The 57,671-nt window shown below is 70.3% G+C and carries 45 protein-coding genes (1 of these 45 running past the window's edge); 10 read left to right on the forward strand and 35 right to left on the reverse strand.

Going from position 1 to position 57,671, the window contains the following annotated elements; translation table 11 throughout:
• Positions 1–100 precede the first annotated feature (100 nt).
• The 15 genes from AC0699_RS23740 to AC0699_RS23810 all read right to left on the reverse strand — a co-directional run bounded on the left by AC0699_RS23740 (position 101) and on the right by AC0699_RS23810 (position 19,896).
• Positions 101–1,243, reverse strand: coding sequence for a hypothetical protein (locus AC0699_RS23740; protein ID WP_478663556.1), 1,143 nt, complete (start codon positions 1,241–1,243; stop codon positions 101–103).
• Positions 1,236–1,583: a hypothetical protein gene (locus tag AC0699_RS23745; protein ID WP_478663558.1), complete on the reverse strand. Its 348-nt coding sequence runs from the start codon at positions 1,581–1,583 to the stop codon at positions 1,236–1,238. The genes AC0699_RS23740 and AC0699_RS23745 overlap by 8 nt, the downstream gene beginning before the upstream one ends.
• 5 nt (positions 1,584–1,588) lie before the next feature.
• Positions 1,589–2,257 (reverse strand): hypothetical protein, encoded by a 669-nt coding sequence (locus tag AC0699_RS23750; protein WP_478663560.1) that lies wholly within the window; start codon positions 2,255–2,257, stop codon positions 1,589–1,591.
• A 20-nt stretch (positions 2,258–2,277) separates the two neighbouring features.
• Positions 2,278–2,859: a hypothetical protein gene (locus AC0699_RS23755; RefSeq protein WP_478663561.1), complete on the reverse strand. Its 582-nt coding sequence runs from the start codon at positions 2,857–2,859 to the stop codon at positions 2,278–2,280.
• Positions 2,860–2,992: 133 nt separating this feature from the next.
• Positions 2,993–9,346, reverse strand: a complete 6,354-nt coding sequence (locus AC0699_RS23760) for an eCIS core domain-containing protein (protein ID WP_478663563.1) — start codon at positions 9,344–9,346, stop codon at positions 2,993–2,995.
• On the reverse strand, positions 9,343–9,627 hold the full coding sequence (locus AC0699_RS23765; RefSeq protein WP_478663565.1) for a hypothetical protein: 285 nt from the start codon (positions 9,625–9,627) through the stop codon (positions 9,343–9,345). Before AC0699_RS23765 ends, AC0699_RS23760 begins: the two co-directional genes overlap by 4 nt.
• Positions 9,618–11,891: an ATP-binding protein gene (locus AC0699_RS23770; RefSeq protein WP_478663803.1), complete on the reverse strand. Its 2,274-nt coding sequence runs from the start codon at positions 11,889–11,891 to the stop codon at positions 9,618–9,620. The genes AC0699_RS23765 and AC0699_RS23770 overlap by 10 nt, the downstream gene beginning before the upstream one ends.
• Before the next feature lie 33 nt (positions 11,892–11,924).
• Positions 11,925–12,785 (reverse strand): Pvc16 family protein, encoded by an 861-nt coding sequence (locus AC0699_RS23775; protein WP_478663567.1) that lies wholly within the window; start codon positions 12,783–12,785, stop codon positions 11,925–11,927.
• A 12-nt stretch (positions 12,786–12,797) separates the two neighbouring features.
• Positions 12,798–13,520 carry a hypothetical protein gene (locus AC0699_RS23780; RefSeq protein ID WP_478663569.1) on the reverse strand — a complete coding sequence of 241 codons (723 nt, stop codon included), beginning with the start codon at positions 13,518–13,520 and terminating at the stop codon, positions 12,798–12,800.
• Positions 13,513–14,271, reverse strand: coding sequence for a T4 family baseplate hub assembly chaperone (locus AC0699_RS23785; protein ID WP_478663572.1), 759 nt, complete (start codon positions 14,269–14,271; stop codon positions 13,513–13,515). Before AC0699_RS23785 ends, AC0699_RS23780 begins: the two co-directional genes overlap by 8 nt.
• 73 nt (positions 14,272–14,344) lie before the next feature.
• Entirely contained in the window at positions 14,345–14,869 is a 525-nt protein-coding gene (locus AC0699_RS23790; protein WP_159694533.1) for a phage tail protein, read from the reverse strand.
• A 36-nt stretch (positions 14,870–14,905) separates the two neighbouring features.
• Positions 14,906–16,756, reverse strand: a complete 1,851-nt coding sequence (locus tag AC0699_RS23795; RefSeq protein WP_478663573.1) for a phage tail sheath C-terminal domain-containing protein — start codon at positions 16,754–16,756, stop codon at positions 14,906–14,908.
• 442 nt (positions 16,757–17,198) lie between these two features.
• Complete coding sequence (locus AC0699_RS23800) at positions 17,199–18,596, reverse strand: S8 family serine peptidase (RefSeq protein WP_478663575.1); 1,398 nt, start codon at positions 18,594–18,596, stop codon at positions 17,199–17,201.
• Positions 18,597–18,717: 121 nt separating this feature from the next.
• Entirely contained in the window at positions 18,718–19,029 is a 312-nt protein-coding gene (locus AC0699_RS23805) for a hypothetical protein (protein ID WP_478663576.1), read from the reverse strand.
• 240 nt (positions 19,030–19,269) lie between these two features.
• On the reverse strand, positions 19,270–19,896 hold the full coding sequence (locus tag AC0699_RS23810) for a hypothetical protein (RefSeq protein WP_478663578.1): 627 nt from the start codon (positions 19,894–19,896) through the stop codon (positions 19,270–19,272).
• A gap of 239 nt (positions 19,897–20,135) precedes the next feature.
• Between AC0699_RS23810 and AC0699_RS23815 the strand changes: the two genes are divergently transcribed.
• A complete protein-coding gene (locus tag AC0699_RS23815) occupies positions 20,136–21,695 on the forward strand; it encodes a S8 family serine peptidase (protein ID WP_478663579.1) in 1,560 nt (519 codons plus the stop codon).
• A gap of 20 nt (positions 21,696–21,715) precedes the next feature.
• On the forward strand, positions 21,716–22,126 hold the full coding sequence (locus tag AC0699_RS23820; protein ID WP_478663580.1) for a hypothetical protein: 411 nt from the start codon (positions 21,716–21,718) through the stop codon (positions 22,124–22,126).
• 391 nt (positions 22,127–22,517) lie between these two features.
• Here the strand turns inward: AC0699_RS23820 and AC0699_RS23825 are convergent, their stop codons facing one another.
• The 7 genes from AC0699_RS23825 to AC0699_RS23855 form a co-directional block, all read right to left on the reverse strand.
• Positions 22,518–24,080, reverse strand: coding sequence for a GMC family oxidoreductase (locus tag AC0699_RS23825; protein WP_478663582.1), 1,563 nt, complete (start codon positions 24,078–24,080; stop codon positions 22,518–22,520).
• A gap of 16 nt (positions 24,081–24,096) precedes the next feature.
• Positions 24,097–25,671 (reverse strand): APC family permease, encoded by a 1,575-nt coding sequence (locus AC0699_RS23830; RefSeq protein WP_478663583.1) that lies wholly within the window; start codon positions 25,669–25,671, stop codon positions 24,097–24,099.
• Entirely contained in the window at positions 25,668–27,137 is a 1,470-nt protein-coding gene (locus tag AC0699_RS23835) for an aldehyde dehydrogenase family protein (protein ID WP_478663586.1), read from the reverse strand. Before AC0699_RS23835 ends, AC0699_RS23830 begins: the two co-directional genes overlap by 4 nt.
• A 67-nt stretch (positions 27,138–27,204) precedes the next feature.
• Positions 27,205–28,452, reverse strand: a complete 1,248-nt coding sequence (locus tag AC0699_RS23840) for a type III PLP-dependent enzyme (protein ID WP_478663588.1) — start codon at positions 28,450–28,452, stop codon at positions 27,205–27,207.
• Positions 28,449–30,191, reverse strand: coding sequence for an IucA/IucC family protein (locus AC0699_RS23845; RefSeq protein WP_478663591.1), 1,743 nt, complete (start codon positions 30,189–30,191; stop codon positions 28,449–28,451). The genes AC0699_RS23840 and AC0699_RS23845 overlap by 4 nt, the downstream gene beginning before the upstream one ends.
• The gene (locus AC0699_RS23850; RefSeq protein ID WP_478663594.1) at positions 30,188–31,963 is read right to left on the reverse strand and encodes an IucA/IucC family protein; all 1,776 of its coding nucleotides are present in this window, start codon (positions 31,961–31,963) and stop codon (positions 30,188–30,190) included. Before AC0699_RS23850 ends, AC0699_RS23845 begins: the two co-directional genes overlap by 4 nt.
• Entirely contained in the window at positions 31,960–33,153 is a 1,194-nt protein-coding gene (locus tag AC0699_RS23855) for an ATP-grasp domain-containing protein (RefSeq protein ID WP_478663596.1), read from the reverse strand. Before AC0699_RS23855 ends, AC0699_RS23850 begins: the two co-directional genes overlap by 4 nt.
• Before the next feature lie 278 nt (positions 33,154–33,431).
• Here AC0699_RS23855 and AC0699_RS23860 point away from each other — a divergent pair, with 278 nt between their 5' ends.
• The 3 genes from AC0699_RS23860 to AC0699_RS23870 all read left to right on the forward strand — a co-directional run bounded on the left by AC0699_RS23860 (position 33,432) and on the right by AC0699_RS23870 (position 36,467).
• Positions 33,432–34,295, forward strand: a complete 864-nt coding sequence (locus tag AC0699_RS23860; protein WP_478663601.1) for a (2Fe-2S)-binding protein — start codon at positions 33,432–33,434, stop codon at positions 34,293–34,295.
• Between the two features lie 76 nt (positions 34,296–34,371).
• Positions 34,372–35,433, forward strand: coding sequence for a right-handed parallel beta-helix repeat-containing protein (locus AC0699_RS23865; protein ID WP_478663603.1), 1,062 nt, complete (start codon positions 34,372–34,374; stop codon positions 35,431–35,433).
• Complete coding sequence (locus tag AC0699_RS23870; protein ID WP_478663605.1) at positions 35,430–36,467, forward strand: methyltransferase; 1,038 nt, start codon at positions 35,430–35,432, stop codon at positions 36,465–36,467. Before AC0699_RS23865 ends, AC0699_RS23870 begins: the two co-directional genes overlap by 4 nt.
• Positions 36,468–36,543: 76 nt before the next feature.
• Here the strand turns inward: AC0699_RS23870 and AC0699_RS23875 are convergent, their stop codons facing one another.
• The 7 genes from AC0699_RS23875 to AC0699_RS23905 all read right to left on the reverse strand — a co-directional run bounded on the left by AC0699_RS23875 (position 36,544) and on the right by AC0699_RS23905 (position 41,884).
• Complete coding sequence (locus tag AC0699_RS23875) at positions 36,544–36,876, reverse strand: TcmI family type II polyketide cyclase (RefSeq protein ID WP_478663607.1); 333 nt, start codon at positions 36,874–36,876, stop codon at positions 36,544–36,546.
• Between the two features lie 34 nt (positions 36,877–36,910).
• A complete protein-coding gene (locus tag AC0699_RS23880) occupies positions 36,911–37,390 on the reverse strand; it encodes an SRPBCC family protein (RefSeq protein WP_469769866.1) in 480 nt (159 codons plus the stop codon).
• A 1-nt stretch (position 37,391) separates the two neighbouring features.
• Positions 37,392–37,658, reverse strand: a complete 267-nt coding sequence (locus AC0699_RS23885; RefSeq protein WP_453665712.1) for an acyl carrier protein — start codon at positions 37,656–37,658, stop codon at positions 37,392–37,394.
• Positions 37,659–37,675: 17 nt separating this feature from the next.
• The gene (locus AC0699_RS23890) at positions 37,676–38,926 is read right to left on the reverse strand and encodes a ketosynthase chain-length factor (protein WP_478663614.1); all 1,251 of its coding nucleotides are present in this window, start codon (positions 38,924–38,926) and stop codon (positions 37,676–37,678) included.
• Positions 38,923–40,191, reverse strand: coding sequence for a beta-ketoacyl-[acyl-carrier-protein] synthase family protein (locus AC0699_RS23895; protein WP_478663616.1), 1,269 nt, complete (start codon positions 40,189–40,191; stop codon positions 38,923–38,925). Before AC0699_RS23895 ends, AC0699_RS23890 begins: the two co-directional genes overlap by 4 nt.
• Positions 40,188–40,628 (reverse strand): cupin domain-containing protein, encoded by a 441-nt coding sequence (locus AC0699_RS23900; protein ID WP_478663619.1) that lies wholly within the window; start codon positions 40,626–40,628, stop codon positions 40,188–40,190. Before AC0699_RS23900 ends, AC0699_RS23895 begins: the two co-directional genes overlap by 4 nt.
• Positions 40,629–40,762: 134 nt before the next feature.
• On the reverse strand, positions 40,763–41,884 hold the full coding sequence (locus tag AC0699_RS23905; protein WP_478663621.1) for a SchA/CurD-like domain-containing protein: 1,122 nt from the start codon (positions 41,882–41,884) through the stop codon (positions 40,763–40,765).
• Positions 41,885–42,146: 262 nt separating this feature from the next.
• Between AC0699_RS23905 and AC0699_RS23910 the strand changes: the two genes are divergently transcribed.
• Complete coding sequence (locus tag AC0699_RS23910; protein ID WP_478663623.1) at positions 42,147–43,781, forward strand: FAD-dependent oxidoreductase; 1,635 nt, start codon at positions 42,147–42,149, stop codon at positions 43,779–43,781.
• A 65-nt stretch (positions 43,782–43,846) separates the two neighbouring features.
• Here the strand turns inward: AC0699_RS23910 and AC0699_RS23915 are convergent, their stop codons facing one another.
• Complete coding sequence (locus AC0699_RS23915; RefSeq protein ID WP_478663625.1) at positions 43,847–44,350, reverse strand: metallophosphoesterase family protein; 504 nt, start codon at positions 44,348–44,350, stop codon at positions 43,847–43,849.
• Between the two features lie 509 nt (positions 44,351–44,859).
• Here AC0699_RS23915 and AC0699_RS23920 point away from each other — a divergent pair.
• Together AC0699_RS23920 and AC0699_RS23925 are read left to right on the forward strand one after the other, a co-directional pair.
• Positions 44,860–45,750: a universal stress protein gene (locus AC0699_RS23920; RefSeq protein WP_478663628.1), complete on the forward strand. Its 891-nt coding sequence runs from the start codon at positions 44,860–44,862 to the stop codon at positions 45,748–45,750.
• Between the two features lie 135 nt (positions 45,751–45,885).
• Positions 45,886–48,540 (forward strand): SpoIIE family protein phosphatase, encoded by a 2,655-nt coding sequence (locus AC0699_RS23925; protein ID WP_478663630.1) that lies wholly within the window; start codon positions 45,886–45,888, stop codon positions 48,538–48,540.
• 139 nt (positions 48,541–48,679) lie between these two features.
• Here AC0699_RS23925 and AC0699_RS23930 read toward each other — a convergent pair whose 3' ends face one another.
• Both AC0699_RS23930 and AC0699_RS23935 read right to left on the reverse strand, forming a co-directional pair.
• Positions 48,680–49,630, reverse strand: coding sequence for an ABC transporter substrate-binding protein (locus AC0699_RS23930; RefSeq protein ID WP_478663631.1), 951 nt, complete (start codon positions 49,628–49,630; stop codon positions 48,680–48,682).
• A 43-nt stretch (positions 49,631–49,673) separates the two neighbouring features.
• Positions 49,674–51,194, reverse strand: a complete 1,521-nt coding sequence (locus tag AC0699_RS23935; RefSeq protein WP_478663634.1) for an aminotransferase class I/II-fold pyridoxal phosphate-dependent enzyme — start codon at positions 51,192–51,194, stop codon at positions 49,674–49,676.
• A 73-nt stretch (positions 51,195–51,267) separates the two neighbouring features.
• Between AC0699_RS23935 and AC0699_RS23940 the strand changes: the two genes are divergently transcribed.
• Positions 51,268–52,248, forward strand: a complete 981-nt coding sequence (locus AC0699_RS23940; RefSeq protein ID WP_478663636.1) for a LysR family transcriptional regulator — start codon at positions 51,268–51,270, stop codon at positions 52,246–52,248.
• Positions 52,249–52,251: 3 nt separating this feature from the next.
• Here AC0699_RS23940 and AC0699_RS23945 read toward each other — a convergent pair whose 3' ends face one another.
• From AC0699_RS23945 to AC0699_RS23955, 3 genes are all read right to left on the reverse strand, one after another.
• Positions 52,252–54,705: a SpoIIE family protein phosphatase gene (locus tag AC0699_RS23945; protein WP_478663637.1), complete on the reverse strand. Its 2,454-nt coding sequence runs from the start codon at positions 54,703–54,705 to the stop codon at positions 52,252–52,254.
• Positions 54,706–54,933: 228 nt separating this feature from the next.
• Positions 54,934–57,012, reverse strand: a complete 2,079-nt coding sequence (locus AC0699_RS23950; RefSeq protein WP_478663640.1) for a SpoIIE family protein phosphatase — start codon at positions 57,010–57,012, stop codon at positions 54,934–54,936.
• Between the two features lie 108 nt (positions 57,013–57,120).
• On the reverse strand, positions 57,121–57,330 hold the full coding sequence (locus AC0699_RS23955) for an MbtH family protein (protein WP_478663643.1): 210 nt from the start codon (positions 57,328–57,330) through the stop codon (positions 57,121–57,123).
• Positions 57,331–57,576: 246 nt separating this feature from the next.
• Here AC0699_RS23955 and AC0699_RS23960 point away from each other — a divergent pair, with 246 nt between their 5' ends.
• On the forward strand, positions 57,577–57,671 hold the 5' end (the start) of the coding sequence (locus AC0699_RS23960; RefSeq protein WP_478663645.1) for a hypothetical protein. It continues 1,246 nt past the right edge of the window; the window shows 95 of its 1,341 coding nt (coding positions 1–95); its start codon is at positions 57,577–57,579; its stop codon lies beyond the right edge, outside the window.

Genomic DNA, 57,671 nt, shown 5'->3' on the forward strand with positions numbered 1-57,671 from the left:
TGGATGTCCTGTGGGCAATGCTGCGCGACAAGAGGCTCTTCACCTCCACCCCGCCGGTCACGCAGGCGGCTTGACACGATCATTGAGATTCTCCTGGTCCCTACGGTCGTACGGTGCCGCTGCGGGCGATGAGGCCCTCGCGGGAAAGCGTGAAGTTCTGCTGGTACGAGCCGGGCCTGATGTTGTGGGTGACGGACTTGACGTAGTAGTCGCCGTCGTACGTCCGTCCGCTGCCGCGCACCCCGACCAGCTCGCGCGGCTGGAGCACGTAGCCGTGCCGGTTGACGTCCAGCGAGCCCGATCCGGAGATCGCGTCGGCGGAGGTCGCGGCCCTGGCCAGGAGTTCGGCCTGGGCCTGTTCCGGGGCCCTTTTCGCGGTTCCGGACAGCGTCCTCCGCTTCAGGGCGGGCGTGGCCCGTTTGCCGAGCGGCGGGCGCAGCGGATTGATGTCGGGCTGAGGCAGCAGCTGCGAGTCCCGCGTCCGGGGGTCCTGCCAGCGCGCCTGCGGCTCCTCGCGTGCCGTCCCGTCGTATGCGAACGTCAGCTGGTCGACGGTGGAGTTGACGTCCATGTTGACGTTGAGCGCGTGCTGCCGCGTGCCCAGCCGCCGCTCGGGACCCCAATAGGCGAAGGACTGCTGGTGCCCGGGCCCGGGCTCGAGATAGAAGGTGTAGCCGTTCGCTCTGGCGAGCTCGTTCACGTACTGCAGATCGGTCCCGGTCTGGTACTCGACGCGCAGCTGCTCGCGGGGCGGCTGATGCACCTGCTCCGGGACGACCCGCGGAGTGATGCCGTACTCGGCGTACTTCGCCAGAATCCTCCTCACCCGCTCCGAGGGCGGCAGATTCGGGTACCGGTCGGTCCGCTCCTCGAGATCCATGAGGAGGGTCAGGTCTTCGCCCGTGACGGTGAGGGTGCTCTGGCCGGGGATGTTGCTCGCCCCCACCTCCTGCCGCACGATGAGCCCGTCGAGGATCACGGTCGACGTCCCCTTGATCGAGGTCGTGACGATGACCCGGGTCTTGGGGTCGAAGAATCCGTCGGGCAGCAGCCGATCCGTGATCAACCCTCGTTTGGTGAGGTCGAACGCCAGCTGGAACCCACTCCGCTCCCCGGCGGTCATGGTGATCTGCGCGGACAACAGCGCCTCGGCCACCTCGGCGGGGACGGGACGGGTGAGCCTGGGGCCCATGTGCAGGGTGAGATGAACGGGTCCGTTCCCGACCGGCGTCTCATCAGCCATGGAACCCACCCGGCAGCGGTATCCGGATCTCCCGCCCGGGCTCCGCGGTCAGCTCGTGCGGATCGAGTACGGGACTGGCGTCCGCGATCTGCCACCACTGCCCGGGGTCGCCGTAGTACCGCTGCCCGAGGTGGTCCGGGCGCTCGCCGCTGTTGACGGTGTGCGGTGCGGTGTCCTCGGCGGCGGGCAGCGGAGGCAGCAACCGCCGCTTGGTGTACCGCACTTCGGTCCCGTCGGGCTGCGTGTGCACCCCGATCTCGGCGTCGTGGTACCGGCTCGTGCGGGGATAGGGGTGCGATCCCGGTATCGCGTCCAGCGCGTTCTCGTACGGTTCGGTCACGGTTGTCAGAGCCCCCGTCCCAGTCCCAGTTCGGCCAGCCGCCCGCCCCTTGCGGCCGCGGCGAGCCGCTCCTTCTGCGCCAGATGCGCGAGATACAGATCGGCACCGCGGTGCCCCGCCGGCAGATCGCTCACGCTGAGCACCTTCATGCCGATGCCGAGGCTCGCCCTGATCGGGTTGAGGTTGACGTCGAACGCCGACTCATTGATCGACAGCTCCGTCAGCCGCACGGGCATGACGCGCTTGCTCCCCCAGGTGAAGAGGGTCAGCGGCATCTCGATCGGGCTGATCTCGATCGTGCCCTTCTTGGTCCGCTGGGACGCCTCGCGCAGCTGCGCGGTGGTCGGATGCACGAGCATCTCGAGCGTCGCGAGCTGCGGGTGGATCCCGTCGGGAGCGGCGACCTCGAACTGATCGGTGGCGTCGATCTCGGCGGTGAACTTCCACGTCTCCTGGGCGGGCCCTTTCAGGCGTAGCGCCTCATTCCGGTCTCCGCTTCCGCTTCCTCCGCCGCCGGCGTCGCCGCTGCCTCCGGCGGCCTGGGGGGCGAGGGAGCGTTCGAGGGTGTCGGGGTTGAACTGGAGGACGATGATGCGCTGTGGGGTGCCGCGGTCGGGGTCGACGACGACGATGCCGGAGCGGATGGGTTTGGGTATGTCTGCGTAGCGGGTCATGGAAATCCAATCCGGGGGCGTTACCAGGGGGCGATCGTGGTCTGCTCGGGGAGCAGGTAGAGGGGCGGAAAAGCCAGCTCAACGTGATGCTTGTCGATGACGTCCAAGACCCGGCCGCCGAACACCGGAATGGCCGGATGCGGCAGAACTCGGCCGTCGATCAACTTCTTGGTGGACCAGGCGATCCCGGAGGCACGCAAGTGACTCAGGCTCGCTTCCGTGATGATGGACCGTCCGTCGTCGATCACCATCCACAATCCGTTTCCGCCTTGAACCGTGGCGAACGCGTGCAGTGTGTGGATCGGGTCGGGCAACTCGCTCGCCGAAGTGAGGGACCACAGGTCCCCTGCGGTGTCGCCGTGACGCTGCCATTCGAGATCCGAGGTCACCGGTTTGAGGAGACCCACCATGGTGGAGTTCGCGATCAGGGAGTCGTCCTCCGGATCCTTGGCAAGAAAGGCCCGGCCAGTTGCGGCCGGGGGCGTTGTGAGTACGTCGATGCCCAGATACGCGGCCAACTCGTCAACGCTGTCGGCCGGCTCGACCGTGAACTCGTATCGGAGACGGAATTCGAGCTCCCGCTTCTGCAGTTCGCTCTTCACCGCGCGTCGTGAGTCGGCAGGGACTCGCCATCCGCCGAACTCGGACGTGGGTGTGGCCCCGTTGGCGACGAGGAACCTGTGAAGGTCCGGATCGGCTTCGTCATCGAGGTTCACCAGATAGTGGGTCTTCATCTCACCTCCCGATCAGCTCTTGATATACACCTCGGTTGTTGTGGTTCCGGCGGTCAATCTTGAGCTTGTTCTCCTTGATACACAGCAGGCCCCACTTCCGGTGCTCCGCCTCTGATGCGCTGATTCCGCGAAGATAAGCTCGTACGTTCATGCCGTTGAGGTCTCGGCGAGGTCTGGTGAACCATCTGTTGAACGTGTCCCTGTTCAGCTCCACCGTGGTGAGCGCAAGGTTGGGCACCGCGTGCCGGCCGCCGGCATTCTGCTCGTGTATGTGATGCCACTGCATGCCCTCGGGGTTGCTGAACTCCACATGCTTACGGTAGTTGAGGACCTGGCGTGCATCATTGAAGTCGGACCATTCGTTCTGGTGTCGAATCCGCTCGAATGCCTCACCGGTCTTGTACGACTGCCCCGGGTTGTATTTCTTCCAGCGGTGTCCCCCGGTGAAGGGGATGTTGCGGAAATGGCTGTCTCCCCGGGCGCCGTGGCCGTAGAAGTCGAACCTTTCCTGCTCCCGGTCCGTGTCGGTCACCTCGCCGATGAGCCATGCCATCCCATGCTGCGCCAGCTTTACCTTGTCCCCCTTTTCGAGCGGAACCGACTTCTTCTTGCCTCGGAGGTGTACCTGTTGCTGCCCGGTTTCCGGGTCCGGCTGGTCTCGCTGGGCCTCGCCGGCGCTGTCCTCGGGGTTGAGCCTGGCGCGCACGTCGATGAGCGGGTCGCCGACCGGTGTCAGGCCTGTCAGCTTGTACCACTTGCGCATTCCGAAGAGCATGACCCGGAAGGCGGGATCCCACATCCCCTTCTCGAGCTTGGCCCTGATGATGGGACGGAGCCGGGCGAGGATCTTTTGGAGGCGCGCCTCCTTGGACTCCCTCGAGTTCTCCTTGTTCTTCCGGTCGTTCCTGTGCTTCTTGTTCTGGTCCGTGCGTCGATTCTTGTCGTTGCGCATCTCGTCGCGCTTCTTCCTGAAGAAGTCGCGCATCTTCTTTCCGCTGTTCTTGAGCGCCTTTCCGACTTTGCTCCTGCTGAGCTTCTTCCCCAGTGTCTTGCCAGCGTTGCGGATCTTCTTGAGTGCAGACTTGACCTTGCCCTTGATTTTCTGGAGTGCCTTGCCCAACGGCGACTTGGGCTTCCTCGGCTTCAGGCGCTTCGGAGCCTCGATCTCCTTCTTCTTGGGCTTTTCCGGGCTATTCTCATTCCGGGAGTCGGGCTTCTTCTCCGTGGCCTTGTCCGGGGTCTTGTCCTTCTGGGGGTCGGACTTCTGGTCAGGCGACCTCTCGGGAGACTTGTCGGGCCCGCGGTCGGGCGTCTGACTCGGAGTCTTCTCAGGCGCCGTGTCCGGCTTCTGCTGGTCCCGCTTCGCTGCGTCGTCCTCCCGCCTGCGGTCCCGTTCCCGGTCCGGCGTCCTGCTCGTCGGCCTGTCGCGCCCGGCGTCCGTCGGCTCCCGGTTCGCCCCCGGCCCTCGGTCCGTCGACGCCGAGCGGTTCTTCGGCACGCGCGGGCCCTTCGCCTTCGCCGGGACCGTCGGCTTGCGCAGTGCCTCCTGGGCGTTGCGCACGGCGCCACGTGCCTTGTTGACCGCGTCGCCGGCCGCTTCCTTCGCGCCCTTGCCCGTCTTCTTCAGGCCCTTCATGATCTTCTCGGCCATCGCCTTGAGGCGCTTGCCCACGCCCTTCGTCGCGCCTGCGAGGCGGATCATCAGGAAGTTGGCGATGAAGTCCAGCAGCGCGACGATGCCCGCCGCGACAGCCTCCGCGAACAGGCAGGCCGCCGGGCCCGCCTTGACCGCCTTCAAGTAGGCCCAGAACTTGCTGAATGCCGAAAGAATCGAGCTGAGGCTCTGCCAGGCCGCCATCAGGCCCTGCACGATGGTCAGGATCGCGCCCGCCGCCGGCGCCAGCATCGAGACGACCTTCTCGATGACGATCGACGCGATCATCATCGGCAGCGACGCGATGATCGCGTCCCACGCCATCTTCCCGATCTGCTTGATCGAGACACAGCCCTTCACCAGGACGTTGATCACGGCCTTGCCGAGCCCGAGGATGCCCTCGACCTTCGTGTCGAACCACCGCTTGACGCCCGTCTTGATCGCGCCCCACAGGTGGTCCTGGATACCGGACTTCGCCGAGCTGCCCGCCTTGCTCAGCCAGCCGCCCGGGTCAGGCGCGATGTCCGCGATGAGTGCCGCGAACTTGCCCAGTGCCTCGATCGCCGCCTGGGCGAACTTGATCGCGCCCAGGATTACGGCCTGGTAGATCTTGATGACCGCCTTGATGCCCGCTTCAAGGACGTCCAGCAGCTTGTTCAGCCCGGCCGCCAACGCGTCCAGCAGGGCGTTCACTGCCTTCTTCAGGCCGTCCGCCAGCTTGTTGACCGCGTCGATGGCCTTGTCGCGCAGCCCCTCGATCGCCTTGCGGAACTTGTCCCGGAGCTCAGGGAACGCCGCCAGCAGCACATCGCCGATCGCGACCAGTGCGTCCGCCAGCACGTTGATCGCCTTGATGGCGAGGTCACGTACGAAGTCGATGGCCTTGTTGGCCCACTCCTTGAACGTGTCGATGATGCCGTTGACGACCTTGCGTGCGGCGTCGAAGACCTTGGTGACCGCGTCGAGGATCGCGTTGAAGGCGCTCTTCACCTTGTCGGCGACCCAGCCCAAGAAGCCTCCCGAGGGCTTTTCCTCCTCCTTCTTCTTCTCGGCCTCCTTCTCCGCCTTCTCGCGCTCGGTGTCGATCTGAGCGTTGTCCTTGTCCTTCCTGTCGCTGACCTCCTTGTCCTTGTCGTCGCGAGCCTTGACGATTTCCTTGTTCTTGTCGGCGTGTTCCTTCTCGGACTTCTTGTCCGCGTCCTCGATCTTCTTGTCCTGCTCGGTGCGCCAGCTCTCGCGCTCGCGCTGGGCCTGCTCGGCCGCCCGGCCGCGCTCGGCCGTCTGCTTCTCCGCGTTCTGGGTGACCTCGCGGTCGATCTCGGTCTGCTTCTCCTGCTTGGCCTGCTGCTCGGCCTGCTGGTGGTCCTTCTCCTCGGCGACCAGATCGCCCTGCGCCTGGCCCGCGGCGCCCTGGATCTCGCTGCCGCGCTCCTGTCTGGCGACCGCACCGACGCCGGGTTTGGGCGCGGCCGATGCGGCCAGGCCGCCGCCGCCCTTGCGGCGGCCGCCCGCCGCCGTGCCGACCAGTTGCTCCTTGGGTGCGTTGGGGAAGATCTGGTCCTCACCCATCGGCTTGGCCGCGTCCTCGCGACCCGTGCTCTGGATGTCGGACTGCTTCTCCTTGAGCGCCTTGGCCTGGTCGTCCGTGCGCTTGGGGTCGCTTTCGCCCTCGAGCCTGATCTTGGGGGCGGGGCCGACCGTCTTGTTCTGTAGTTCGGGGTCGACGGTCGGGACAGCGTCGGCCGCGGCGTCGACGTTCTTCGCCTCATCGGCGGTCAGCTTCTCCGCCACCGGGGTCGGCGGAGGGGGCGTGTTGTCGGTGGGCTTGGCGCCCTCCGCCCGCTCGCTGCCCTTGGCCTTCTGCTTCTCGACTCGGTCCTCGGGCCCGAGCTTCTCGACCTTGCCGGTGACCTGGGCGGCCGGTGCGGCTGCCTCCGGCGGGCCCGACTGGGTGCGGGGCGCGCCAGAAGGGCGCTCCCGCTTCGGCGGGTTGGCGTCCAGGCGCTGCTGCTCCTCGCCGACCTTCTTGCCCGCCGCGGCGTCCACACCGGGCATCGCGGCCAGCGCCTGGTCCGGCGCGAGCTTGCTGACCGTGCCGATGGCGGCCTTCGGGTCCTGGCCCGAGACGTCCGGCGGCTCCTCCTGCTTCTCCTCGGGAGCCGCGCCGCCGCCTCCGCCGCCGCAGCTTCCGCTGCCCTCTTCCTTCTCCGCCGCGGGCTCGGGCGGCGCGCAGCCGCCGCCGTCCTTCTCCAGCGAAGCCTCGGGCTGCGCCTTCGCACCCTCGGGCGCCGGTGCGCCCAACTTGCCCGGACTGTCCGCCTGTTCTGCCGCCGGGCTCACTGCGGCCTGCGCTGCCGACGGAGCGCCCCCTGGGCCGGTCGCGGCGCTCGGCCCTGCCGTACTGCTACCGCCCACTACCCCGCTCGGCGCGGCTCCCGGTCCGCTCTCCTTCGGGACTTGGCTCCTGGGCGCGGGGGCCTCATGCTCCCCCTTCGCCGAGTCCGCGACGCGGCGCGTGGCGGGGGAGGGCCTGCGGTCCTCGACGGAGGTCCGTTGCGTATACGCCCCCGCCGGCGGCGCGAGCGACGAGCCGAGGCCAGCCCCCGCGGAGCCGGACGTCGCGAGCGACGATTTGTCCGCGGCCGCGCCCCGCGGCTGTCCCTTCGTCTCTTCCTGGTTCCGTTCCTGGCGCTCCTGCTGCTGGTCCGCGGCCTCCTTGGCGTCCGGCGCTTCCTGGCCGTCGTCGCCGTTCGTGCTCCTGTCGTCCGCGTCGCCATTGGCGGACTCCTGCTCCTGCTGCTGCTCCGGACCCTGCTTCTCCGCCTCGGGTTCAGGATCCTGCTTGCCCTCGGTCTCCGGGTCGGGGCCGACCTCCTGATCCACCGGTTTCTCCGGCTGGAGATCCTTCTCGCTACGATCCCCGGCCTCGGACGCCGGCCCGGCCTCGGGCTGCGGAGCCTCGCCCTCGACCGGGCCCATCTCCGCGCCCGGCGGCTTGGCCTCAGCCTCCGGGGCGTCCTCGTCCTCCTCTTCCTCGGCGTCGTTCTCCCGCTGCTCCTGGACCTGTTCGGCCTTGGTCGGCGGGGGAGCGGGGAAGGTGGGCAGCGTGGCCGTGGGATTGTCCGCTGTGGGAACGGACGAGACATCGAGGTCGGTCTCCGGCAGATAGTCCTCGGGCTTCAGCTCGGTCCCGCCCGCACCGCCGCCCCCCTTGACCCGGTCGCCCTCTTCGCCCCCGATCTCCTTGTCCGCGCCCGCCTCCAGCCCGAGCGGCCTCTCCTCCTCGCGCGGCTCGCCCTCGTCCTCGTCCTTCTCGTGCAGGCCGTGCTCGGACAGCGCGCTGTCCCGCTGCTCCGCGCGCTCGTCCACCTTCTCCGGGCGCACGGGACCGGGCTGCGCCTTCGCTTTCGGGTCGAGGTTCTCCTGCTTGGCCCCGTCAGCCGGCTTCGTCGCGTCGTCCTTGCGCTTGCGCTTGTCGGCGCCGGGGGCGTTCGTCTGCTCGGGGTCCTGCTCCTCGCGGTCGCGCTGCTCCTTGCGCTCCTCCTTGGCCTGCTCCGCGCCGTCGGCCTGGCCCTGGGCGCGCTCGTCCGCGGCCTCGTCGACCCGTCGGCGGTCCTGGTCCTGCTTCTCCTCTTCCTGCTGTTGCTCCTGGGCCGCCTGCTGCCGGGACTGGGCGCGCTCGTCCTCATGTTCCTTGCGCCGGGCGGCCTCCTCCTTCTCCGCTGCGGCGTCCGACTGCGCCCTGCTCCGGTCGCCTCCGCGCTTCTCGTCGCGCGCCCTGGCGTCCTTCTGTTCCTCGCGGGTGTCCTCGGCCCGCTTGTTCTTCGACCCCCGGTCGCCCTCCACCTGGCGCTTCCACTGGGTGCGCTCGACACCCAGCTCCGCGAAGAGGTCGATCTCGGGATCGGGCACCTCGGTCGGCTGGAGCTCCGGCTGACCGGCCTCCGCCTGCTCGGCCAGGTCGAGGAGGCGGTCGTACTCGGGCGTGAGCAGCCGTGTTTCGAGCCGGTCGAGCACCGAGTCCTGCAACTGTGGCGAGAGCCGGGCCAGTTCCAGCCGGACCCGACCCGACAGGTCGGCCGGGTCGCCGCGCAGCGAGCGCAGCACGCCGTTCGCGAGCCGGTCCACCAGCGTGGCCGGGTCCAGCTGTTCCATACGGTTCCGGTCGGCGTCGACCGTGGCGTACCGCAGCCAGCCGGGCGTCGACTGCTCGGGCTCCACCTCCGGGGCCTGCGCCTCGTCCCGTACGAGAGCCTGCGCCGCCGACTCCGCCTCGCGCTCCATCGCCTGCTGCGGCAGCGACACCGCCCCCACGTCCCGCCCCGCGCGCAGCGCGCCCAGACCGTGCGGGTTCTGCACCGTGTGCAGCAGTTCGTGTGCGAGCAGCCGCTGTCCGTCCGCCGTTCCCGGCCGGTACGCGCCCTCGCGGAAGAAGATGTCCTGGCCGACCGCGACCGCGTCCGCGCCCAGCATCTCCGTGAGCGCGCCCGCGTCCCGGTCGGTGTGCAGGCGGACCCGGCTGAAGTCGTGCCCGAGCTGCTCCTCCAGCTCGCGCCGTACGCTCAGGTCGAGCGGCTGACCGGCGCCGCTGACGATGTTCTTCGGCTCCGGGGTACGGGACGTGGCCCGCTCCTTGCGCTTGCGGCGCCGCTCGGCCTGCGCGGCCTGGGCGTCCCGGGCCGAGGCATGGGACGTACTCATCGCGACTCACCCCGTCCCGAAAGTCCCGCGTGGACCGCGCGCGCCAGTGCCTCGCCCAGCCGCCGCGGCGAGGTGGTCGCGGGCAGCGGCGGCAGCCCGGACAGCGCGTCCAGTGCCCGGCCGCCGTCCGTGGCCAGCGGTACACCCCGCTCCCGTACGAGCCGGGCCAGTTCGGCCTGGAAGGCGGCCGACACCCGGTCCGGGTCCAGCCGTTCGAAGCCGTCCAGCACCAGTTCGCCGATGTCCACACGAACCGTCCGTGGAGCCTCGTTCAGACCCATCCGTGGACCTCCGAGGGTGTCAAGGAGCGGTCCAGCTTGAGGTATTCGGTGCGCGCCGCCTCCAGCATGTGCCGCATCTGGAGCCGGTCGCCCTCCTCCGCGGCGAGGAAGGCGCCGGACAGCGCGATGTTGCGGATCGAGCCGCCCGCCACGGTCAGCCGTGCCAGCAGCTCCGGATCGACGCCCTTCATCGGGGCCTGCGCGGGCAGCACACGCCGCCAGATCTCGGCGCGCTCGCTCTCCCCGGGGAAGGGGAAGTCGACGACGAAGCGGATACGGCGCATGAACGCCGTGTCCAGGGCCTGCTTCATGTTGGTCGTGAGGACGGCCAGTCCCCGGTACGCCTCCATCCGCATCAGCAGATAGCTGACCTCGAGGTTCGCGTACCGGTCATGGCTGTCCTTGACCTCGCTGCGCTTGCCGAACAGCGCGTCCGCCTCGTCGAACAGCAGCAGCGCGCCGCCGCGTTCGGCGGCGTCGAAGACCTTTCGCAGGTTCTTCTCCGTCTCACCGATGTACTTGCTGACCACCTGGGACAGATCGATGATGAACAGATCCAGCCCCAGTTCCCTCGCCATCACCTCGGCGGCGAGGGTCTTTCCGGTGCCGGAGCCGCCGGCGAAGAGTGCGGTGACGCCGAGGCCGCGGCGCAGCGTCGCCGCGAAGCCCCACTCCTGGTAGACGGTGGACCGCTGCCGTACATGCGCGACGATCTCCCGAAGGATCTTCAACTGCCGCTCCGCGAGCACCAGATCGCCCCACGACGCCTGCGGTTCGATCCGCCGGCCCAGTTCGTCCATGCCCATCCGGGCCTCGGTGAGCCCCGCCTTCCACGCCAGTCCGGTGGCGTCCAGCTCGTTCTCGTCCGGCAGGTCCCGTACGACGGTCGCGCCGGCGGAGCGGATCAGATGCGGCGGCAGCGAGAACTGCGCGACGAGATCACGGAGGTCTTCCTCGGACACCTCCGGTACGTCCTCGAACGCGTCCGCCCACACCCCCAGCTGCTCGTCGGTGTCGAGGGCCGGTACGGTGACCCGCTCGCCGCGCTGCCGTGCGGTCTGCCGCGGATCGGGACTGGACACGACGAGGGGTACGGCGGCGCTCTCGAGGAACGCGTCCGTGGCGGCGGCCTGTTCGCGCTCCAGGTCCCCGACCTCCACCAGGAGCGCTGCCGGCAGCAGGATCGCCTCGCGCTGCCAGAGCCGGGCGAGGCGGTCGCGCTCGGCGGGGTCGGTGGGAATGTCCTCGGCGGCCATCGAGTACAGACCGAGACCGGAACGGCGGGCGGCCGCGGCGGCGATGTCGGCGCGGGAACGCAGATCGCCGCCGACCAGCTCGACGCGGAGCGGGGCGCTCCGGCCGGCCCCCGCCCAGCCGGCGGCGACCCGGCTCGCGGCCAGGTCGTACGAGGAGGGGAGGGTGTCCGGCACGCTCGTACGGCGGAGGAGTCCGTGCAGGCGGGCGTCCAGATACGGGGAGCCGACCAGGAAGTGCAGGATCCGCTCGTCGAGGCGGAGCCGGGAGGTGGTCAGCCGGGTCTCGTCGTCCAGCTCGACGAGCCGCCAGCGGCGCAGTGGCGCGACGGGGGTCAGCGCGCTCCAGTGTGCGTCGGCGAGCGCGGCAAGGGCGAGCGAGAAGGTCGGATGCGCCCGTTCCGGGTCGCCGCACGCGGCGGCGCAGCGGCTGCCTGTGGTGGGGTCCAGCTCCGCGGCGGCGGCGAGGAGAACGAGGTCACGCTCGAAGGGCGTGAGCCCGAAGCACGCGACGAGCGCGCCGAGAGTGGCCGGCCCGTCGGGGAAGGCGAGCACATCGCCCGTGCTGCCCGGCTCGACGGTGCCGGGCGCGGTGGTGTCCCGGCGTGGCTGCTGCGCGGCGGAGGCAGCGGACGTGCCGTTCGTGGCGTCGCCGCTCACGGCGAGGTCCCCGCCGGGAGCTGCGTCGTCGGGGTGGCGGACGCCCGCGGACGCGGCTGAGTCCGGCTGCTCGCCGGCAGGTGCGGCTGCCGCGGAGTCGCCATGTCCGGTGCCGGATGCGGATCCCGGCTCCGGTGCGTCCACCGTCGCACGGCGCGGACCCGTACCGGCAGGGGAGTCGGTCCCGGTGCCGGGCGTGCCGGCGGCGGCACTCCCGCGGGCTCCCGTCCGCGCCCGCGCCGCATGCGCGTCGACGCGGGCGAGGACCGAGCGGATCGCCGTCGCCAGCGCGCGGCCGTCCGTGCCCGCGTCCGTTCCCGTGCCCTGGCCGGTCCCCTCGTACGTGCCCATGTCCTCACCCGCCCCCGTGTCGCGCACCGTGACTCAGCTCTCCTTGCCGTCCGCGTCCACAGCGCCCGGACTCCGTCCCGTCGCCTTGCGGGCGCGGGCGGGCGTGGAGCGTTTGTTGGCGGCCCGCTTCCGCGCGGGAGGCGGAGGGGGAGCGGACGCAGCAGCAGGCGCAGGAGCGGCCGGGGCCCTGGACCCCGGCTCGGCGGCTCCCGGCTCGGCGGCCCCCGCCTCGGCGGACGCGGGCTCCACCACCGCATCCGCGCCCGGCGGCACGGGCGCACCCGGCGCTCCGAAAGGCAGCACCCGCACCGTCCGGTGCTCCACCGGCTTCGCCGGGACCGGCCGCTCGCGGCCCTCGATCAGTACCAGCGACGCCTGGTAGGCCACCGAGAGGGTGTAGGGGGTCTGGTGCAGCATTCCCCACAGCTTGGACGTCTCGTCGATGTCCATCACCGTCGGTGTGAACCGCACCTTCTGCGGTGACTGCGCCAGATCGCTGCCCGCCAGATACGGACGCTCCGCCGCGAGCTCGATCAACTCCTCGGGCAGGACGGGGATTTCGTGCAGGGTCCGTACCACGCAGCCGATCAGCCGCTGGCCGACCAGCTCCGCCTCCTCCCCGTACGCGCTGATCAGATAGTGCAGATCTAGCGCCGCCACGGCCCGCTTGACGAGCGTGCCGTCCGAGGCACGCGTCGGCAGGTCCTGGTTGCGCATCGAGGCGTTCGGCGTGACCTGGTAGAGGAAGACGTTGATGGTCGGTTCGGTCGGCGGTTCGGCGGGCGGCTTACGTGTCTCCACCTTCACCGCGATGTCCATCTCGGGCCCCAGATTGCTCTCGATCAGCAGGGCCAGAGCCTGGGTGACCGTCGCGACGGCAAGTGCGTTGCTCATGACCTCGGTACCTCAGTCCCTCTTCTCGCCGCGCGCGAGGTAGTCGTCCAGGGCCAGCGCGGGTGCGCGCCGTCCGGTGTGGTCGGGGTGGCCGGCGGCGGGGCGGTTCGCGCCGGGCGGCGGGGTGGCGCTCACCTCGAGCCGGCCGATCTGTACGTGCACGACGCGCTCGGCCTGCCGGGGCGCACGCCTGCCGACGCCGTTCAGCGCCGGGCCACGGGCGGCCGCGGTGTCGGCGCTGCGCGGCCGTGCCGGTGCGGCGGCCGCGGCCACGGGCGCGGGGTCCGCGGCACGCGCCGCGGGAGCCGGCGACTGCCGCGGCGTGTCCGCCACCGCGGGCGACGCCGGACGCCGGGACGCGGACCCGCTGTCGGGGGACACCGGACGCGGACCGGGAGCGGCCTGCGCAGCGGGCAGCAGCAGAGGGCCCGCAGGGGTCGGCGCGGTGGGCCGCTCGGGCTCGCCGGGCCGCGCCGTCTCGGTCCGTACGACGGTGAGTCTGTCCGTCCGCACCTCGCGCTCGTGGTGTACGGGCTCCGCGGGACCGGAAGCGGGCGCGGGTGCCGACGGGATCAGTGCGGCCGGTTCGCCGGGCTCGGGCGGAGCGGTCCGCAGCGCCTCGACCCGCTCGAACGGGCCCGGCAGCCGCGGCCGCACCCGCGCCGGGGCGCCGGCAGCGCCGGTCGCGGTGACCGGCGTGTACCGGGTGAGCAGCCGGTCGAAGTAGTCAGCCATCTGCGCACAGCTCCAGGTAGTAACGACGCCGCAGCGGGCTGAGCGCCAGGATCTCCGGCTCGCTCCACCCGTAGGCGGTGGCGAGCAGATGGACATCGAGCATCAAGTCGCGTGCCCAGTTGTCCAGTTCGGTCCACAGATAGGAAGTGATGTCCAGCTCGGCCCGGGTGGCCTCACCGCACTCGGGACAGGCCACGTTCAGCGTCACATCGGCCGCCGGGTCGGCCTCCTCGGCCACCTCGGCGAGCCGCTGTGCCACACGCTCGGGCAGGACACCGGCGAACTGTTCCGGCGCGAGGGCCGCCCCGCCCCGTGCCGCCGAGACCGTGCAGCGCGCCAGCAGCAGGCGGCGCGCCTCGACCGGATCCGGTGCCGTGCCGGCCGCCGCGAGGTCGGCGACGGTGGGCAGCCGGAACTCGACGACCCACTCGCCCTCCTCCACTCGCAGCGGCCCGGCGGGTGTCCGCGTCCGTTCACCCAGCAGCGTCGCGTCGAGGTCGAACTCCATCGCCTCGCCGCACGACGCACATTCGACGCGCACCTGCATGCGCTCCCCGAACAGCGCCCGGCGCAGGGCGAACAGGTCCGCCTCGCGCTCGCCGACCGGCGTCGACAGCAACTCCTCGGCGCCGGCTCCCGGACGGGCCGCCCGGTGCAGCAGCAGAGACCGTCCCCGGTCGTGCTGCGCCAGCCCGGCCTCCCAGGTGGCGAGCAGGTCGGCAGGCCCCGTCGGCGGCGCGGCGTGCGTCATCCCTCAACCCTTCGGTGCACAGGCGGTGTCAAGCGGTGTTCAGCAGTGCCCGGGGCGCGCCCGGGTGCGGTGCTCAGGCGGGATGAGTGAACGAGGGCTCGACCGGCTCCGGCACCTCGTAGTCGCGCTCCCAGCCCTCGCATTCGAGCTTGACGCTCTGGATGGCGACGGCGTTCGCGTTCGCGTCCAGCTCGCCCAGCACCTGGTATTCGCTCACCCAGGCCCGGTACAGCTTGTGCGAGACGGCCACCTGCCCGGCCTCGTTGAGGACCTGGATGATGATGTCCTTGCGGAAGTCCCGCAGCGAGACCTCCGAACCGAGCCCGGCGCCCACCTGCCAGACCTTGTTGGCCCAGCGGTCGAACTCCGGGTCATGGGTGACGCCGCGTTCGAGCGTGACGCCCTCGAATTCGGAGCGGCCCGGCGACTTGCGCGGCGAACTGGGGTCGCCGCCATGGCGGTGCTTGACCACTTCGGTGGTGCGCTTGAGGGGACTGATCTTGCTGATGCCCGCGACCGTTCGACCGTCCCAGAGGACCAGGAACTTGAAATTCTTGTAGGGGTCGAAGCGATGGGCGTTTACCTGGAACTCAGCCATCGGTTTCCTTCGTGTTCCTTTTTCTCGGGTCCGTGTTTACGAGAGGTCGAACTGCCCGGCGACCTGCTGAATCTTCACGATGACGAACTCCGCCGGCCTGACCGGCGCGATGCCGATCACGACATTGACCACTCCGCGCTCGATGTCGGCGTCGGTGGTGGTGTCCTTGTCGCATTTGACGAAGTACGCCTCGCGCGGCGTGGCGCCCTTGAACGCGCCCTGCCGGAAGAGGTCGTTGAGATACGCCGACGCCTTCAGCCGGATCTGCTGCCACAGCTGCTCGTCGTTGGGCTCGAAGACCACCCACTGCAGACCGCGGTAGAGGCTCTCCTCCACATGGAGCGCGAGCCGGCGCACCGGCACGTACTTCCACTCGCTGTCGAGCGCGTCCGCGCCCTCGAGCGTGCGTGCGCCCCAGACCAGCGGGCCGACCACCGGGAAGGTGCGCAGGCAGTTCACGCCCAGCGGGTTGAGCAGCCCGTTCTCCCGGTCGGTGAGCTTGACCGTCAGCGAGCGCACACCGGCCAGCCGCGCCTCGGTCCCGGCCGGGGCCTTCCACACGCCGCGCTCACCGTCCGTACGGGCGATGACGCCCGCGATGACACCCGACGGCGGGAAGGCGCGCAGCCGGCCCGTCAGCGGGTCGGTGAGCTGCACATGCGGGAAGTACAGCGCCGCGTGATCGCTGCGCACACTGTCGAACGCGCCGATCCCGGCCCGCGCGGCGTCCACGCTGCCCCATGTCGAGGGCGAGTCCACGAGCAGGAAGATCCGCCGCTCCCGGCAGAGCTGCTCGGCCGCGGAGAGCACGGTGACCATGTCGTCGGTCGACTCGTACGCCGAGAGTTCCGGCAGGGCGAGCAGGTTGACGTCGTCGACGTCGCGCAGCGCCTGTACGCCGGTCTTGCGGGCCTCGCTGCCGATGAGGTCGCGCGGTCCCGGCGGGTCCCCGTCCTTGCCGCCCTCGAGTGGGAAGACGGGCGGGTTGACCGAGGCCTCCAGGCCCAGGTCGTTGGCGCATTCGCCGATGAAGCGCACGACGTCGTCGGGGTCGACGGACCCCGCGACGACCTGGATCCGCCGGCCGAACGCGGCGACCTCGGCGCCGGCGAAGGCATGCTTGCCGGGGGCGTCGGGCAGCGCGCGGAGCTTCCGCTCGAGCAGCAGGGCGAGCTCGGTGACCGTGGTCGGCGCCTCGCCGTCGTGGTCGGGCTCGTAGAGGGTGAACTCCCGCTCCACATCGCCGATCTTGACCTTCAGTTCGACGTTCAGGTCGGGCAGTTCGGCCGCGAAGGGCTTGGAGACCGTGCCGGACGGGTCGGGCCGGTCCTCGTCCAGCGCCTTGACGCGGACGAGCGAGGAGCCGGCGTTCACGACCGTCTCCACGAAGCGGCCGTGCCCGGCGTTCATCGACAGGCCGGTGAAGGACTCGCGGGCTCCGCCACGCGCGTCGAGGACATGGAGGTTGAACGTCTTGTCCGGGGTGGGCGTGTCGTGGTCGACGGCCACCCGCAGCCCCGAGCCCCAGACACCGGGCTCCTTGGCGTGCACCTCGAGCACCGGGCAATCGCTGTGGCCCTCGGTCGAGTTGAGCGTGACGCAGGCTTCCTCACCGGTGCCGGCCTTGGCCACACGGACGATCACCGCGACTGTGCCGCCGTTGCCGAAGAACTGGTGCACGGCATAGCTGACGGCGCTGCGGGAGGTGAGCCCGCCGAAGCGGCGCTCGAAGTCCGCGAAGCTGGTGACCCGCACCGGCTGATTGAGCGGACCCCGGCGGGTGTGCCCCACGAACGCGGTCACCGAGGTGGTGACCGAGGCGATGGTACGGACGCTGCTGGGAAGTTCTTCGATGTATACGCCGGGATAGCCCATGTGCGTCGGCATTCCCCCTCCATTCCCTTTCGCGCACCAAGAGATGAGGAGGGGAGGTGAAGAGGACATGCGCATGCGTCGAATATGCAGGCGAACTCTTCCGTGCTTTCCCCCGTCACACACCCCGTGCGATATCGGTCTCGCAGGGCCATCAGCATGCGCGTGTGCTTGTGGCTCCTGATGCATGAGTGCCTCAAGAGAGTCTCGTTCGCGCCTCGATGGGCGGTCAAGGGACCCTTTCGGTCAACCGCTGATCATTATCTGTCAGAGTTCGTGGAGATCGTTCGGTCTGGTCAGTGGAATACGGCGGGTCGAGTATGAAGACGAGTTCACAAATGCTTCACGGGAATACGCGCCGCGTGAGGGGGAAACAGGCCGAATCGCGCCCGCTCCGGCGCGCCGCCTTGTGTCCGCTTGGCAACAGATTGGGGGGTAACGTGACCGCCGCTCTCTGCTACGGGAATCGGCTGCGGACGAAGTCCAGTGCGGCGCCGGCATCGACGAGCCCCGCCCCGGTGGCCTCGTCAGGGCCGGTACGGGCCTGAGAGTTGAATCGCACGTGGTTGCTGCCCGTCGTGACGTCGATGGCGGTGCGTGCCAGGGCCTCGGTCACCTGGGCGGGTGCGAGCCCCGGCCGGGCCCCCAGGAGCACCGCCGCCGCGCCGGCGATCTGGGGTGCCGCCGCGGACGTACCGGAGAACAGTGCCCACCCGTCGTCCGGCTGCGTACCGTCGCCGGGGTCGGGAAGCCGGCCGTCGAACGCCGCCCGGCTCTGGGCGACGTCGATGTCGCAGCCGGGCGGCACGGGCAGCATGAGGTACTGCGCGCGGGGCAGCATGCCGACCAGTCCGGAGACCACGGGCACGACGACACCGGGGAACCACGGGCTGGCGTAGCCGCTCGCGCAGTCCGACGCACGTAGCTCCAGTCCCGGCCCGCAGAACACACCGCCGGCGGACAGCACGCCGGGCACTTGCGGCTCGATCGCGAACTGGCTGTTCCCTGCGGAGAAGACCACGACCATGCCCTGCTCCACCGCGTCCCGGATCTCCAGCGCCCACATCCGGGAGATCTCGGACGGTGGTCCCTGCGGCGGGAACGGTTCGTCTCCGCCCCACGAATTCGTCAGCACCTGCGGCCCGTCGCCCTTGGCGCGGATGAAGGCGGTCATGCTGCCGGTCAGCCGGCCCTGGTTGTCGCTCGCCCGGTACGGCCGCAGCGTCGCACCCGGAGCCACGGCGAAGACGTTCGCCGATTCGCCGGTCCCGTGGCCGCACGGGTCCGCCGCGGGATCGGTGCCCGGCAGGACCGCCACGGTCGGGGCGACGTCGTAGCCGTGCACGGTGAAGTAGGTGTGCGCGTACTGCCCCGAGTCCACCATGGCGACCTGGACGCCGGCGCCCACCTGGCCCTGACGGTGCGCATCGGTGGCGCCGAGCAGCATGGCCACGTCGCCGGGCAGCCTGAGATGGAACTTCCCGACGTCCGGTGGCTGTGCGGCGGGCCGGCCCCGCGTGGGCGTGCGCGGCTGTTCCAGTGCGACGGCTTCGATGTCGTCCGTGCCCGGCACACCGCCCACCCCGCGGGCGACGGGCTGGCGTTCACCCACGATGTCGAGTTCGGTGACGAAACGAACGACGCCCGTCTCCACGTGCTGAGGCGATTCGTACGAGGCGACCCTGCCGCCGGTCAGCCGCTCGTACGCCGAGGGCGGGCCGCACACCGCGAATCCCAGTCGGCTCTCGGCCGTCACGATCAGGCCCGCCGCCTGCGCGTGGTCCTTCGCGCGCACCAGACTGCCCTCGTCCGCGTGAAAGGGCTCCGCCGACCCGAGATCGGTTGCCTCGGTCATCGCAATCCCGCCCTGTGACCGGGCCGACACATAGCCGTACACGGCTGCAGGAGCGAGCTGACCGGCCGAGCGCGTCGAGGGGAGCGTCATCCGTCCTCCAGCGGACCATCGCCGGGCGGCGTCAGTCGGCGGACCGGTCGCCGCCGTCGAGACGGGGGACCGGCAGCACGGTGACGGACCGTGCGGTGTTGCTCAGTGACGGCGGGACCGTCAGGGTCCGGGCTCGTGAGCGATCCGTCGGGCGCTCGCCGAACGCCTCGGCGAAGCGCGCCGCCGGTCCGGTGAGCAGCGCACCGCCGGCGACCATGGGCAGCACGTCGATACCACGGCCGGCACACCACTCGGCCACGTCACCGACCTGAGCGCCGGCCCTCAGCTCGACGACGGCCTCGACGAACTCCTCCCCGGGGGCGTCGCTTTGGCCTGGTGCCACCGTGGCTCCTCGTACTGTCTCTCGCCTTCTCGATGCTTGCAGATGTGGAATCTATGCGCAAAAGGTACGCGATCTGCTTCGGTCACCGAGCGGATCCAATGGAGCACGCGCGGGTTCTGTCGGAGCTCCGACGGCCATGAATCTGGCATCTCAACGGGAAGATCAGGGTGCCGAGTCTGCTTGGTCGCTCGCGTGAGATCTCTGCGCTGGCTCTGACGCTTGCGAATGACGGATGTCCCGTCAAGACCCGATTCCACCGCGGAGGTTCCAGGCTGAGATGTGGATGGGACCCTGCACCGTGCCCGTGGACCAGTAACGCCGTACATAATGGGGGCCTCTGAAGAAGTACGCTTTGCCCTGGTGTGCCCCCTCTCCGTTGAGGGCTGCGTGCACGCCTCTCCGGAAGGTTCCCATCAGGCTCCAGGGGGACAGAGGCGACGGCCCCTCCGTCTGCCCCGTGGCCCAGTCGTGAGTGACGTACCGGTCGTCCTTGAAGAAGTACGCCTTTCCGGCGTGGGCGCCCTGACCGTCGAGCACCGTGTCAATACCGGATGTAAAGGACGGTGGCAGATTCCACTCGGAAAGCGGGCCTGGGTCGCTGCCCTGGTTCGTGTTCCAGTCGTAGGTGACATACTTGTCGCCTCGGAAGAAGAACGCCTTGCCCTGATGCTGCGCACCCCCGTTCAGTGCGGCGTCCACACCGGTCGCAAACGCCCCCGGCAGGTTCCAGCCAGATACATAGAACGGGCCGTAATCGGCTCGATCCAGCGCCCAGTCGTAGCGCACGTACCGGTCGTCCATGAAGAAGTACGCCTTGCCCGCATAGGCTCCACGGCCGTTGAGTGCCGTGTCGAAGATGTAGGCCATGCGATCTCCGCTGCTGAGTAGGCTCGGGCCGGAAGCCGGCTTCCGGTCTAACCGAGGCACCGATGGGGCCGTTGAAGCGATATGCATTCGCCGACAGCAACATGCTCCCACCAGACTCGTGCCCCCGCATGCGGAGCTGGTATGTCGCTGCCAGACGATCCCGGGCCCTCGACCCACAGCCAAGTGACCTTGCCTGCTTGCGACATGCGCTGGCAAGGTACCGGGGCTAGCCTCGAGTTATGACCACGAAAAACTGGCCGGTCGAGTTGGAAATCGACGGCGGCGAGGTCGTCATTCTAGACAGGACGCGTCTGCTGCTCAGTTTCCGTGAGCCGCAGGAGTGCGACGGGCTCGTGCCACGATTGCGGGAATTGGATCTGGAACTGGAGCCGAGTAGCTCGGAGGAGGGTAACGGTTCCCGGTCCGAGGCAGTCAATCAAACCGACGATCACTTTTGGGTACGCTCTTCGCTCGGGGAGTTCATCGAGGGCGAACTCCGTGACGCCGTCGAGAGGGAATTCTGCGAGCAGTTGGAATGGATCGGCCCGGTCTACCACCATCCGCATGTGCCCGGGCGAGCAGGCCTCGAAGGCCTGCTGCCGAATGTCTTGTTCGTCAAGACAGGAATTGACGAGGCACCACTGGTGGCAGAAATCGAGCTACATGAGGACCCTGACAAGTCTCTGCCCGGCTACCGCTACTACACGATCCTCGATCCCCGGAGCAATCCCGCCCACGATGTGCGGGCGCGGCTGCTGGAGCAGGACCAGTACGGCTGCGACAGCGTTCTGTTCGTGAGAATGCTGCTGCTCCACCCGTACTCGTTTGAGCCGGCCGACACGTTTTACAAGGCGGATCCCGCGATGGGATACGACGGTCAGTGGAATCTGATCCGCACCCGTGTCGCTGGTCCAGGGCGGACCGCCTGGGACCTGCACATGGGCGAGGGCACGATCGCGGTCATCGATTCGGGGTGTGACCTGACCCATTCCGATCTCTACTTCGTGGCCGGTGCCGGCGGTCCGAACAACGACGGTGACAACAATCCAACTTTGATGGGTTACCAGAAGGGCCACGGAACAATGTCGGCTGGTGTCGCCGCGGCCACCACCCACAACCTCAAGGGAGTCGCCGGTGTAGCGGGCCACGGCGCCAGGGTCATGCCACTCACCTTCACGCTTGACCGACCGGACGAGCTCGCCGATCTTCTCGACTTCGCCGTGGACCATGGTGCGGACGTGATCAACATGAGCTTCAACACGAATAATTGGAGCAGTTCCGTCCAGGCGAATCAGGCACTCACGCGCGCCTACAACAATAACGTCGTCCTGTGCGCTTCCTCCGGAAACAACGGTGCAGCGGTGACGTTTCCGGCGACCCATCCGCACGTCATCGCCTGTGGCGCAACTGATCGATTCGACAAAAGGAAAGACGACTCGAACTACGGCAGCAAACTGTCAGTCGTTGCGCCGGGGGTCGATGTCCCTACGACAACGCTGCGGGGGGAAGGGAACCTCTCGGATCTCGATCGTCGTGACTGGGTCCGCGACTTTGGCGGTACGTCAGCCGCCGCCCCCCACGTCTCGGGCCTCGCGATGCTGTTGCTGAGCATCGATCCGATGCTGACCCCCGACGACGTGAGGGCCATCATCGAGGGCACCGCCGACCGGGTACCCCCCTTTCCCTACAGCCAGTCGAGCCCGAACGGCCCTCGAAACACCTACCACGGACACGGCCGCATCAACGCCCTGGACGCGCTACTGGCAGTACTGCCCCCACGCCTACGCCGCAAGCCGTAACAGGGGACTGAGAGGACGCCATGCCGATCCCCCCACTCCACCGCGAACGTCTCGAACGCGCCCTGGAAGCCCACGAGGCCGCCCTCCAGTACAGCGACAAGCCCCTGAGCCCTGCGAGGATCAAGGTACACAGGGTCCTGCTCGAACTGGGCCGTGACGAGGACATCCTCGCCCTCATCAACGACTTCCTCGACTCGCCCCAACTCGCCGGCGAAATCCGTTACGACGGTGACTCGGTGCTGAGCGCACGCGGCATCAAGCTGCCCGAGGGCGTGACGATGGGGGTCGTGGACAGAAACGGCAGAGATCCGGAGCCGATCCTGCGGTTTCAGTTCACGGTGCGGAGTCTCACGGTCCTTGCCGACTGGGACCCGAAGTCGGGCGCCTGTACCCGGGCAGCTATCGCCGGAGACGGCGCAAGCGCCGGGTGAGGCTGTGATGACCCTGGTGGAGACCGGCTGCTGCCGCTCCTGACTGCGGTGGAGGCGCGCGGTTTTGGCGTTGCCCCTGTGCGACCGCAGGGCTCGAGCACGGTGATCGTGACGGCTACGGCGGCATCGGAGGTCATGATTCCCGGAGCGCGGCGCTGGCGGCGCCGATCGGGCGGTGGTCGCTGCCGCAGGTGTGCCCGAGGAGTGCGGCGGCGGGACAACCACCAACTCACGGCCTGACCCGCCGACTTCCCAAAGTTGGAGCTACACCCACCTCACTTCGAACCCGCGCGCCCCAGCCTTCAGCAGGTCCACTTGGCGCGCAGGTTCTCGTCCACGCCCACTCGGGAATTCTCGAACAGGCTCGCTTCCCGCAGGTCAGCGCCCTTCGTCACCGCTTCTTGATCAGGTCGGCGCACTTCTCGCCGATCATCATCGTGGTGATGCACGGATTGACCGCCGTGAGGAACGGCATCACGGACGCGTCCGCCACCCGCAGCCCCCGGACACCCTTGACCCGCAGCCGGGCGTCGAGCGGCGCGTCCGGGTCGCTGTCGGCGCCCATCCGTACGGTGCCGGCAGGGTGGTAGACCGTGTTGTGGGTCTCACGGATGTAGGCGAACAGCTCGTCGTCGGTCCTGGCGCCGGGTCCCGGAGCAAGCTCCGCACCGGCCCAGTCGGCCATCGGGGCCTGGGCGACGATCTCGCGCGCCAGCCGCAGCCCATGTGTCATGACCCGGATGTCGTGCTCGTGCGTGAAGTAACGCGGATCGACCATCGGCTTGTCCCGGAAGTCGCGCGTGCGCAGTCTCACCGTGCCCATGGACCGGGCCCGGGTGACGTTGGGCGTGAGACAGAAGGCGTTGTCGGACGTGGGGTAACCGCGACGGTAGGTGTTCATGTCGAAGGGCACGGAGCCGTAGTGGAACATCAGGTCGGGCCGGTCCAGGTCCGGCTCGGTGGCGGCGAAGATCCCGATCTCCCACCACTGGGTGGACCTCGTGACCATGGGCTGCTTCGCCTCCCACATGATCACCCCCTCGGGGTGGTCCTGCAGACGGGATCCGACTCCGGGGGAGTCCACCCGTACGTCGACCCCGACATCACGAAGATGACCGGCCGGGCCGATACCCGACAGCATCAGCAGCTTCGGTGAGTCGATCGCGCCGCAGCACACGATCACCTCGCGCCGGGCGGACACGGCACCGGTGTGGATCGTGTCCGGCTCCAGATACTCCACACCGGTACAGCGCCCGTCGGCGCCGAACAGCAGCCGTCTGGCCTGGAGTCCGGTCCGCACCTCCAGATTGGGCCGCTTGCCGAGCACGGGGTGCAGATATGAGACGGAGGCCGACGAACGGGTGCCGTCGGGGAGCGCGTTGATCTGGAACCAGTGGGCTCCCCGCACCACCGTGGTGCCGGCGTTGAACGGCGTCAGGGGGATACCGGCCGCCGTACACGCATCCAGCAGGGCGCGACCGCACGGGTCGTCCGGGGGCACCGTGCGCAGATGGACCGGGCCCGAGCGGCCGTGGTGGTCGCCGGGCGCGTCGTTGGTCTCCAGCCGCCGGTAGAGCGGGAAGCAGTCCGCGGCGCTCCAGCCGGTGCAGCCCATCGCGCCCCACTCGTCGAGATCCTCGGCCGGTGCCCAGAAGGCGATGCACGAGTTGTGCGAGGAGCAGCCGCCGAGCACCTTCGCGCGGGCGTGGCGCAGGAAGCTGTTGCCGTTCTCCTGGGGTTCGACGAGGTAGTCCCAGTCGTAGCCGGACTCCAGCAGGGCCATCCAGCGGTCCAGCCGGAGGATGGTGTCGTCGCCGACGTCCGAGGGGCCGGCCTCCACCACGCAGACGCTGACGTCCGGGTCCTCGGACAGCCGTGCGGCGACGACGGCGCCGGCCGTACCGCCGCCGACCACGACGTAGTCGAACTCCGGCAGGGGCGTGTCCGGTGCCATCGGATCTCCAGGGTCGTCAGGGAGTTGTCGGGTCGCCGGCCTGGGCGGCCGGCGCGGCGTGTTCGGCGAGCACGCCCGTGCGGTGCCGCTGAACGAACCAGTAGTAGGCGAATCCGCCGAGGGCGACGATGCCGATGAACAGGAACGCGCCCCAGCGCAGATACCAGTGCTGCGGTCCCGTCGCGTTGTACACGTCGGCGCGCGGCCAGGCGAGGTTGAGGGACATCGCCGCACCCCACAGCACGGCGAGGATGTTGACCGGCAGCCCGAACCGGCCCAGCGAGAAGGCGCCTTCGGCCGGCTTCCACCTGCCGCGCAGCCGCTGGACCAGCATGGGTGTGGTGACCAGCAGATACGCGATGTAGATCATGATGATCGCGATGCTGGTGATCACCGAGAAGATCTGCGGCTGGTTGATGTTGATGACCAGGATGACGATCCCCACCACCCCGATGACGACCGCGGGCACGACGGGCGTCCTGAAGCGGGGGCTCACCCGGGCGAGCACCGAGCCCGCGGGGAGGTTGTTGTCACGGGCCATGGCGAACATCAGCCGGATACCGGCGGCGTGCACAGCCAGCACACAGACGGTGATGGCGATGACGACGCACCACAGGAAGATCTCGCCGATGGTCGGGCCGAGCGTCTCCAGCACCACGTACTGCAGGCCGCCGGTGGACAGCTCCTTCGCGTTCAGGTCCGGCACGGCCATCAGGGCGAACAGGAGGATCAGCCCGCCGAGGACGAACGACGCGACGAGCGCGCGCAGGATGGCACGGGGCGCGTTGCGCTGCGGATCGTGGGACTCCTCCCCGAGCGACGACGCCGTGTCGAAGCCGTACATCACATACGCGGAGGCCAGGGACGCGGTCAGGAAGGCGCTGAAGTAGCCCCACCGCTGTCCCGCGCCGAGCCCGTAGGTGTCGGTGAGGACGGTGCTCGGGCCACGGGTGATGTGCGCCGCCAGGAAGACGATGAGGGCGACGGCGGCGATCAGCTCGATGAAGACGCCCGCGGAGTTGATGCGCGCCATGAGCTGGACGCCGAAGGCGTTGACGAGCGTGGAGAAGAGGATGAGCACCGTCCCCAGCAGTACGGCGTTGGCGGCCGCGTCGGTCGGGCCGGTGCCGTCCCCGACGAACTGGAACGCCTGGTCGATCTGAGGCAGCGTGATCTGGTACGCGAGCGCCACGGCGGACAGCGTCACCATCGTGGCCGTCATCATCATCCAGCCGCCCATCCAGCCCACATGGGGGCCGCCCATCTTCTTCGCCCAGTTGTAGACCGAACCGGCGACGGGGTAGCGGGCGGCCAGCTCGCAGAAGCACAGGGCGACCATCAGCTGCCCGGCGAACACCATCGGCCAGGACCACCAGTAGGCCGGGCCGCCGAAGCTGACGCCGAAGTAGAAGAGCTGGAAGGTGCCGGTGAGGATCGAGATGTAGCTGATCCCGGCGGCGAACGTGTGAAAGTTGCCGAGGGTGCGTTTGAGCTCCGGCCGGTAGCCGAGTTCGGCGAGTGACGCGTCGTCGTCGCCGTGGCCGGGTGCCGGGCCCTTGGCAGAGGGGGCTGTTCCGGCGTCCGTACTCATGCGAACCACCTCTGCGGGGCCGGCGAGAGTTTGCGCCAGATGTGCTTGGCCTCCTGGTACTCGGCCAGCCCCGCCGGGCCCAGCTCCCGGCCGAAGCCGGACTGCTTCATGCCGCCCCATTCCGCCTGCGGTACGTACGGATGGAAGTCGTTGATCCACAGCGTTCCGGCGCGCACCCGCGAGGCGACCCGGTGCGCCCGGCCGGAGTCCCGCGTCCACACGGCTCCCGCCAGCCCGTAGACGGTGTCGTTGGCGAGCGCGACCGCCTCCTCCTCGTTGCGGAACCGTTCGACGGTGAGCACCGGGCCGAACGACTCGTCGCGGATCACCGACATCCCCGGGGTGCACTCGTCCAGCACCGTCGGCAGGTAGTAGAAGCCGTCGGCGAGCGCCGGGTCGTCGGGCCGTCTGCCGCCGCAGCGCAGCACCGCGCCCTCGGCGAGCCCGGCGGCCACATACGCCTCGACCTTGTCGCGGTGCCCGGCGGAGATCAGCGGTCCGGTGCGGGCGTCCTCGTCGAAGGGCCCGCCGAGCCGGATGGCCTCCGCCTGCTCTACGATCTCCGCGACGAACGCGTCGTGCAGCTCGTCCTGGACCAGCAGCCGTGCGCCGGCCGAACAGACCTGGCCGGAGTGCAGGAACACCGCCATCACGGCATGGTCGACGGCCGCCTCGAAATCGGCGTCGGCGAAGACGATGTTGGGATTCTTGCCGCCGAGCTCCAGGGCCACCTTCTTCACCGTGGGGGCGGCGGCCGCCATGATGCGGCGGCCGGTGACCAGCCCGCCCGTGAACGACACCAGATCGACCCGCGGGTCCTCCGTGAGCGGCGCTCCCGCGGTGGCGCCCGCTCCGAGCACCAGATTGGCCACCCCGTCGGGCAGGCCGGCCTCGGCGAGCAGCCGCATCAGAATGACGGCGGTGTGCGGGGTCAGCTCACTGGGCTTGAGCACGAAGGTGTTGCCGGCGCCGAGAGCGGGGGCCACCTTCCAGGCGGTCTGCAGGAGCGGATAGTTCCACGGGGTGATCAGCGAGCAGACGCCGACCGGCTCATGGACCACTCTGCTGTCCACTCCCGGCCTGCCGGTGTCGACGATCCGGTCACCGCCGCCCGCTGCGACCAGGTTGCCGAAGTAGCGAAAACAGCCGGCGATGTCGTCCATGTCGTACTCGCTCTCGACCAGCCGTTTCCCCGTGTCGAGGGATTCGGCCCGGGCGAGTGCGCCCTTGTCGCGTTCCAGCAGGGCTGCGACGCGCAGCAGCAGGGCACCGCGCTCGGCGGCCGGGGTATGCGGCCACGGGCCCCGGTCGAAGGCGTCGCGGGCCGCGGCGATCGCCGCGGAGACGTCCTTGGGCCCCGCTTCGTCGACCGTCGCCACCAGCGTTCCGTCGGCCGGGCAGCGGATCTCCCGCACCTGCCCGTCGACCGCGGCCGTCCATGTGCCACCGATGTAGAGCTCCGGCATGGTGACCTCCGGGTTCGGGTGTGCGGGCGCGTCCCATGGCGTTTCGCCGGTGGTTCAGCTACTGACACTAGAGAGATCGGACGTGATGCGCAGGGCGAGCGGACTGCTGTTCCAGGAAGTGGAAGCCGGGCCGCGGATGCATGAGGAACTCGTGGTGGGAGATGTTCCACGCGTACGCCCCGGCCAGCGCGAACACCACGAGGTCGCCCGCCCTCAGCCCCTGTGCCGGGACACGGCGGGCGAGGACGTCCTTCGGGGTGCACAGCTGGCCGGTCACGGTGACCAGGTCCTGGCCGGCCCCGGGGCGCGGCCAGGGGTGGGGCCAGATGTCCCTGCGGAGCACGGCGCACGGCTGGTCGTGGCCCTTCGTCGCCGGGGTGCGCAGATGGTGGGTGCCACCGCGGACGACCGCGAAGGTCTCGCCGTGGCTCCGCTTCACGTCCAGGACCTCGGTGGCGTACCAGCCGCAGTACGCCGTGAGTGCGCGGCCCGGCTCGATGCGGAGCCGCAGGCCCGGGTGGGCGGCGGTGAGACGGGCGAGCCCGGCCCCGTAGGCGGCCCAGTCGAACCGGGCCCCGGGGTCCGCGTAGTCGACCGTCATGCCGCCGCCGACATTGACCTCGTGGAGGCGGAAGCCGTGGCGCTCGGCGAGGCGCACCGACCAGGTCACGACGGACTCGGCCACGGCGAGTTCGGCCCGGGCACCGAGGCCGCTCGCCAGGTGGGCGTGGACACCGCGAAGCTCCAGCTGCGGGCAGCTGCCGTCGGTGAGGAGGCGGACCACGGCGTCGGCCTCGGACGGGTCCATGCCGAACGGGGTCGGGCGGCCGCCCATGGAGAGCGCACTGGTTCTCAGCGAGCCGTCGGCGAGCGGCAGGTTGAAGCGGAGCAGGACCGCGACGCGTGCCGCGGGCGTGTGGCGGGCGGCGAGGTCCGCCAGCATACGGAGTTCGTACGGGCTCTCCACATGGAAGCGCTCCACGCCCGCTTCGAGCGCCGCCGTTATCTCGGCGGGAGTCTTCCCGGGGCCGCCGAAGGCGAGCGGCCGCTGCGGGACGGCCTTGGCGACATGGGCGTGTTCGCCTCCGGAAGAGACCTCGAAGCCGTCCACGTACGGGGCGAGAGCCGTCAGGATCTCCTGTTCGGGATTGGCCTTGGCGGCGTAGTACAGCTCGACGCGGTCCGGCAGCGCCGACCGGACGGACGCGGCGTGCTCGCGCAGTGCGGCCAGGTCGTACAGATACGCCGGCAGGCCGTCGGCCGGGAGGGCCAGTGCATGCGCGCGCACCGCCGGGGTCAGCAGGGTCGTGGTCAACGGGCGTTCCAGTCGTCGTCGGCGGGGATCGCCCCGGACAGCAGGTCCTCGGCGAGCGGGGAGGGCAGGCGGACATAACCCGCCGTACGGTCGGCCGCGCGTGCCCAGCGGGTGAGCAGATTGGCCTTGGCCGGCAGCGGTTCACCCGCGAGCAGGGCGGTCAGACGCGGTGGGCGGCCGTGTTCGTCGGCGTAGTTCCGGAGCGTGCGGCGAACCTGCGACCACAGCGCGGTCTCGGTCTGCGGGTGCAGATCGGCGAGGGCCGCGAGCATCTCGGCCACATGGTTCACGAGCAGGCAGTAGACGACCCGGTCCCAGCCGCGCCCGGCGTCGTACGTCAAGGGGCCCGCGACCTCGGCGGGGAGTGCGGCGAGCGCGGCGGCGTGGTGCTCGGGGAGCAGCTTGGTGCCTTCCATGTCGCGGAAGAGGACCTGTACGGGGCTGCCGTCGGCGTCCACGCAGACGACGACGTTCTGCAGATGGGGTTCGAGGACCAGCCCGTGGTCGAAGTACGCGGCCAGGACGGGCGGGACGAGCAGGTCGAGATAGTCGCGCCACCACGCCAGGGCCGTGGCCGGATCAGCGTCGGCCAGCAGCCGGGAGATGTGGGCGGGCCCCAGGGGGTACTCGTCGGCCACGGAGGCGGCGAGCAGCGGAGTGACACCGGGGCGAAGCCGGCCGGTGAGACCTTCCCGGACGATCACACCGAAACCCTCGAGGAGAGCGAGGACCGTACTGCCGTCCGCGCCGGGCAGGGCGAGGCTGCGGTAGGCGGGCTCGCGGAGCATGCCGCTGCCGGGGAAACGGGCGGCCAGGTCGGCCAGTGCGGGTCCGAGCAGTCCGGTCAGCCGGACCGCTCCGGTGAGTTCGTAGCCGGCGTTCTTGCGCAGGCAGTTCGTGATGCGGACGTTCAGGCTGAACTTGAGGAACGTGTCGCCGTCGTAAAGGGTTCGGACGGACGCGGTGGCGGCGAAGGGGGTACGGCCGGGGCCGAGGTCGAGGACGTCGTCCCGGCCGAGGGCCTCCCGCAGGGCCGGGTGCTCGTGCAGCAGTTCGTACTGCCAGGGGTGGGCGGGCAGCAGCCGGTACCCCTCGGGCACCGGCCCCAGCCGGTCCAGCGGGTCGGCGGCGCCCGGCTCCGCCGACTCCTGGACGACCAGGTCGTCGCGGACGGCGAGCAGGCGGAGCGGGAAGGAGGCGGCGGCTTCGGGGGCGTACGCGGACCAGGCGGCGGGGTCGCCGCCGCGGGCCTTGGGGGTGGGGTGGAAGCGGTGACCGAGGACGAGGGACTGCTCGGAGGCGAGGTAGTCGGCGAGTGGACCGCTGCCACCGGCGGCCCGGCGGGGGAGGGCGAGGGCCGCCGCGACCCCCTGATGGCTGGAGGCGACCTGGTCCAGGAACTCGTCGTTGCGTACGCCCGTACGGAGCGAGAGTTCCGCGTGGACGTACCGGGCGAGGCCCGCCCAGTCGAGTGCGGACCAGCAGCCGTCGGTCTGCTCCTCGACCGAACCGGCGAAACGGTGCGCCCCGAGGAGGGACGTACGGCGAAGGGCCACCCGGAGCAGCACGCCCAGCCGTGGCAGGCGCAGCAGCAGACGGCCGCCGATGACAGCGGTCCGGTGCTCCGGTCCCGACACCTCACGGAGCAGACAGTTGAGGAGGGTGTGCGCCACGGCGTCGTCCGCGGTGGGCCTGCCCGCCAGGGCGGAGTGATGGGCGGAAGAGTGGATGGAGGTCATCGCCGCGTGAACTCTCCCCGCAGCAGGTAGTTGGGGCCGGTCGTGTAGTGCTTGTTGATGTCGGACGCTCCCGAACGGTCCTTGGCGAGCAGGGTCCCGGCGGTCACCATGGCCTTGACGGGCAGCCGCGCCGAGTCCAGGACGTGTGCGCGCAGCACGGCCCCCGGCTCCCCGGGCCGCGTCCCGAGCCGTTCCACGGCCTCGGCGAGCCGGTCACGCACGAGCCCCAGCAGGCGGTCCAGCGGGGCGCGGCCGTGCCGGGCGAGCCCGAAGGCGTAGGCGCCCGCGCACAGATGGACGGTGATGGTGGTGAACAGGTCCACGACCGGCCCGTCGCTGTCGCCGAGAATCCGGCGGTCGTCGAACACCGCCGGGTCCGGCGCGTCCGCGCCGAGTGCCGCACGCAGCCGGACGCTGTTGATGCGCGGGCCGTCGTTGTCCTTGAGCAGCAGCCGCAGGCGCGGGTGGCCCGCCCGCTCGTCCAGCACGAGTGACACGTTCTGCTGATGGGACTCCAGAGCGATCCCGTATCCGAAGAGCGTGGTCTGCCAGTCGAACAGCAGGGTGAGCGCGGCGTCGAGGAGGGCGAGCGGATCGCCGCCGTAGAAGCGGTCGGCGAGGTGGTCGATGACCAGCCGGCCCCCGGGAGCCCGGCTCAGCAGCGCGGCCATGGGTACCACGACGGCGTCGTCCAGGCCGGCGGGACAGCGCCGCAGGAGCACGGCGAGCAGCTCGTGGCCGGCATGGGCGAAGTGCGTCTCGTCGGCGTGCAGGACCGTGTCCCGGAAACGGGGCTCCCGTGCGGTCACGGTCCGCAGCAGGCGCTGCGCGGCAGCACCGTCGACGAGTGTGCCGGGCTTGATGGTGCGCCGGTTGAGCCGGCCCAGGGTGGAGATGGCCAGGGGCAGTTTGAGATGGACGCCGGGGCGGTCGGCGAGGGCCACGGTCCGCATGGACAGGGTCGGTACGACCTCCAGGTGCGGCCGGTCGGCCAGGACCGCCCGGTCCTCGAGTCCGGCTGCGCGCAGGGCGTCCCGCAGGGGGCCGCCCACGGACAGGGGATGCACAGGGAGAGCGAGATGGCTGCTGTCGAGTCCCGGCAGCCCGAACTCCGAGGGAGGCGGCGCGAGGCTCGGGCCCCGGAGGGTGACCGCGTCCCTGGGGAGAGCCAGCCAGCGCAGGGCGAAACGGGGGTGGAACTCGGGTGCGAACGCGCGCAGTTGGCCGGGCGTGAGCCCCGAGCGCCCGCGCGCGGTCGGATAGACAGGGTGGTCGAGACGGGCGGCGAGGGCGTCATGGGCGGGAGCGGCGGCGAGCCCGGTCCAGTGCGCGGGGTCGGCTCCGTTGCGCGCCGCCAGCGCCCCGAGGACTTCGTCCTCCGTGCGGGCGTGCAGCCGCATGGCGGTGAGCGTCTGCCGGCACTCCTCGGCGAAGGCGCCGAAGCCGCCACGGTCCGCAGGTTCGGCCAGGGTGGCCAGTGCGTCCAGGACGTCGTCGCAGGTGGTCAGTTCGGTCCCGTCGGACTCGCGGCGCAGCAGCGGCAGCCGGGCGGTCCACGCGCACTGGAACCCGTCCTCGCGGACCGGCAGCAGCAGCGCGTCCGGACCGGCCGTCGCCAGCCGCAGCCAGGTGCCGTCCGGGCGCTCCATCACGGCACTGCCGGAGCGCAGCCGCACGACGTCCTCGCGCAGCAGCGCGCCGAGCACCCGCAGGAGCAGCTCCGCCTCGGCCGTCGCCCCGGTCGCGCCTGGGGGCTCCGTCGGCACCGTCACGGCGTGATCTCCCAGCGCTGTGCGGCGAGAAAGCCCGTCACGGCCCGGTCCACGCTCTTCTGGTCGGTGCCGGTGGCCCGGACAACGCCCAGGAAATCGCGGTTGGTGCGGTACAGCTCGTGCCGCTCGCCGATCCGGCGCAGCGGCCGGTACGTCAGCCGCACGCCGTCGTCCTCGAATTCGGCCGCGGAGGGGGCGGCGGTCAGCGTTCCGGCGCGCTCCGCGCACGGATAGTCGAGCCGGGCCGCGCCGTCGGTCCGTGCGTGAAGGTCCGCCGGCAGCGGCTCGCCCAGATGAGTGCGCAGGATGTGCTCGAAGAGCGGCACGTCCAGCAGCCGGGCGAGGAGCAGATCGCACTGGTCGCCGATGGCACGGTAGTTGACCTCGATGATGCGCGCGCGTCCCTCGTGCACGACGAACTCCGTGTGGCAGGCGCCGAACCCCACACCGAGCGCGTCCAGTTGGGAGAGGACCTGTTCCACGATGGGCTCGGGATGCGCCGGGACGTAGGTGAGCCGCTCCTCGACGAAGTACGGGGGAGGGGACAGCTCGGTGTGGAAGCCGCCCAGCACATGGCGGACGCTGCCGTCGCCGAGCGTCTCCAGGGTGTACAGCTCGCCGGGCAGGTACTCCTCGACGACCAGGGCCGACCGTGGCCGGCGCGCCCGGATCTCCGCGCAGCGCCGCACCAGCTCCTGCGCTTCCTCGACCAGGAAGACGTCCTCGCTCGCCACGCCCTCACGCGGCTTGACCACGTACGGGTACGGCCTGCCGAGAGCGGCCACCGCGGCGGCCGGGTCCTGCCCGGGGGCGAGCTCCGCGGACCCTACGGTATCGGCGCCGGCGGCGGCGAGGTGGCGGCGCATCTCCGCCTTGTCCTTGGCACGCAGCGTGGCCTGCCAGCTCTTGGCGGGAAGGCCGAAGTAGCCGGCGGCCAGGGCGGCCTGGGTCTGCAGATGGTCGCTGTTGGTGAAGACCGCGTCCGGGGTGCGATGGGCCGAGATCCGGGAGATGACGGCGCGGAAGTCGCGCACGTCGCACTCGAGCAGCTCGGTGTCCGGGGCGACCGCGCGGTGCGCCGCGGGCTGGTCGGTGAGCAAGGTGACATGGAGCCCCAGCCGGCGGGCGGCGGGGAGGAATCCCTCGGTGACCGAGTCGGTCGGGTTCAGGGCGAGCAGGTACAGCTGCATGAGGGATCGCTTTCGTGCACGGAGCCGTGTGACCCGTGATTGTTCTGGATCACGAGCCGAGAGCCTAAGTTAGGCACACCTAAGTTTGTCAATTCGCCGCGACACGGCCCCGGTTGGCGTTCGCGATCACTGATGTGGTTAAGGTGAGCCTTGCCTTAGTGGGTTGTCGTTTCATCTCGCCCGCTGATTCGTCTCACCGTTGCTCGTCTTCGCCGTTGTTCGTCTTCGTCGTTGTTCGTCGTCCTGCTGTCTGTTCGTCTTCGTGCTGAGGAGCGCCCGTGACCCTGGCCCCGGCATCGCCACTGGCCGGACCTGCCGTGAGTTGTTCCGCCCTGCTCGCCCGGACCTGTCGGCGGATCGCCGGGCTCCTCCCCTCGTGGCAGATGGAGATCGCGGCACCCGGCTCGCCGGCCGGTCAGGGCTGGGCCGACGGTGCGGAACTGGCGGTCCGTCCGGAACTCCTCGACGCCCTCCTCGATTCCGAGGCCCTGCGTATCCGGGACCGTCACGCGCACACCGCCCGGCCGGATGTCGTCGCGTCGCGCGCGCTGCACGACTACCTCTGGACCGTCTGCCTGCTGATGAGCGGCCCCTGGTTCCTCGAGCGCCGCGTGCCGCGGATCCGCCCGCAGGATGTCCGGGTCAGCCTGACCGCGGGGGCCTTCGCCGTCGTCCCCGGCGGCTTCGCGTGCCTGCCCGGCGATCCCGCGGCCGGGCTGCCGGGCGTGCGCGTGGTGGCGCACGCGGAGGCGCTGCGGGCCGAACTGCGTGCCGCGGTCGCCGACCACGTACGGCCCCTGCTGGCCGCGATCGGTCCGCGGCTGCGGCGCGGGCCGCGCGCGATGTGGGGGATGGTGGGCGACGATCTGGTCTCCGGCATCTGGAACCTCGGCCGGATGCTGGGGGAGGAGGAGCGGGGGGTACGTGCGGCGGGGGAACTGCTGCCCGGGCCGCTGCCGCCGTTCCCCGGCGGCGCCGACTTCCGCCGGCTGACGGGCCGTGACGGACGGTCGTACCCGACCCGCACGCGTCTCGGCTGCTGTCTGTACTACACGATCCGCCCGGCGGAGGCCTGCGGCACCTGCCCGCGGACCTGCGACGCGGAGCGGCTGCGCCGGTTCGAGGGTGACCTTCCCGCCTGAGAGTCTTCTGTCACGACACGCGCCTGTTGGGTCAGGGATGTGGCAATTTGCCGTATTCGCCACATAATTTCAGCTCATGACGAAACGACAGATCACGTACCTCGGATGCGTCGCTCTCATGATGACCACGGGGCTGGGCGCGGCAGCGCCGGCCCGGGCCGGAATCACACACGACGTACATCCGGGGGAGTCGATCCAGGCCGCCGTGAACGCGGCGAAGCCGGGTGACATCATCTCCGTCGCACCCGGCACCTACCACGAGAGCGTTCTCATCAAGAAGTCGGACCTGACCCTGATCGGGGCGGGGGCGCGGACCGTCATCAAGCCGTCCACCGGGGCGGCCAGGAACGCCTGCGCGCAGGCGGGGAACGGGATCTGCGTCCTCGGCACGGCCGCGAAGCCCGCCCAGAACGTACAGATCCGCTCGCTGAGGGTTTCGGGGTTCAAGAAGAACGGTATCTGGGCCTCGCGCACCAACAAACTGATCATCCGTCGTGTGACCTCGGAGAAGAACGGCAACTGGGGCATCGCCGAGGAGCGGTCCCTGCGATCCGTGATCCGGGAGAACACGGCCCGCAACAACGCCGAGTCCGGAATCTTCGTGTCGAACACCACCGACACCGAGGCCGGCGCCGTCAACACCCGGCGCACCCTGGTCACCGGCAACCTTCTGACGGGCAACCGGATCGGGCTCACCGTCAGACGGCTCAGGAACCTCACCGTCCAGCACAACGAGGCCAACGCCAACTGCGCCGGCATGTTCGTCGTCGGCGACGAGGGCGTCCCGCGGACCGGGGACCTGGCCGTCCGCGGCAACCACGTCCACCACAACAACAAGTCCTGCCCGAAGACCGCCCGGCTGCCCAGGATCCAGGGCGCGGGCATCGTCCTGACCGGCGTCGAGGACGCCGTCGTCGAGTCCAACCTGGTCTGGGCCAACGCCGGCGCGTCCCCGTTCTCCGGCGGAATCGTGCTTTTCAAGAGCATCGTGGGCGCCCCGAGCACCCGCAACGTCATCAGGGACAACGTGCTGATGAGCAACCGGCCGGCGGACCTCGCCAACCGTGACACCGGCAAGGCCAACACCTTCTCCGGCAACTACTGCAAGACCGCCGAGAAGGCAGGGCGGTGCTCATGAGCACCGTAGGTGCAGCGACGGCCACCCCGCCGTCCATGCAACTGCGGGAGCTCGTCTTCGGGGCGGCATGCGCCGGCGCCGTGCGGGCCGCGGCCCGGCTCGGCGTCGCCGACGCGCTGGGGGAGACCCCCGCCACCGCGGAGGAACTGGCGGCCTCGGTGAAGGCCGAGCCGCGGGCGCTGCGGCGGATGCTGCGCGCGCTGACCTGCTACGGGATCTTCACAGAGACCGAGGACGGCACCTTCGCGCACACGGAGATGTCCCGGCTGCTCCGCGAGGACGATCCGCACAGTCTGAAGTACATCTCGCTCTGGTGCACCGAGCCCTGGACCTGGGACGCCTGGCCGATCCTCGACGAGGCGGTGCGGTCCGGCAAAAGCGTCTTCGACGGGCTCTACGGCAAGGGCTTCTTCGACTACCTCCACGAGGACGCGCACGAGTCGGCGCACGTCTTCAACCGGGCCATGACCACGTCCAGCATGCAGTCGGCCCGTGATGTGGCGCAGCTCCTCGACCTCACCGGAGCATCGACGGTCGCGGACATCGGCGGCGGTCAGGGGCACGTCCTGGCGAGCCTCCTGGAGAAGTACCCCGGCATCCGGGGAACGCTGCTCGACCTTCCCCGTGTGGTGGCCAACGCGGACCCGCGGCTGCGCGAGGGCGGCTCGCTCGCCGACCGCGTCACCATCGTCGCCGGGGACTGCCGGGAGGCCATGCCCGTCGAGGCCGATGTCTACATCATCAAGAACATCCTGGAATGGGACGACGACAGCACCCGCAGAACCCTGGGCAATGTCGTCCGGGCCGCCCGCCCGGGAGCCAGGGTGGTGGTCATCGAGAACCTCGTCGACGACACCCCGTCGATGAAGTTCACCACCTCGATGGACCTGATGCTGCTGCTCAACGTGGGCGGTGCGAAGCACACCCAGCAGAGCATGATCAGCAGGATGGCGGACGCCGGTCTGATCGTCGGCGACGTCCGTCCGGTCAACGCTTATCTGCACGCGTTCGAGAGCATCACCCCCGGCGCCTGACCGCGGGGATCCGTTCCCGCCACGACACGTCGCCGGGTCCGCGTCCGCACGCGGAGCCGGCGACGTTGCGCAAGCGTCACGCCCTACCGTCACGCTCCCAGCGGTAGAACTCGTGGGCCATGGCGTCCTTCGGGCTCCGCCAGGTCTGCGGGTCGTACGCGCTGACGTAGGCGGAGAGCTGCTCGCTGATGTCCCGGAAGGCCGGGTGGTCCGCCACCTTGGCGACCGCCGGTCCCGGCGGCCGGTCGGCTTCGATCAGATGGAGATAGACATCGCCGAACTGGAAGAGGCTGCGCCGGGTGACCCCGACGAGGTCCGGCAGTTCGCCCCGGTCCGAGGCCTCGAACACCTTGGCGATGTTGGCGGCCGAGTCCGGTGCCATACGGGCGACGATCAGAGCCTGGTGCATCAGGGAGAATCCCTTCGGTCGGTGTCGGTGGGTGTCACTCGGAGGTGACCGGGACGGCCTCGCGCTCGCGGGCGCGCTGCTCGATCTTGTCCCTGATGAGCTCCATCTGGATGCGGGAGTTCCGGTTGATGTTGTCGGTCATCCAGTCGTCGTCGACCGGGGCGTCCGGCTTCATCGCGAAGTCCTGCGTCCAGTGCATCAGGACACCGTGCGGTGTCTGCGTGTACTCCCAGCGGATGTCCATGTGCTGGAAGGGGCCGGTCTCGACGCGGCGGGCACGGACCGTCAGCGCCTTCCGGTCGGTCTCGCGCTCCGACACCCAGCTCCAGACCTTGCCGTTCTCGTCGGGATGCATGGTGAGCCGGAACGTCGTCTTGTTGTTCCTGCGGTCCATGATCTCGACGGATGCGTACTCGCTGAACAGCTGGGGCCAGTTCTCGATGTCGTTGGTCACGTCCCAGACGAGGTCGAGGGGCGCGTCGATGGTGATCTTGTTCTCGGTGTGCCCGGACACTTCAGGCTCCTGCCATGAGGGAATTGTTGACGAGGTCGAGGAACTCACGCGGGGTCTTGCAGCGGTCCGCGTCGGGGGGCAGCGCCTGGCCGTAGCGGTTCTCCAGCTCGCCCACGATGCCCAGCAGGCCGAGCGAGTCGAGGCCGTACTCGTCGAACCGTGCTTCGGGCCGGCCGCCCATCTCGACGGGGTCGACGGTGATGCCGGCGCCCTTCTTCATCAGAGCGGCCAGCTCTTCGATGGTCAGTTTGGTGATTTGCGTCGTCATGAGAGAGTCCTCACTTCTCACTCGGGGGTGTCGGCGCCGTGCCGCAGCACGAGCGCCGCGTTCGAACCCATGAGTCCTCGGCTCAGCACCAGGGCCGTGCGCAGCTCGGCGGGGCGGGCCCTGCCGGTCACCACTTCCAGGTCGTGGCACACGTCGGAGACATTGGGCGTGGGCGGTACGAGGCCGTCCTGCATGGCGAGGACGGCGGCTGCCGCGTCCAGCACGGGCGCTCCGCAGTAGGCCCGGCCCGTGCCGCTTTTGGGGGCCGTCACCGGCACACGCAGACCGTGCGGGCCCAGTGCGTCGGCGATCGCCAGCGCCTCGGCCCGGTCGGCCTCCGGGATGCCGAGCGCGTCCGCGAAGACCACGTCGATCTCGTCAGGGGCACAGGCGGCGTCCGTCAGAGCACCACGGATCGCGTGGGCCAGCCCCTCGCGGGACTCCTCCCACCGGGAGGCCCCGGTGAACGTCGCCGCGTGCCCGGCCACGACGGCCCGGACGGCGACGCCACGGCGGCGGGCCGCCGACTCCTCCTCGACGACGAGCATCGCGCCGCCCTCCGCGGGCACGAAGCCGCACGCGCCCGAGGTGAACGGCCGGTAGGCGCGCGCCGGTTCCTCGCTGGTGCTCAGTTCCCGGTAGCCGAGCTGGCACACGAGCGAGTACGGCGCCAGCGGTGCCTCGGCCGCGCCGATGACGACGGCGTCGGTGCCCCGCTCGATCGCCCGGGCGGCGTGCGCGAGGGCGTCGAGTCCGCCCGCCTCGTCGCTGGCCACGACACCGCAGGGGCCCTTGAACCCGCCGCGGATCGAGATCTGTCCGGTGCTCGCCGCGTAGAACCAGGCGATGGACTGGTACGGACCGACATAGCGGGAACCCTGGCCCCACAGCCGCTGCAGCTCGCGCTGGCCGAACTCGCCGCCACCGGAACCTGCGGCGGTGACCACTCCCACCGCGAACGGGGAGTCGCTGTAGTCACCGGTGGCTATCCGCGCGTCGGACAGTGCCATGTCGGCAGCCGCCATGGCGAAGTGCGTGAACCGGTCGGTCTGGACGAGGTAGCGCTCCTCGACCAGCGATTCGGGATCGAAGCCGCGCACTTCGCCGGCGACACGGACCGGCAGATGCTCGCAGCCTTCACGCGTGACGTGGTCGAGGACGCTGACGCCCTCGCGTGTGGACTTCCAGAAGGCGTCGGTGCCGACCCCGTTGGGGGCGATGACGCCGATTCCGGTGACGGCCGGACGCCGGTCCTGCCGAGGACTCATCGTGTCCTCCCTCCTGGCCGGGTGAGGACCACGGCGGACTGGAATCCGCCGAAGCCACTGCCGACCGAGAGCACGTTGCGCAGCTTGAGGGCGCGCGCGGTGCGTGGCACATAGTCGAGATCGCACTCGGGGTCGGGGGTCTCGTAGTTCGCCGTCGGCGGCACCACCTGGTTGGCCAGCGCCAGCACGCAGGCGACGATCTCTATCGCCCCGATGGCTCCGAGCGAGTGACCCACCATGGATTTGATGGAACTCATCGGAACCTTGTAGGCGTGCGTTCCGAGCGACTGCTTCACTGCGGCGGTCTCGTGCCGGTCGTTCTGCTGCGTACCCGAGCCGTGCGCGTTGACGTAGTCGATGTCCGACGCGTCGATACGGGCATGGCCGATCGCGCTGCCGATCGCGCGGGCCATTTCCAGGCCCTCCCGGGTGAGACCGGTCATGTGGTACGCGTTGCCGAACGTGGCGTAGCCACCGACCTCGCAGTACACCGTCGCGCCGCGGGCACGCGCGTGTTCGAGCTCTTCCAGGACGAGCACGGCCCCGCCTTCACCCATGACGAATCCGTCCCGGTGGGCGTCGAAGGGGCGGGAGGCATGGGCCGGGTCGTCGTTGTTCGCGGAGGTCGCCTTGATCGCGTCGAAGCAGGCCACCGTGATGGGGGATATCGGCGAGTCCGACGCGCCCGCGATGCAGACGTCGACCCTGCCCTCCTCTATGGCGTGGAAGGCGTAGCCGATCGCGTCGAGACCCGAGGTGCATCCCGTGGAGACGGTCTGCACCGGGCCGTGGGCGCCGGCCTGTTCGGCGACCTCGGAGGCGAGGGCACTGGGCGAGAAGGCGCGGTGCAGATGCGGCTCCGCCTCGCTGTGGTCCACGTCCCAGCGCCGGCCCGAACTGCTGACCTTGACGTAGTCGTGCTCCAGACGCGTCGTTCCGCCGACCGCGGTGCCCAGGGACACCCCGATCCGCCAGGGGTCCTCCCGCTCCGGGTCGAGCCCTGCGTCCCGCAGTGCTTCCCGGGCGGCGACCATGGCGAACTGCACGTACCGGTCGGCGCGCTGGATCTCCTCCGGGCCGAGGCCGTGGGCCGTCGGATCGAAGTCGCACTCGGCGGCGATCCGCGAGCGGAACCCGGTCGGGTCGAAGAGAGTGATGCCGCGCGTCGCCGTGCGGCCGTTGGCCAGGAGGTCCCAGAACGCCGGTATGCCGACACCTCCTGGCGCCACTATGCCGACGCCGGTGACCGCTACCCGCCGGGTCATGAAGCCGTCCCGGTGCGTTCGGGCGGACGGTGCTGTCCGACGCTCTCCATGGCAGGTGTCTCCTCCGTGTCGACGTGGCCGAGTTCCGGACGCGGGGCCAGCGGACCCAGGTGGAAGACCATCCGGGCTTCCGTGCTGCCCACGTTGCGGAACCGGTGCCGCACGTAAGGCGGGATGAGCAGCCCCTGGTCCGGCCGGATCGGGAACGTCTCGTCGTCCAGGTCGACTTCGAGTTCGCCACTGACGACGTACACGAACTCCTCGGAGTACGGGTGGTAGTGCTCGCCGATGCGGTCGCCGGGTTCCACGATCGCCAGGCCCATGAAGCCGCTCGTGGCACCCACGGCGGTGGGCGTGAGCATGGCGCGCAAATCGCCTCCGCGCCTGCGATTGGGCTGGGTCTCGCTCAGGTCGACGATGCGATGCGGTGTGGTCATGACTGGTTCCTCCATGGCCGGATGGCGTGGTGCCGGCGGTTCGGTGTGTGCGCGGTGCGGTGTGCGTGTGGTGCGGTGTGCGCGCACCGCACCGCCTGGCGCCGGACGGACGGTTCGGGCCCGGCAGCCGTGGTTCAGGGAGCCCGGCGGTCGGTGATCAGGCGCATGTCGGCCTTCTTGAGGAAGAGCGCCATGTCCTCGTCCGTGGCCGACGTGCTGCCGCCGACCGCGTCGTCGTCCAGGAGCCGCGCCAGCATGGCCGCCTTGCGCGGGCCGTGGGCGCCGAGCGCCAGCAGCGGGTCCGCGTCGATGGCGCCGCGCACATCGACCAGCCGTACGACGATGTCGTCGCGCTGGAAGATCGTGCTGCTGTCGACGGGCGCCGACGGGTCGTCCGCCGCCTCCTCGTCCTGCTGCGCGAGCAGCCGGGCGAGCGCCATGCCGCAGCCCGGCTTGGCCGGGTAGAACAGCGCGTGCCGCTTGACGTCGGGGTGCCCCTTGCCGGCGGTTGCGAGATGGTGCACCGCCGGAAGCGCCGCCCGGGTGAAGAAGACCCGGGCCGAGTCCTGGTCGTTGAGATCACGGTCCTGCTCCAGGTACGGGTTGATGGCCTCCTCGACCGCCCTGACCTCGGGCTGCCGGGCGACGTGGCGCAGTGCGGCGAACAGGTCGCCCTGCACCTCGACGGCCCGCACGACCCGGTTCCCGTGCATGAACAGCGAGGTACGCCGCAGCCGGGTGTGCTCGTCGACCTGTGCCGCCGGCGAGTCGTATCCCGCGAGGATCTCCGCCACGACCGGCTCGCTGCCGGGCTTGACCGTGAAGGTGAGGGCGTGTCGAACGACACCGTCACCCACCCGCGGGAAGGGCTGCAGGCCACCACCGATCTGCGCGGCCTCGACGGAGGTGTGGAGCTTCCCCGTCTCGCGCAGGACGCTGAACCGCAGCGACCGGGTGTCCCGTACGCAGTTGTGCAGGGGCCGGACCGTCTCCACATGCTCCTCGCTGTTCACCCAGTCGAGGAACGGCGGCGCACTCTCCCATTCGCTCGTGATCAGCCACTGCGAGGGGTTCTCGATGGACTGGCACAGCTGGTCGCTGATGTGGCCGGGTACCGACGCCACCTGGTTGCGCATGTGCTCGTACGCCTTGAGGAAGTTCTGCTGTGCGCCGTCGTGGAGGTCCAGCAGCAGTACGACGCGCAGCCTGGAGCCATCGAAGGCCGACTGAGATATACGTTCGCTCAGCGTTGTCATGATTTCCACGCCTCTCCTTCGAGACAGTGAGGCCGCCGCGTGCTGTGGCACGGCCGGCTCTCGGGGATTCCGAGCGCGAGTTCCGACAGGTACGGACGGCCGTACACCGCTGAGACGATGCGGCGGTCCGGCTTCGATCCTGTGCCGGTACCACGGGTGGCGCGAGATGTGTGAACCAGGTGGGTGAACGGGCGATCGAGGCCCTCCCGCAAGGGCATGGAAACTCCATTCCCCGTACCGGCGGCTGGAGCTGGAGCAACTGATGGAAGACAACGTCGACGAGCGCGTACCGGTCCTGATCGTGGGCGGCTCCCTGGTGGGCCTTTCGACATCGCTGTTTCTGGGCCGCATCGGCGTCGGGCACATGCTGGTCGAGAGGCACGCGGGCACTTCGAGGCATCCGCGCGGCCGCGGCAACAATGTGCGGACGATGGAGCTGTTCCGGGTGGCCGGTGCCGAGCAGCACATCCACGACGCCGCATCCGTCCTCGCGAAGAACCACGGCATCCTCCAGGCGCCGTCGCTCATCGGCGACGACGAATGGCTGTTCAAGGAGATCGACCCCGGAGGCGGTCTCGCCCGGTTCAGCCCTTCCTCGTGGTGCGTGTGCAGTCAGAACGACCTGGAACCGGTGCTGCTGGACTGCGCCCGCAAGCTCGGGGGCGACCTGCGGTACTCCACCGAGCTGCTCTCCTTCGAGCAGGACCCGCACGGAGTCACCGCGGTCGTGCAGAACCGCGAGACGGGCAGGCGCAGTACGGTACGCGCGGACTACCTCGTCGCCGCCGACGGGCCCCGCAGCCCCGTCCGGGAGCAGCTCGGCATCGGCAGGACGGGCCAGGGCGACCTGTTCCACAACGTGAGCATCACCTTCCGCTCACGTGCGCTCGCCGACGTCGTCGGCGACCGGCGCTTCATCGTCTGCTACCTCACCGACCCCGAGGCGGACGGCGCTCTGCTGCCGGTGGACAACGTGGAGAACTGGGTCTTCCACGCACCCTGGCAGCCCGACCGCGGCGAGACGCTGGACGACTTCACCGACGAACGCTGCATCGCGCACATCCGCAGGGCGACCGGTGCCCCCGACATCGACGTCGAGATCACCGGCAAGGCCCCGTGGCACGCGGCGGAACGCGTCGCCGAGCGGTACGGGGCGGGACGGGTCTTCCTCGCCGGGGACTCCGCCCACGAGATGTCCCCGACCGGCGCGTTCGGCTCGAACACCGGAATCCAGGACGCGCACAACCTCGCCTGGAAACTCGCCCTGGTCCTGGACGGCTCGGCCGGCCCCGGACTGCTGGAGACGTACGACGCGGAGCGCCGCCCGGTGGCCCGGGCCACCAGCGCGCGCGCCTCGGCCCGGTCGGCGGAACACAGCCACCCGGGGTACGCCCCCGCTCCGGGCATGGCCGGCGGCAGGCAGAGCGGGATGCTCACCGTCGCCATGGGCTACCGCTATCCGCGCGGCGCCGTCCTCGGCGCCGACCCCGAACTCGCCGTCGTACCCGAACGGATGCAGCTCTCGGGCGAGCCCGGCAGCCGCGCCCCGCACATGTGGCTCAACCGGCCCGGCGACATGCGGCTGTCCACGCTGGACCTCTACGAGCGGTCCTTCGTACTCCTGACCGGATCGGGCGGCGCGGCCTGGCACAAGGCGGCAGCACGCGTCGCCGAGCGGCTGTCGATCACGCTGGACGCCTACCGCATCGGTGCGGGACCGCACGCCGATCTGGTACCCGAAGCGGGCGCCGACTGGGCCGAGCTGCACGGTACGACGGCCGCGGGCGCGGTGCTCGTACGCCCGGACGGCTTCGTGGCCTGGCGCTCGGCGGACGCCGTGTCCGACCCGGAGACGACCCTGTTCGAGGCCATGAAGGCGCTGCTGCACCGTTCCTGACGGTTCGCTCCGCCGGTGCCTCCGCCTGTGGGGCGCCGGCGGGAGCCACGGAGCCCCGTATGCCGTCAGGTCCGGGGCTGCAGCCGGTGCAGACGTACCTGCGTCAGCTCCCCGTGCGCGGCCACCGCGGTCATGTAGGTGCAGTACGGCTGCCGCCGCCGGTCCGTCGGCGACCCCGGGTTGAGCAGCCGCAGACCGCCCTGAGCGGTGGTGTCCCACGGGATGTGACTGTGCCCGAAGACGAGCACGTCCAGATCGGGGAAGCGCTCGGCGCACCGCCGCTCGCGGCCCTGCGCGGCACCCGTCTCGTGGACGACGCCGAAGTGCAGCCCGCCGAGTTCCGCGCGTGCCACTTCGGGCAGCCGGGCCCGCAGCTCGGGGCCGTCGTTGTTGCCGAACACGGCGACGAGACGCCGCGCCCGCGCTTCGAGCAGATCGAGGGTGGCCGAATCCACCCAGTCGCCCGCGTGGATCACCACATCGGCCCGCTCGGTCTCCGCGAGGACCTCATCGGGCAGCTGCCGGGCACGCCTGGGCACATGGGTGTCGGACATCAGCAACAGCCGCACCGGCCACCTCCCGCTTCGCGCTACCGGCCGGGGCCTTCGCCACCTGACTCGTACGGATGTCCGGGCCCGGTACGCAGGTAGCGCAGGACCCGTTGCCGAAGGTCCGGGTCTCGGCGGTCCGGAGACCGATCCTGGCGTCCGACTCCCGGAACAAGGGTTTGCCGAGGTCTTCGGGGTCCGGGGCCCACCGGGTGCCGGTCACGGCCGCGACGATACGCCCGCGCACACGCCCGCGCACCGGTCGGGACCAGCGTGTCCGGATCCGGGACGTCGTGTCACGCCCCGCCCGTGCCCCCGGAGCGTGCGTGCCCGAAGCTGTCCCGCTCGATCAGCTGCGGCAGCGGCACCTGGATTCTCCGTGTCGAATTCCGGTCGGCCACCTGTCGCCCGGAGAAACACCATGACCTCCCTCGGCAGGGATGGCCGGATTGTCCCGGCCGGAGCGGCACAATCCGGGTACCGCAGTAGCTGACGCGCCCGCAGACGTCAGCCTCGAACAGGGAGCGCTCATGCCGGACGCCGCCGAGACATCAGAACGACCGGTCCTGGTGGGTGTCGACCAGGGGAGTGGCCAGGAGGCCGTCGTACGCTATGCCGCCCAGCAGGCCTCCCTGCACGGCAGGCCGCTGCACGTCCTGCACGTCGTCGAGCACCGGGCCCCGGCCGCCGCGCGGGAGGAGCCGGGGGAGCAGCCCGCTCCGGAAGGTCCGGGATCAGAGGTCCTGACTCCGCTCGTGGCACTCGTCGAGTCGGAGTTCCCCGGCCTGCCGGTCACCTCGGAGTCGGTCGGCGGCAGGCCGGCCGCGGTGCTCCTGGAGCGGTCCTCCGAGGTCCCCTGGGTAGTGGTGGGTCACCGGGGCAGCGGGGGTTTCGCCCGGCTGGCGCTGGGCTCGGTGAGCTGGCAGGTGGCCACGCACTCCGCATGCCCGGTCTTCGTCGTCCGCTCCGGTGAGGTCTCCGCTGCGGCGGAGAACCGGGTCGTGGCCGGCGTGGACGTCTCCGACCCCGCCGATGAGGCCCTGGAGGTCGCCTACGCCGAGGCGGCCCTGCGCGGGGCGCGCCTGGAGCTGGTGCACGGGAGCTTCCATCTGGGGGAGGTGCCGTCCGGCCCCGGCATGGTCGAGCCGGACTTCGAGATCCGCGACGAGGCGCTGCGGACGTCCCTGCGGGAAGTGGCGGACAGCCGTCGTGACCGGTATCCGGGAGTACAGGTCGACGTGCGCGTGGAGCGCCTCCGCCCGGCGACCCTGCTGGCGGACGCATCGCAGGGCGCGGCTCTCCTGGTCGTCGGCTCCCACGGGCGTTCCGGGCTGCGCAGGCTGCTGCTGGGATCGGTGAGTTCCGAAGTGCTGCACACGGCCGCGTGCCCGGTGGCGGTGGTCCACCGGGCAGCGCAGTAGCCGGCGCTGCCCGGCCGGCCCACCCCGGGACCGGCGCACATACGGCGCGTGACCCGCAGCGGCGCGGACGGGTGCGCCACTGCTACTGCCCGCAAGCGTTCGCCCACCGTATGCGGGCGGTGTTTAGATGGAAACATGGCGGGAGTCATCGGCCGCTTGCGCTCGGTGGTAAGTGCGCGGGCCGTCGCCAGCCAGGTGTTCGTCCTGCAGGTGGCGGTCGCGGTGCTGCTCGTCATCGCGGCGGTCGTGACCCTGCTGTTCCAGTCCCGGAACGACAGCGAGCGGGAAGCCCGCAACCGGTCGGTCGCCGTGGCCGAGACCTTCGCGCATGCGCCGGGGGTCGAGAAAGCCCTGGAGGGCCCCGACCCGACCGCGGCGCTACAGCCCAAGGCCGAACGGGCCAGGGAGCTGTCCGGTGTGGACTTCATCGTCGTCATGACGCCGCAGGGCATCCGCTACACCCACCCCAACCCCGCCCAGATCGGGAAGAAGTACATCGGCACCATCGGTCCGGCGGCGAAGGGCGGGGTCGTCACGGAGACCGTCACGGGTACCCTCGGTCCTTCCATACGCTCCGTGGTCCCCGTCACCGACGACAAGGGACGGGTGATCGGGCTCGTCGCCGCCGGGATCACGATCGAGCAGGTGAGCGGCTTGGCCGAGCAGCATCTGCCGCTGCTGCTCGGCACCGCCGCGGTCGCCCTGGCGGTCGCCACCGCCGGGTCCGCGCTGATCAGCAAGCGGCTGCGGCACCAGACCCACGGGCTGGGGCCGGTCGGGATGACCCGGATGTACGAGCACCACGACGCCGTCCTGCACGCCGTGCGGGAGGGGGTACTGATCGTGGACGGGGTCCAGAAGCTGGTGCTGGCCAATGACGAGGCACGGCGGCTGCTCGAACTCCCCCCGGACCCGGAGGGACGGCCTGTCCTCGAACTCGGCATCGATCCGGAGATGGCCCGCCTGCTGAATTCCGGGCGCCCGGTCACCGACGAAGTGCATGTGATCGAGGGCCAACTGGTGGCCGTGAGCCAGCGGTCGACGACTGGGGGAGGCGGGCCGCCCGGCACGGTCGCCACCCTGCGTGACACCACCGAACTGCGGACGCTCAGCGGCAAGGCCGACACGGCGCAGGGGCGCCTGAGGCTCGTGTACGACGCCGGGATGAAGATCGGCACCACCCTCGACGTGGTGCGGACCTGCCAGGAGCTGGCGGACTTCGCGGTCCCGCGATTCGCCGACTACGTCTCCGTCGACCTGCCGGACCCTGTACTCCAGGGCGAGGAGCCCGGGGAGAGCAGCCCGGACCTGCGCCGTGTCGCCTACGCGGGCATCCGGGACGACGCCCCGCACTATCCGCGCGGGAGGATGATCCACTTCGTCCCGGCCACGCCGCAGGCGATCTGCTACCACACGGGGACGACCGCCGTGGAGGCCGATCTGGCCGCGTTCACCGGCTGGCAGGGACAGGAACCGGAACGGGCCCGCAGACTGGTCGCGTACGGGATCCATTCGATGGTCGCCGTTCCGCTGCGGGCCCGCGGGGTCAGCCTCGGCGTCGCCACCTTCTGGCGCTCGCAGAAGCCCGGGCCCTTCGACGACGACGACGTGTCGCTCGCCGAGGAACTGGTCACCCGCGCCGCCGTGAGCATCGACAACGCCCGCCGATACACCCGCGAGCACGGCATGGCGGTCGCCCTGCAGCGCAGTCTGCTGCCGCGTGCCCTCCCCGAGCAGAACGCTCTCGAAGTCGCCTACCACTATCTGCCCGCACAGCCCGGCCTCGGCGGCGTCGGCGGTGACTGGTTCGACGTCATCCCCCTGCCCGGCGCCCGTGTGGCACTCGTCGTGGGAGACGTCGTCGGCCACGGGCTCCACGCGGCCGCCACCATGGGCCGGCTGCGCACCGCGGTGAACAACTTCTCCACCCTGGACCTGCCACCCGACGAGCTGCTGTGGCACATGGACGAGCTGGTCAGCCGTATCGACCAGGACGAGGAAAACGGCGGCGGGGTCACCACGGTCACCGGGGCGACCTGCCTGTACGCCATCTACGACCCGAACTCCCGCACGTGCACCATGGCCCGCGCGGGTCACCTCGAGCCGGCGATCGTGCACCCCGACGGCGGTGTCGAATTCCCCGGCACGCCCGGCGGTCCGCCCCTCGGCCTCGGTGGCCTCCCCTTCGAGACCACAGAGCTGCACCTCGCCGAAGGCAGCAGCCTGGTGCTCTACACGGACGGACTCGTCGAGGACCGCGAGCGGGACATCGACGAGGGGCTGGAGCTGCTGCGCCGCGCCCTGGCGCACACCGGCCGGGCGCCGGAGGAGACCTGCCGCGCCGTGCTCGACGCCGTGCTGCCCGAGCGGCCACTGGACGATGTCGCGCTCGTCGTCGCCCGTACGCGCGCGCTGGACGGGGACCGCACGGTCTCCTGGGACGTGCCGAGGGACCCGTCGGCGGTCGGGCGGGTACGGGCCGACGTCTCCCGGACGCTGGATGGCTGGGGGCTGGGAGACGGGGCGTTCAGCACCGAGCTGATCCTCAGCGAGCTGGTCACGAATGCCATCCGCCATGCCACCGGACCCATCCGGGTACGCCTGATCCGCGACCGTTCCCTGATCTGCGAGGTCTCCGACGGCAGCAGCACCGCCCCCCACCTGCGGCGGGCGGCGGCCACGGACGAGGGCGGCCGCGGCCTGTTCCTGGTGTCCCAGTTCGCCGAGCGCTGGGGCACCCGGTACTCCGGCTCCGGCAAGGTCATCTGGACGGAACAGCCACTTCCGTGAGACGCGGACGGGTGGGGGCGGTACGGGATCCCGTACCGCCCCACCCTGAGTGTGGCCGTTGGAGGACTCCCAACAGACATGAGGGTGTTGCCTCTCAACGGCTCAACGGCTCAACGGCTCAACGGCGTTTCTTCGCCGGTCACGTACCGCCGTTGATCCTGGCCTCGGTCACCGCGCCGTCCGCGACGCCCCACTTCGCGATGATCTTCCCGTACTCGCCGTTCTTGATGATCGCGTCGAGCGCGGCCTGGAGCGCGTCGCGCAGCTGCGTGTTGGACTTGGCCACCGCGATGCCGTACGGGGCCGCCTCGACCTGCTCACCGACGATCTGGAAGTCGTTGCCGCCGCCCGAGGTCTCGGCCGCATACGCGGCCACGGGGAAGTCCGACACACCGGCGTCACCACCGCCGGCCCGCAGACGGGTCTGCGCCTGCTGGTCGTTGTCGAACGCCTCGGTGGTGATCTTGCCCTTGCCGGCCTTCGTGCACTTGGCGTTCTCGGCCTTGGCGAGGTCCTCGGAGACCGTGCCGCGCTGCACGACGATCTTCTTGCCGCACAGGTCGGACCAGGTCTTGATGCCCTTGTCGGCGCCCTTCTTGGTGTAGATCGAGACACCGGCGGTGAAGTAGTCGACGAAGTCGACGCCCTCGCCGACCTTCTTGCCGGTCTCGGAGTCCACACCTTCCTGACGGTCCTTGGTGTCGGTCATGGCCGACATCGCGATGTCGTACCGCTTGGAACGCAGACCGGTGATCAGGGTGTCGAACGTGCCGTTCTCGAACTCGAACTTCACGCCGAGCTCCTTGCCGAGCGCGTCCGCGAGGTCCGGGTCGATGCCCACGACCTTGCCGGAGCCGTCCTTGAACTCCACCGGCGGGTACGCGATGTCCGAGCCGACCTTGACGACGCCCTTGTCGCGGATCGACTGCGGCAGCTTGTCCGCCAGCGGAGCGGCCGACGTGGCAGGGCTGTCCCCGTCGCCCTTCCCGCCCTCGTCCTTCGTCTGGTCGCCACAGGCGGCGACGAGGGAGACGAGGCCGGTCACGGCGACGGCTGCCACGGCACGGCGTGCGGCGAGGTGTCTGGTCATGGTGGTTTCTCCAAGGGTTCGGACGCGGGCGGCGGGCGGGTCGCTACGAGGGGAGTGCGCCGGGGTCGACGACGCGGAGGCGGGAGACGGCAGGGTCGAGTGCGCCACGGACATGACCGCTGGGAGCCGCGGCGGTGCGCTGGAGGAAACCGATCACTTCGGCCGTAATCACCTCGCCCGGCAGCAGGTTGGGGATGCCCGGCGGATAGGCCGCCAGGGTGTCCGCCGAGATCATGCCGACGGCGTCCGCGGCAGGCAAGGTGCGAGACGGGCTGAGAAACGCCTCGCGGGCCGTCAGCCTGGCCGGGCCCGGAGACGGCAGCCGCAGCCGGGACCGCTCGTCCGCGCCGGTGCCGGCCAGGGGGCCGGGAAGGCAGTGCAGGGCTTCGACGAACCGGTCCGTATCGGGAGAGGCCCCCGCCCCCACCACGGCGACGATCGCGGAATCGGTCGCGACCTCCACCATGATCTGGTGATCGCGGGACAGGAGCCTGCGTGCCTCGTGACCGGATATGCCGCCGATTCGGGTGTCGATGGCGATACGCAGGGGATCGGCGGCGGCGATGTCCGGGAACAGCCCGAAGGTGTCGCTGACGATCGCGTACCGTCCGAGCTTGCGGATCACCCGGCGCACCGTGTCCGCGGCCTCCACGGACGCGCCGACGGCGTCTCGGCCCTGCGCGAGGCTCGCCCGTGCCACGTCGAGCGATGCCATGAGCAGCGCGCTCGCGCTCGTCGACTGCACGAGCCGGAACGCACGGTCCACGAGCGGCTCCAGGCGGTCGGCGAAGGGACCGTGGCCGAGGTGGAGCATGGCCGACTGGGTGAGGCTGCCCGCCAGCTTGTGCGTGCTGGACGTGACGAGATCGGCGCCCTGGGAGAGCGCGTTGCCGGGGAGGGCGGGGTGGAAGCCGAAGTGTGCGCCCCACGCCTCGTCCACGATCAGCGGAACGCCAGCGGAATGGGCGGTCTCGGCCAGGGCGCGGACATCGGCGACCGCACCGAAATAGCTGGGGGAGACGACATAGGCGGCCGCCGCTTCCGGGTGCTCGGCCAGGGCCCGGGCCAGGTCCTCGGCAGTGACTCCATGGGCGATGCCCTGGTCCTCGTCGACCGACGGCAGTACGAACGCGGCCTCCAGCCCCGACAGTACGAGTCCGTCGATGACGCTGGAGTGGACACTGCGCTGCACCACCAGGGTGCGGCCCAGCGCCGGTGCCATGAGCGACGCGATCTGGTTGCCCTGTGAGGCGCCGTTGGTGAGGAACCAGGTGCGCCGGGCACCCCAGGCCTCCGCGGCCAGGGCGAGCGCCTCGTGCAGCGGAGCCGTGCTGCCGAGATCGATTCCGTCGAGGAGCGGCGGAAAGTCCAGTCGGAGGGCTTCGGGGCCGACAAGAGCGGCGAGCGGTTCGAAACCGGTCGTGTCCGCCGAGTGCCCGGGGACGTTCAGCCGGACCCAGCTGCGGCGCGCGTGGGCCCGCAGCGCTTCGGCGTACGGAGCGCGGTGCTGCCCGGATCCGGTCAGCTGTCGTACTTGGGCCGGTGCGGTGGTTGTGCTGTTCACGCCGGTGAGCGTGGCACCCCGCGAGCTATCGAGGAATACAGGAGTTACCTGCAGCCCTCCATACACTGTCTATATGCTCGAGCTTCGTCAGCTGCACGTCCTGAAGGCGATCGCACAGGAGGGCTCGCTCGCCGCCGCCGCCCGCGCACTCCACTACACGCAGCCCACGATCACCCACCACCTCGGGGTGCTCGAGGCCCACTTCGACGCGCGCCTGGTGCAGCGCGGGCCGCGCGGGGCCGTACTGACCGAGCTCGGCGCGGCACTGCTGCCGCATGCGGAGGCAGTGCTCGAACGGCTGCGGCTCGCCGAGCGGGAGGTCCGGGATCTGGCCGAGCGGGGTACGCACACCCTGCACATCGGTACGTTTCCCACCGCCGGGGCGCTGCTGCTGCCACCGGCGGTGAAGGCCCTCCGGCAGGGCGGGGTGCACATCTCGCTCACCGAAGGCGAACTGCCCACCCTGTTGCAGGGGTTGCGCGCGCGTGAGCTCCACGCCGCCCTCGTCTTCTCCCAGCCGGGGGACCGCCTCGATCTCGACGACGATTTCGAGCTGCATCCGCTGCTGCACGATCCGCTGCAACTGGTGATGCCCGAGGACCACCGGTGCGCCGGCCTGACGCACGTGCCCCTCGAAGACCTCAGGTACGACGACTGGATCGGCGCGGCCGACCCCCGCGACCCGTGCGACCGTCTCCTGGCCTGGGCTTGCGCCCAGCACTCCTTCGAGCCGGTGCATGCCCTGCGCACGGACGACTACGCGGTCGTCCAGGGCTTCGTCGCGGCAGGCGCGGGAGTGGCGCTCATCCCCCGGCTCGCCGTCGGTACCCCGCGCGAGGACGTCGCCGTGCGACAGCTCAAGGGTGCCCCGCTGGCCCGGGAAATCAGCGTCGCCGTTCTCCGCAGCGCCGCCGCGCGCAGCATCCAGGAGCTGGTGGCGGCCCTCACAAAGCAGGCGAGGCAGATCCAGCAGCGGTGGAGCGCCGCCGGTGCCGGCACCGACGCGGACACGGGGGCTGATGCGGGCGCCGACGTGGACACCGGCCCGGAGTAGGTCTCACGCGTCCTCGGTCAGCCGCTCGCGCGGCGCCAGCGGCAGCTCCGACCACACCTGCTTGCCGCTGCTGAGCGGTACCGAGCCCCAGGACGTCGTCAGCGCCTCGACGATGAGAAGTCCCCGGCCGCCGGTCGCCTCCCAGTCCAGCTGCGCCGGCTTGACGGGACTGCGGGGCGAGGTGTCGTTCACGGAGATCCGCAGCCGGTCGGCGGACAGCGTCAGATCCAGGCGTACCTCTCCCCGCGTGTGGGCGATGGCGTTGGTGACCAGCTCGGACACGACCAGCAGGGCCGCGTCGAGTTCGTCCACCACACCCCAGGAGCGCAGCGTGCGGGCGGTGAAGCGGCGGGCGTGCATCACCGCGTTGGGGAGCCGCCACACCGTCCAGTGGGTCCGCATCGGCCTGACGCGCGTGCCGTCGTAGCGCAGGAGCAGCAACGCCACGTCGTCGTCGCGCCGGGTGGCGCCCACGAGCAGTTCGTCGGCCACGCGTCCGGGATCGGCCGGGTCGGCCGCGGCGAGCACATCGCACACGCGGTTCAGGCCGTCGTCGAGGTGGAGGTTCGCCGACTCGACCAGGCCGTCCGTCAGCAGGGTGAGCAGGGTGCCGGGGACCAAGCCGGCTTCGGTCATGGGGAATTCCGCGTCCGCGAGGACTCCCAGGGGAGGCCCGCCCTCGACCGTCATCAGCTCGGTGCTGCCGTCCGGGTGGCGGATCACCGGGGGCAGATGGCCGGCCCGCACGCACCTGGCGATGCCTTCCTCCATGTCCAGGTCGAAGTAGATGCAGGTGGCGAACAGATCGGTCTCCATACCGACGAGCAGGAGGTTGGCGCGGGCCACCACCACATCGGGCGGATGGCCCTCGACCGCGTACGCCCTGACGGCCGTGCGCATCTGGCCCATGATGGTGGCGGCGCCGGCGCTGTGCCCCTGCACGTCCCCGATGACGAGCGCGACATGACCCTCGCCGAGCGGGATGACGTCGTACCAGTCGCCGCCCACTTCGAGGCCCACCGTCGCGGGCAGATAGCGGGCGACGGCCTCCCCGCCGGGCAGCTCCGGGAGCTTGCGGGGCAGCAGGCTGCGCTGGAGCATCGTGGCGAGCTCGTGCCCGGCGTCCAGCGCGTGCGCGCGCATCAGGGCATGGCCCACCAGACCAGCGGTCGCTGTCAGCAGTGCCCGCTCCTCCGGTTCGAACCGGTGCTCCTCGTCCCATCCCACCAGACACACACCGACCATCCGGCCGTTCGCCGGGAGCGGCAGGACCGCGAGGCCGCCGGGACCGATGCCCAGGAGCCCGGGCTCCAGGTCCGCGCCCGGTGGCCACAGGCTCACATGGCCCTCGCGCAGCGCGCTCTGCAAGGTGGGCAGGTCGTGGGTCGACGCGTCGGGCCACTCGGACCGCCATGCGGCCCGCCACACGTCGGGCCAGGCAATGGGCTCCGGAGGGTCCAGGACGGTGACCACGAGCCGGTCGGCCTCCAGCTCGGCGACCAGGACCCGGCTGGCGTCCAGCGGGTCGCGCAGGGCGCCGACCACCGTCTGGCTGACGTCCCGGATGGTCGCGGCACCGGCCAGCCTGGCCGAGAGCCGCTGCACGACGGAGACCTCGTCGGCGCTCGGGCGCAGATAGGAGGCGTCGGCGACCACACCCAGCACGCGCTCCGGTGTGCCGTCGGTGGCCACCAGCACGCGGCACCGCAGCCCCAGCCAGCGCAGCTCGCCGCCGGGCCTGCGGATACGGAAGGCCAGCTGCTGTGTGGCGGAGGACAGCTGGCCCGGCTCCACTATCGCCATGAGCGCGGGGATGTCCTCCGGGACGGCGCATGACAGGAGGGTCTCCACCCGTCCGTCGAAGTCCTCGGGAGCGATGCCCAGCAGCTCCAGCACGTGCGCGTGCGCCTCCATGTGCCCGGTGCTCAGCTCCAGGATGAACGCACCTCCGAGGAGGGGCACCAGGGTGTGGGCCAGCGGCGGCCGGGGCGCCGTCTGCCGCCCGGAGACGCGGGCGGCGACCGATTCGAGTCCGGCGGCCACCTGGTCGGCGTAGAGCTCCAGCAGATCGCGGCGGTCGGCGCTGAAGCCGTCCGGGACCTCACCGGCGACGACCAGACAGCCCAGCTGCTTTGCGCCCCGTCCCAGCGGCAGTGCGCCCAGCGAGACCTTGGCCTGCGACATCCCGCCGCCGTTCCGGAGAACCCGGCCGGGAAAATGGTGGGGATCGCTTTCGACGTAGGCCGCGAGTTCCTTCGGACTCAGCCACAGGGGACGGCCCGAGCGGAAGGCTTCGGCGGCGGGGAAGTGGCCGGAAACGGAAAGTACCGCCGGCAGTCCGTACACCATGCTGCGGTTCCCGGTCAGCTCGGCCAGATGGAGTTCTTCGCCCCCTTCGGCCAGCACATAGACAGCCGCCAGCTCAGCCCCGCAGAACGCAAAGCTTTGCCTGCTCACCGCCTGTACCGCCTCCCTGAAAGTGCAGCCGTCGCCGACGCTCTCACTCCATGCTGTCGCGCCCCGGACCGTGGGGGCGAGTCAGGAACGGAAGGTGACGAGCCCTGCGGGGGAAGTGGCCCGTCGGCGAAGACCCTACTGGCAGGGCTGTGGATTCGGCCATGGCCGTGCGTACGGCTCTCATGACCGTTCGTGGTGCGCGGCGAGGCGCGCTCGGTACGGAGGCGCTCACGGCAGCACCGTGCCGTCCGGGAGCGCCTGTTCCGACCAGATGGTCTTGCCTTCCCCTGCGGTCCTGGTGCCCCAGCGGTCGCTGAGCTGCATGACGATGAACAGTCCGCGGCCTCCTTCGTCGGTCGGCGCCGCGTGGCGCATATGGGGCGAGGTGCTGCTGGTGTCGGAGACCTCGCAGATGAGGTTGCGGTCGAGGATGAGCCGCAGTTCGATCGGTCCCTGGCCGTAGCGGATGGCGTTGGTCACCAGCTCGCTGACGATCAGCTCGGTGGTGAAGACGGCGCGGGCGAGATCCCACGCCGCGAGCTGGTGCTCGACCAGCCGGCGGGCCGTGGCGACGACCGATTCGCGCGCGGGGAGTGTCCACACGGTGACGCGGTCGGCGCGCAGTGCGCGGGTACGGGCGAGGAGCAGTACGGCATCGTCTTCCGGCTTCGCCGGAACCAGCTCGTAGACGGCCGTGTCACACAGCTGGTCCAGCGCTGCGTCGGGCTGGGTGAGGATCCCGTGGAGCCTCGACCTTGCGGCGTCGGCGTCCCTGCCGCGGGCCATGACCAGACCGTTGGTGTACAGGGCGAGCAGGCTGGATTCCGCCAGGGTGGTCGTGGCGGAGGTGTATCCCGCGCCGCCGGCGCCGAGCGGAGGGCCGGCCGGCACGTCGAAGGGTGTCGTGGAGCCGTCGGGCCCCAGCACCAGGGGCGGCTGATGGCCGGCCCGCGCGGCGGTGCAGGAGCGGGACACGGGGTCGTACACCGCGCAGAGGCAGGTGGCGAGGAATTCCTGGGCCGTGTCGCCGCCGGGTCCCAGGGACGTGTGGGTGCGGGCGAGGAAGGTGGCGGTCTCGTCGAGCCGCGCGAGCATTTCGTCGGGTTCGAGGTCCTGCAGGGCGAGGGTGCGGAGCGCGGTGCGCAGCTGCCCCATGGCCGCGGCGGCCTCGATGCCGTGTCCGGCGACATCGCCCACGGCCAGGGCGACCCGGGTGCCCGACAGCGGAATGACGTCGTACCAGTCGCCGCCCGCGCCTTCGGGCAGATAGGCGTACGCGGTGTCGACGGCCGACACTGCGGGCGGCCGGTCGGGCATGAGACTGCGCTGCAGCGTGGTCGCGATCTCGCGTTCGCGGACGTAGCTGCGCGCGTTGTCGATGTGCACGGCGGCTTTGGCGACCACTTCCGTCGCCAGCGCGTAGTCGTCGTCGCCGAACGGCTCACGGCGTACGAAACGGTAGAACGAGGCCAGGCCCAGCAGGGTCTCCCGCAGCGTCAGCGGCACCACGATGAGGGAATGGACCCCCGCGGACACGAGTGGCTCCCAGCGGTCCGGGTCCGCGCCGATCCAGGCGTCGCCCGCATCGACATGGGCGACGAGCCGTGGCCTCAGGTCGTTGAGGGCCTGGGTGAACGGTGTGGGGAAGGGGAAAGTGCTCAGTGCGCCCTTGGACAGTGGGCCTTCACCGCCGCCCACGGACCGGAACGCCGCCCTGCGCAGCGGTGTGTCGGCGGCGAGCGGGCCGCGCCTGGGGGCCCGCCCGCGCAGTGCCTCGTCGACGAGGTCCACCGCCGCCGCGTCGGCGAGGCGCGGTACGAGAACGTCCACGAGCTCCTCCGCCGTACGGAACGCGTCGAGGGACGTGCCGACGGAGCCCTGTGCCTCATGCAGAACGTCCAGCCGCTCCAGGGCGGCCTCGCGCTCGGTCACATCGTCGACGATGGCCGCGAGGCCCAGCGTCTTCCCGTCCGCGTCGTGGAGTCTGAACAGGGAGAGCGAGATCACGAGCGCCCGGTCCGGGTCCGCGAGCGGGCTGCCCCTCACCATGCGGTCCCGGACCACCTGGCCCGTTCGGAGGACCTGCTCGGCCAGGGAGGTGATTTCCCCTGCGCCGGCTCGCATCGCGAACTCGTCGATGGTGTGACCGAGGATGTCCTCCGGTGGTACGTCGCGGACACCGGGTGCCGTGTGGTTGAACCGGATGACGCGCAGGTCGGTGTCGAGGACCCACAGGCCTTGTGGTGCCTGGCTGAAAAGGGCGTCGAGGAGCGCCGCCTCCGCCTGGGCCCTGTCCGCTGCGTCCACCAGTACACCTCCGGGAGCCGTTCACTCCCCGGTTCCACCATCACCGATGGGGGCGGACCGGCAAGTCGGTTCGCCCCCACGTCATGACCGCGGCACGTCAAGTCGGCATCAGGTCCCCATGGACTCCTGGAGGCTCTTCGGCCGCATGTCGGTCCAGTGCGTCTCGATGTAGTCCAGGCAGGACTGGCGGGTGCCGGGGCCGTGGACCACCGCCCACCCGGCCGGGACCTCGACGAAGTCCGGCCACAGGCTGTGCTGGTCCTCGTCGTTGACCAGTACCGAGTACACACCTTCGGCATTCTCGAACGGGTTGCTCATTCGCGGATTCTCCTCCGTACGGATGTGCGGACGTGGGACGTGTGGATCAGTATGAACGGGCCCGGGAAGCGGTGGGCGGCCCTTCGTCGTTCAGCGCCGCGCGACTGCGCTCGACCCGGACGACGCGTAAGGGCGTATCACTCACCTGAGCGGCCCAGCTCCGTTCGCGCGCGCTCCTTCCCCAAGGTCTGCTGTTGTCCGGCCCGTCAGACATCGGAGGCCGGTCGGACAGCGGAGGAGAGCGGCATGCCGGACAACGCGAGCGCGAGCTCCGAAGGGAGTGAGCTGGAGCGGCTGCATGCCCGTATCGCGGCACTGGAGGCCGGGCAGAAGGCGCCTCG

This window comes from Streptomyces sp. NPDC043870, assembly GCF_056435785.1.

Bases quoted from the DNA above. Each gene is read 5' to 3' on its own strand.
- AC0699_RS23855 (WP_478663596.1), bottom strand. From the start codon at position 33,153: ATGCAGCTGTACCTGCTCGCCCTGAACCCGACCGACTCGGTCACCGAG.
- AC0699_RS23815 (WP_478663579.1), top strand. From the start codon at position 20,136: ATGACCACGAAAAACTGGCCGGTCGAGTTGGAAATCGACGGCGGCGAG.
- AC0699_RS23940 (WP_478663636.1), top strand. From the start codon at position 51,268: ATGCTCGAGCTTCGTCAGCTGCACGTCCTGAAGGCGATCGCACAGGAG.
- AC0699_RS23910 (WP_478663623.1), top strand. From the start codon at position 42,147: ATGGAAGACAACGTCGACGAGCGCGTACCGGTCCTGATCGTGGGCGGC.
- AC0699_RS23825 (WP_478663582.1), bottom strand. From the start codon at position 24,080: ATGGCACCGGACACGCCCCTGCCGGAGTTCGACTACGTCGTGGTCGGC.
- AC0699_RS23870 (WP_478663605.1), top strand. From the start codon at position 35,430: ATGAGCACCGTAGGTGCAGCGACGGCCACCCCGCCGTCCATGCAACTG.
- AC0699_RS23750 (WP_478663560.1), bottom strand. From the start codon at position 2,257: ATGACCCGCTACGCAGACATACCCAAACCCATCCGCTCCGGCATCGTC.
- AC0699_RS23875 (WP_478663607.1), bottom strand. From the start codon at position 36,876: ATGCACCAGGCTCTGATCGTCGCCCGTATGGCACCGGACTCGGCCGCC.
- AC0699_RS23795 (WP_478663573.1), bottom strand. From the start codon at position 16,756: ATGCCGACGCACATGGGCTATCCCGGCGTATACATCGAAGAACTTCCC.
- AC0699_RS23760 (WP_478663563.1), bottom strand. From the start codon at position 9,346: ATGAGTACGTCCCATGCCTCGGCCCGGGACGCCCAGGCCGCGCAGGCC.
- AC0699_RS23830 (WP_478663583.1), bottom strand. From the start codon at position 25,671: ATGAGTACGGACGCCGGAACAGCCCCCTCTGCCAAGGGCCCGGCACCC.
- AC0699_RS23955 (WP_478663643.1), bottom strand. From the start codon at position 57,330: ATGAGCAACCCGTTCGAGAATGCCGAAGGTGTGTACTCGGTACTGGTC.
- AC0699_RS23835 (WP_478663586.1), bottom strand. From the start codon at position 27,137: ATGCCGGAGCTCTACATCGGTGGCACATGGACGGCCGCGGTCGACGGG.
- AC0699_RS23765 (WP_478663565.1), bottom strand. From the start codon at position 9,627: ATGGGTCTGAACGAGGCTCCACGGACGGTTCGTGTGGACATCGGCGAA.
- AC0699_RS23800 (WP_478663575.1), bottom strand. From the start codon at position 18,596: ATGACCGAGGCAACCGATCTCGGGTCGGCGGAGCCCTTTCACGCGGAC.
- AC0699_RS23820 (WP_478663580.1), top strand. From the start codon at position 21,716: ATGCCGATCCCCCCACTCCACCGCGAACGTCTCGAACGCGCCCTGGAA.
- AC0699_RS23905 (WP_478663621.1), bottom strand. From the start codon at position 41,884: ATGACAACGCTGAGCGAACGTATATCTCAGTCGGCCTTCGATGGCTCC.
- AC0699_RS23930 (WP_478663631.1), bottom strand. From the start codon at position 49,630: ATGACCAGACACCTCGCCGCACGCCGTGCCGTGGCAGCCGTCGCCGTG.
- AC0699_RS23885 (WP_453665712.1), bottom strand. From the start codon at position 37,658: ATGACGACGCAAATCACCAAACTGACCATCGAAGAGCTGGCCGCTCTG.
- AC0699_RS23925 (WP_478663630.1), top strand. From the start codon at position 45,886: ATGGCGGGAGTCATCGGCCGCTTGCGCTCGGTGGTAAGTGCGCGGGCC.
- AC0699_RS23890 (WP_478663614.1), bottom strand. From the start codon at position 38,926: ATGAGTCCTCGGCAGGACCGGCGTCCGGCCGTCACCGGAATCGGCGTC.
- AC0699_RS23900 (WP_478663619.1), bottom strand. From the start codon at position 40,628: ATGACCACACCGCATCGCATCGTCGACCTGAGCGAGACCCAGCCCAAT.
- AC0699_RS23790 (WP_159694533.1), bottom strand. From the start codon at position 14,869: ATGGCTGAGTTCCAGGTAAACGCCCATCGCTTCGACCCCTACAAGAAT.
- AC0699_RS23740 (WP_478663556.1), bottom strand. From the start codon at position 1,243: ATGGCTGATGAGACGCCGGTCGGGAACGGACCCGTTCATCTCACCCTG.
- AC0699_RS23845 (WP_478663591.1), bottom strand. From the start codon at position 30,191: ATGACCTCCATCCACTCTTCCGCCCATCACTCCGCCCTGGCGGGCAGG.
- AC0699_RS23770 (WP_478663803.1), bottom strand. From the start codon at position 11,891: ATGGGCACGTACGAGGGGACCGGCCAGGGCACGGGAACGGACGCGGGC.
- AC0699_RS23810 (WP_478663578.1), bottom strand. From the start codon at position 19,896: ATGGCCTACATCTTCGACACGGCACTCAACGGCCGTGGAGCCTATGCG.
- AC0699_RS23895 (WP_478663616.1), bottom strand. From the start codon at position 40,191: ATGACCCGGCGGGTAGCGGTCACCGGCGTCGGCATAGTGGCGCCAGGA.
- AC0699_RS23775 (WP_478663567.1), bottom strand. From the start codon at position 12,785: ATGAGCAACGCACTTGCCGTCGCGACGGTCACCCAGGCTCTGGCCCTG.
- AC0699_RS23780 (WP_478663569.1), bottom strand. From the start codon at position 13,520: ATGGCTGACTACTTCGACCGGCTGCTCACCCGGTACACGCCGGTCACC.
- AC0699_RS23920 (WP_478663628.1), top strand. From the start codon at position 44,860: ATGCCGGACGCCGCCGAGACATCAGAACGACCGGTCCTGGTGGGTGTC.
- AC0699_RS23865 (WP_478663603.1), top strand. From the start codon at position 34,372: ATGACGAAACGACAGATCACGTACCTCGGATGCGTCGCTCTCATGATG.
- AC0699_RS23785 (WP_478663572.1), bottom strand. From the start codon at position 14,271: ATGACGCACGCCGCGCCGCCGACGGGGCCTGCCGACCTGCTCGCCACC.